Here is a 57,671-nt window from a genome sequence, read left to right as displayed (position 1 = left end):
TAATAATATCTTCTCTACCTGTAATAACAATTGCTGTTTGATATTTTTCATAAGCTTTTTTAGCAATTGTCACTACATCTAAGTCTGTTTCTCCATCAGTGCCTTTCATTGTAGTATTTGAATCTACTAAAGTAAGAATTTCAGATGCATTACCTTTAATTACAGAAACATTTATTTCAGAAAGAAAAGATTCACAAAATTGTTTACGATATGTTGATGCACCTACAGCAACTGGATCAAATACAATGGGTGTACCTTGTTGATTAGCAATTTTTCCAATTTCTAAAATATCTTTTTCATTTGCTTTAGTTAATGTTCCAATATTTATAAGCAGTGCCCCTGCTACTTTATAGAACTCTTCTGCTTCTTCTGGAGCTTCACTCATTGCTGGACTTGCACCAATACTCAAGAGTCCATTCGCAGTGAAGTTTTTAACCACATCATTGGTATAACAGACTACTAGTGGATTCTCTTGTCTTATCTTTTCTAAACTATTCATCGTCTAAACCTACTTTCTTCATATAAGCAAAATGGTTTACCGGGCCGCGTCCTTGGCCGATTTCAGGTGTATGTTCAATACTTAATGAAATAAATTTTTTAGCTTTTTTTACAGCTTCATAAATGGTTTTACCTTTAGCTAGTTCGGCTGTGATCACAGCTGAAAATGTGCAACCTGTACCATGAGTATGTGGCGTATTAAATCGCTTCTCTTCAAAAGTATAGACATCATCTTTAGTAAATAAAAAGTCTTTAGCATTATTTAAATCGGCAGAATGACCGCCTTTAATTACTACACCTTTACTTCCTATTTCATTTATAAATATATGACCTGCTTTACGAATATTATCTTCAGTATCAATTTTCAAGCCAGTAATTTCTTCAGCTTCTGGAATGTTAGGAGTCACGACATCCGCTAATGGTAAGAGCGTTTTCTGAAGATGTTTTTTTGTTTCATCATCCATTAAGGAATCGCCACTTTTAGCTAGCATAACTGGATCGATAACATAGGGAATATCGCTATGATTTTTTAAATATGTTTGAATCAGTTCCATCGTTTCATGTGTAGCAATCATTCCAGTCTTAATTGCATGAGGTAATTCATCATCAAACACGCTATCTAATTGTTCTTTAACCCAACTAGTTTCTAGATTATGGATATGTTGAACGCCTTTAGTATTTTGAGCCACAATACTTGTAATAGCAGCCATTCCATATACGCCACAAGCATGGAATGATTTTAAATCTGCCATAACTCCTGCGCCACCAGAAGGGTCAGTACCAGCAATTGTTAACGCAATCTTAGGTTTATTCATGATTTGCTCCTCCAAAATCCCATTCTTCATCAATGTATGCCATATTAAAGAAATGACGTTCATGTACAGTACTTTGTAAAAATGCTTCTTTAATTTCTCTTTTTTCCTGTTCGGTACAATGTTCTGTAAGTTCATTTAACAAACGGTCAAATACTTCAATTAAAGGTGCCATTTCAGTGCTATAAAAATCAAACCACTTAGCAGTAAGTGCATCTCTATTAAGATTTGAATCTTCTAATCCCCATTTAGCAACCACTTCATATACGTAAGGACATGGTGCCATTGCAGCTATAGTGTATGCAGCATTTTCGTGGGTATAAGCATGATAATACATATGTTTAATGTAATGATCTCCACTAGGTGGCCACACTTTTTCTTTTACAATTTCTTCATAAGGTTCATTAATATAGTCCGCTAAAATTTCATGGGCTTCTACTTCACCATCTAACATAAATTCAATTTGCTCTACTAAGAATTTCACTTCTTTCATAGTAGGTGCTTTAGGAATAAGTAAAGCATATAAATTAGTAAATTCTTTTAAATAAGAAGCATCAGCACGTAAGTATTGGCGTACTGCTTGTTTTGATAAATTTCCCTTTAATAAATCTTGAATAAAACCATCATTATAAATCTCTTCAATAATTGGCTTTGACGCTTGCTTTAATTCATCTGAAAAACTCATTAACTATTCCTCCTTAAATAAAAAAACTACATTTCAACGTAGAAATGTAGTCAATATTCAAAAAATAGAATGAATGAATATGTATTACTACTTTCCTACGTTGGCATTAACCAAATCAGGTTATAAGGGTCTGAATGCTTCATCTCAGCCATATTTCATGGCTCCCCTAGTAGTCTTTAGTTTAATTTAACCATAACAAAACCATTGTTATAATTCAAATAAAAAAGATATTCATTGAAATAAGTTTAATTCATACAACTATTATTATAAATATAATAAATAAAGAATAGTACAGAAATCTTTTTAAATTCAGTCATTACTATCAATATATATATAAAAATGCCTAAGACAACTCATATTGTCTCAGACACTAGTAAATTATTTATTAAGTTTTACGCTGTAACCCATTGAGATGGACCTGCAGTATTATAAAGTTTTACTGCCGCTGCATCTTGAACACTTTCAGGTGCTTGTGCTGGTGATACACCTTTATATTGTGCTGGTGCTACTGAATCCCAAGTAGATTGTAAGAATTGATATTTACCTGCTGCACCAGAAGAAGGGTTGATTGCATGAATATCTCCACCTGATTCGCGTTGAGCGATTTGTTGTAAATGACTATTTACATTTACAGATGAACCACTTGTTGATTGTTTAGGTTGATTTGTAGTTGCATTAGCAGGTGCTTGTTGTGTGTGAGTTGCTTGTTTAGTTTGTGTTGTTTTTGGTGCTTGTTGTGTTTGAGCTTCATTTGCATAGTGTTGACTTACATTTGAAGTTGAAGCTACATTTTGATTAGCACTATTTACAGTTGAACCGTTTGATGGATAATATTCCCATTTAAAATATGTTCCATCTGACCAAAAATGATAAGTTTTACCATTTAAATTAAATTGGTAATTATATACTCCTTCTTGAATAGGATGTTGATTTAATGATTGATCGTTAGATTCCGCTAATTGAGCTAATTTTTCTTTATTAATTTGATTTTCACTTGCATCAGCATGACTTACGTTTCCTGCTACTAATCCTAAACCTACTGCTAATGAAGATGCAATAATTGTCTTTTTCATAATAGTATAATCCTCCTAAGTCATTTGTTTTCTTAAATATTTTACAGGTACTACTCTAACATCTAAAAAAGCTTAGCAGGTTACAGTGAAATAAAAAAAATGTACTTATTTTACATCAGAATTACATAGATTTATAAATAATTCTTCTTATATATATACCATAAAAACTTTAATGGCAGTGTTTATTAGATATATAATAAAAGAATTAACTGTAATTACTTTGTAATATTTCAGAAAAATAAACTGTATTTTTTATCATTCAATAAATTAAATGTATCTAATGTTTCATACATAGTTAAAGAGGTCGGAATATTTATACCGACCTCTTGAGTATAATTGAGTATAATTGAAAGACTTATTTTATATTAATTGGAAAGGTTTGGAGTATTAAAAATAGAGAGTTTTATTTTATATTCATTAATTCGAGATTATCAAATGGATAAGTGTCTGTATTTAGTGAGCTATCTGAGAGTTTTTCATTATTTAATTTAGGGGACATAAATTTAATTGTTTCAACATATAATTCTGTTACAAAGTGAGTTTGTTTTTCCTTTTCATATTTACGAGAACGCATTTGGCCAGTAATACCTACTAAAGATCCTTGAGAAGTATATTTTTCAATGTTAGTGGCCATCTTACCAAATGCTTTACACAATATATAGTCACACGCTATTTCATCATTTTCATCTTTATAATTACGTTCAGTAGCCACACTAAACGTTGCGATTTTCACCTCCTCATTATCATAAATTTTTGCATCTTTAGTCATACGACCAACGATTACTATCTTATTTAACATGTGTCACCTCCTTATATCGTTATATTATATAGAATTGAATATAACGTCAAAAAGCTATTTTTTTAGATTTCTACCCTTTTTAGTATTAATATCTGATATATTTAAGAAAAATATTAAGATATGACACTTCTTATTTAACAAAAAAACAATAATCATATAATTTAAAAATTTTTAAGAGTATGGGAGACATGTTATGAAGACTTTTAAAGCAGTTCGATTCCAAATAGTAAGCGATGATAACAGGATTTCAGAATTTGAACTTTATGATGGTGTTATTATAAATAAAGAGAATAGTGGTACAGGTTGGCTCCTAGAAATTGTAATTTCAGATACACATTATGATATCATGCAAAAATATTATGAATCACAAACAGTATTAGATATTAGAGTAGTGATTACTAGACCTTCTAACGATCCAGCATTGTTTGATGCAACAATAAATCATATCTCTCTATTTGAAAGAAAAATGTCAATTATTTTCGAGTGTCATATTTATACACATCGTCAGGTATACGCAGAAACACTGTTAGAACAACTTATTGATGAAGGATTATCAGGAGAAGAATTAAAAATTACATTTAACAGAATGATGCAATCTAAACCAAAATTAAAAGAAGAAAAATTTGAAAGATAAAAATAGAGTAGTAACGAAATGAATGATTTCGCTACTACTCTTATTTTAATTAAGCATCTTGGATAGCAAAAGTAAGTTCACAACTACAAGCAAGTTGTCCATCAACAGTAGCTTTTGCTGTACCTTTTCCAATAGGACCTTTAATTTTTGTAATTTCAACTTCTAACATTAAAGTATCCCCAGGTGTCACTTGTTTTTTAAATCTACATTTATCAATACCAGCAAATAAAGCAATCTTACCTTTATTTTCTTCACTATTTAACATAGCTACTGCTCCAGTTTGTGCCAAAGCTTCTGTAATGAGAACGCCAGGCATAACTGCATAATCAGGAAAATGTCCTTGAAAAAATGGTTCGTTTCCTGAAACTTGTTTTAAACCTACACAACGCTTTCCTTCTTCATATTCAACGATACGATCAATAAGTAAAAAAGGTTGTCTATGAGGGATGATTTTTTTTATTTCATTATAATCAAAAATTGTTTCCATAACTATTACCTCAAATCTATTTAAAAATTAGTCATCGACTCTTTTGATATCTGCACCAAGTGATTTTAACTTCTCATGAAAATTAACATAACCACGATCTAAGTGTTTAAGCTCTGTCACTTGAGTTGTACCTTCTGCTACTAAACCAGCCAAAATAAGAGCTGCGGCTGCTCTTAAATCCGTAGCTTTTACTTGAGCACCTTGTAGTTGACTTGTACCTTCTATTTTAGCACTTCTGCCTTCTACATTAATATTAGCATTCATTCTTCTAAATTCTGCAACATGCATAAATCTATTTTCAAATACTGTTTCAGTAACCACTTTATGACCTTCAGCTGTTAATAATAGTGCCATCATTTGTGATTGCATATCTGTAGGGAAACCTGGATGAGGCAGTGTTTTAATATCTACAGGTTGAAGTTCACCATTTGTAGTGACATGTACACCCTCCTCATTAAAATCGAGATTAACTCCCATTTCTTCTAATTTATAAATTAAACTTGTCATATGTTCTTTAACAGCACCTTTTACAAAAACATCTCCTCTTGTAATTGCTGCTGCGATAATAAGTGTACCTGCTTCAATGCGATCAGGTATAATTGCATGTTCAACTCCTGTTAATTTTTCAACACCATGGATAGTAATGGTATCTGTACCAGCACCAATAACGTTACCACCCATTTCATTGATATAATTAGCTAGATCTACAATTTCAGGTTCTTTAGCTACATTTTCGATAACTGTTTTTCCTTGTGCTAAAGAAGCACCCATTATAATATTTTGAGTTGCACCTACACTTGGAAAATCTAGATGAATATTTGCACCTTTCAATCCCTCTTTAGTGCTTGCATATATATTTCCGTTTTCTAAATGAATTTCTGCCCCTAATGCTTCAAAACCTTTGATATGTTGTTCAATTGGACGAGCACCAATTGCACAGCCACCTGGTAACGCAACGATTGCATGACCTAGACGTGCTAATAAAGGTCCCATTACTAACACACTTGCTCTCATTTTACTCACATATTCATAAGGCGCTTCTTCATTTAGTGTAGCAGAAGCATCAACTGTAACTGATCCATTTTCTTTATCATAATCCACTTTAGCGTTTAAAGTAGATAAAACATTATTGATAGTAACCACATCACTTAAATCAGGCACATTGGTTAATTTGCTTTTTCCTTCAGACGCTAATAACGATGCTGTAAGGATAGGTAATACAGCATTTTTAGCTCCTTCTACTTGAACTTCACCAGTAAGGCGATTGCCTCCATTTATAATTATCTTATCCATATTAATCCTCCACATTAAACTCCTATTTCTTATAACATTTCCCATTTTGAATTACTTATTTAAATAGTATATTTACATTTTTAGTTAATTGATAGAAATTCATTTTTTAAAATAAATATTTAATTTGTGTAGAGTACTGTAATAAATCTACGATAAAGTTACTTACTGCAGTACCCATTAAAATTGCTAAGAAAATCATACACACTTGCAGTCGTGTTGAATATCCTTTTTTAAAAAATTGATCTAATCTGAGAGAATGTAATGCCCAGTACGCAATACATATACATATTACATGTAAAAATAAATGTATTATTGCAAATTGTCCAACATATTCCATTCTTTTCTCTCCTTAAAGATTTCTGTAATATATTGTACATTAAAAAAGTTAATAATGATACATAAGAACGTTACGATATTTAATAAAAAGTAACTAAAATAAAAATTTAAAGTTATTATTATTCTAAGTTCTTTTATGTACAATAAAAAAAGAGTTTGAAACACTATTAAATGTCTCAAACTCTTTTAATATATTAAGAATAATTAACTAAATCAAAATATTTTAATACCTGTTACTTTTTCATTAACCATTCTCACTAAGGTGAGACAATATATTCATCATAAATATTATCCCACGTCATTTAATCATTATTTTAATTCAGCTACACGCAGACGGTTTTCCGCTCTAGCTAATGCGCGTTTAGCTCGGTTAATGTCACTGTTATCCTCTTCATCTAAATGAGACTGTGCTCTTTGACGAGCCAATTTAGCTCTTTCTACATCAATCTCACTAGCTGTTTCAGCTGTTTGAACAATGACAGATACTTTATGTTGTCTAATTTCAACAAAGCCACCACTAACAGCTATATACTCAGTACCATTCTTAAACTTAACTTTAATATGGCCTATCTTTAATGCGGCAACTGTCGGAATATGTCCACTCATGATACCTATTTCGCCCGCAGTAGTTTGAAATACAACGAGTTCAACATCATCTTTTTCGTAGACTGAACCATTAGGAGTGACAATATCAAGATTTACTGTGTTCATTATCTTTACCTCCTAATTAGTTTAAACTTCAACACCCATATCTTTAGCTTTAGCAATAACATCATCCATACTTCCAACTAAACGGAATGCATCCTCAGGAATATGATCGTATTTACCATTTAAGATATCTTTAAAGTTCGCTACAGTTGTTTTAACTGGAACATAAGAACCTTTTTGACCAGTAAATTGTTCAGCCACATGGAAGTTTTGTGATAAGAAGAATTGAATTCTACGCGCACGTTCTACTGTTAATTTATCTTCTTCAGATAATTCATCCATACCTAAAATTGCAATAATATCTTGTAATTCTCTGTATTTTTGTAATGTAGATTGAACTTCACGTGCAACTTCATAGTGTTCTTGTCCAACAATAGCTGGTTCTAAAGCTCTAGAAGTTGAAGCTAATGGGTCTACTGCAGGATAAATACCCATTTCAGTTAATTTACGTTCTAAGTTTGTTGTTGCATCTAAATGTGCGAACGCAGTTGCTGGTGCTGGGTCAGTATAGTCATCGGCAGGCACGAATACTGCTTGAATTGAAGTGACTGAACCTTTATTAGTAGATGTAATACGTTCTTGTAATTGACCCATTTCAGTTGCTAGTGTTGGTTGATAACCTACAGCTGAAGGCATACGTCCTAATAATGCTGAAACTTCAGAACCAGCTTGAGTAAAGCGGAAAATATTGTCAATGAATAAAAGTACATCTTGACCTTGTTCATCACGGAAATATTCAGCCATTGTCAATGCTGATAAAGCAACACGCATACGCGCACCTGGCGGCTCATTCATTTGCCCAAATACCATGGCAGTTTTATTGATAACGCCACTATCGCTCATTTCATAGTATAAATCGTTACCTTCACGAGTACGTTCACCTACACCAGCGAATACAGAAATACCACCATGTTCTTGAGCGATATTATTGATTAACTCTTGAATTAATACAGTTTTACCTACGCCGGCACCACCGAATAAACCAATCTTACCACCTTTAATATAAGGTGCTAATAAGTCTACAACTTTAATACCTGTTTCAAGAATTTCTACTTCAGTAGATAATTCATCAAAATTAGGTTGACGACGATGAATTGGATCACGTCTAACAGAACTATCTAATTTTTCATTTAAATCTATTGTTTCTCCTAAAACGTTAAACACACGTCCAAGTGTTTCTTCACCCACAGGAACACTAATATCTTTACCAGTATTCACAACTTGCATACCACGTTGAACACCATCAGTTGAATCCATTGCAATAGTACGAACAACATCATCACCTAATTGCAATGCAACTTCTAATGTTAATTTGAATGTGCCATCATCTTTGGGCACTTCAATAATTAGGGCATTATTAATTTCAGGGACTTCATTATGTTCGAATCGAACATCAATTACAGGACCCATAACCTGAGTTACACGGCCATTACCCATGTTATTTCCTCCTTTAAAATATTATTCAAGTGCGGCAGAACCACTAACAATTTCTGTAATTTGTTGAGTGATTTCAGCTTGTCTCGCTCTATTATATTGTAATGATAAGTCATCAATAAGTTCAGTTGCATTATCAGATGCATTTTTCATTGCAGTCATACGTGCTGCATGTTCACTAGCCTTAGCATCAAGAATCGTTCCATAGATTAAACTTTCAACATATTGTGGAAGAATAACTCTTAAGATTGAGTCTTTATCTGGTTCAAATTCATATGACGACATTTGACCTTGGCCTTGACTAGAATCATCTTGAGATAATGGTAGAACTTGTCTAACAGAAGGTTTATTTTCAAGAACACTAACATAGTGGCTATAATAAATCTTAAGTTCATCAATATGTTCTTCACTGAATAAGTCAATCGCATGCTTAGCGATAGCTTGTATTGATTTAAATGAAGGTTGATCAGGTACATCAACAAGTGAACTTTCAACTTCATAACCTCTATTTTTAAGGAAATCAACACCGGATTGACCTAAAACAATAATGCTATATTCATCACTGTTTGTATGTTTTTCTTTAATGTCATTGATTAGTCGTTTAAGCACATTCGAACTATAAGCACCCGCTAATCCTTTGTCACTTGTAATAACCAAGTAACCACTACGTTGAATATGTCTTGGTCTTAACATTGGATGATTTGAATTTTTACTTGCGCCTGCAATAGCAGTTATCGCATCTTGCATTTTTTCCATATAGGGTTCGAACTGCTTAGTATTTTTTTCAGCTCGACGTAATTTAGAACTTGAAACCATGTTCATCGCTTTGGTAATCTGTTTCATTTTTTTCGTCGATTTAATACGACTATCTATCTCTTTAAGAGAAGCCATTATCTCACCACCTTTTTGATTTAAAGTTTAGTTATTCAGATTTGCTAAAACTTTTCTTAAATTCATTAATAGCTGATTCAAATTTAGCATCATCTGGAAGGTTACCAGTTTCTCTGATTTCACCTAATAATTCTGAAGCATTTGATTTAGACCAACTATTTAATTCATCTTCAAAACGTGTAATGTCTTCTACAGGGATATCATCTAAATAACCTTTTGTTAAGGCATAAATAATTAACACTTGATTTTCAACAGGAAGTGGTTTGTTTTGATCTTGTTTTAAAACTTCAACTGTACGTTTACCACGTTCTAATTTTTTAGCAGTATATTCGTCTAAATCAGAACCAAATTGTGCAAATGATTCTAACTCACGATAAGATGCTAAATCTAAACGTAATGTACCAGCAACTTTTTTCATTGCTTTAATTTGTGCTGAACCACCAACACGTGATACAGACTGACCAGCATTAATCGCAGGTCGTACACCTGAGAAGAATAAATCAGATTGTAAGAAAATTTGTCCGTCAGTAATTGAAATTACGTTGGTTGGAACATATGCAGAGATATCGCCAGCTTGTGTTTCAATGATAGGTAAAGCTGTAATTGAACCGCCACCTAGTGCATCGTTTAATTTAGCTGCTCTTTCTAATAATCTACTGTGTAAGTAGAAGACGTCACCTGGATACGCTTCACGACCTGGAGGTCTGCGTAATAATAATGATAATTCACGATAAGCAGCTGCTTGTTTAGTTAAATCATCATATACGACAAGTACATTTTTTCCATTAAACATGAACTCTTCACCCATTGTTACTCCTGAATAAGGGGCGATGTATAATAATGGTGCTGGTTCCGCTGCTGATGCAGATACAACAATTGTGTAGTCTAAAGCACCAGCTTGACGTAATTTTTCAACGTTTGCACGTACTGTTGAATCTTTTTGACCAATAGCAACATAAATACAAATTGTGTCTAAACCTTTTTGGTTTAAAATTGTATCAATACCAATTGTTGTTTTACCAGTTTGTCTATCACCAATGATTAACTCACGTTGTCCACGACCAATTGGTACTAATGCGTCAATCGCTTTAATACCAGTTTGTAATGGTTCATCAACTGATTTACGATCCATAACACCTGTTGCTTTTTGCTCAACAGGGCGTGTCTTAGTGGAATTGATAGGACCTTGTCCATCAATTGGTTGACCAAGTGGATTTACAACACGTCCGATAAGTTCTTCACCTACTGGCACTTCCATGATACGGCCAGTACGTTTAACTTCGTCGCCTTCTCTAATTTCACTATAAGGTCCTAAGATTACGACACCCACATTTGATTCCTCAAGGTTTTGTGCTAAACCAAGCACACCGTTTGAAAACTCTACAAGCTCACCAGCCATACAATCATTTAATCCGTGAATTAATGCAATACCATCACCAATTTGAAGGACGGTACCTACATCATCAACAGACATTTCTGACTCATAGTTTTCAATTTGTGAGCGAAGTAATGCACTGATTTCTTCAGCTTTGATGGCCATCTATGTCACTCCTCTTTTTTAATTAACTCTTTTAAATTTACGCTCTATTTGTTCTAAATCATTTTTTATACTACCATCTAATACAGTAGTCCCAACTTTTGCTCTAAACCCGCCAATTAAGTTAGGATTTATTTTAGTTGTAATATGTACTTTAGACAATTTAGTTTTGTTAAGAATTACTCTTTCAATATGAGATAATTCTTCTTCATTCAATTGATATACAGATTCAACCAAAGCATCACCTTGATTATAATGATGGTCATACAAATGTTTAAATTCTTTAAAGATAGAATGTATAAGCGCTAAATGACGATTATTTGCTAAAATCATTAGCATATTTTTTAAGTAATAGTTCGCATCCCCAAATACAATACCTGCAAATTTACGTCTTTCAGAAGCAGGTTGATTAGGATTTGAATCAATTGCTTTTAAATCATCAATGTAATTTAAAGTTGCATTACTAACTTCTTGTAATTCTTCATACATTAAATCTAATCGATCTTTATCTATAGAGACATCAAATAAAGCTTTAGCATATTTTTTTGCTACATCTGCCATTATTTATCGCCTGCCTCTTTAAGATACTTATCAACGAGACCTTTTTGATCTTGTTCTGAAATCTCTTTTTGTAAAACTTTAGAAGCAATTAAAACAGATAATTCAGAAACTTGATTATTAATATCTGCAAGAGCGCGTTCTTTTTCACTTTTGATTTCACTTTGTGCTGTTTCAATCATACCGTTTGCACGTTCATGTGCATCTTTAATAATGTCTTCATGTTGTTTACGTGCTTGAATTCTTGCATCTTCAAGAATATGATGAACTTCATCTTGTGTTTCTTTAAGTGTCTTTTTATTTTCTTCTTCAAGTTTTTGTGCATTCAATTTTGCTTCTTCAGCTTCGTCAATATCTCTATTAATATCGCGTTCACGTTTATCCATTACTTCTTTTAATGGACCCCAAGCAAATTTTTTCAATAACGCCAATAGGATAATAAATGTAAAAATTGTAACAATAGTTGTTCCCCATTGAACGCCACCTGCAGTTGCACCTAAAACAAATGAATTGGTTAATGCATTCACTGGCATTTGACACTCCTTTCATTATTAATCATCACTTTGCCACTAAATAAAACGAATGGCGAAGATCAAAGAGACTTCGCCTCGAACATTTCTTATCTGAATAATGTCATGAATGAGATAACAACGCCGATGATTGGTAATGCTTCAACTAAACCAATACCAATGAACATAATACTCATTAATTGACCACGTGCTTCTGGCTGACGTGCTACACCTTCAACTGTTCTTGAAACAATAAGACCGTTACCGATACCAGCACCTAATGCTGATAAACCGATTGCAATTGCTGCTGCGATTAAACCCATATTAATAATTCCTCCTAAAATGTTTGTTTATGTTAATGTGCGTCCGCAACTTTATGGGACATGTAAACCATAGATAGCATAATAAAGATATATGCTTGGATTGTACCGACAAAGATTGAGAATCCTTGCCATATAATTAAGCCAGGAATACTAATTATCCAGCCCCAGCCGTTTTGGAAAAACAGGCCAGCTAATAGTGATAATAGTAACTCACCAGCAAAAATATTACCGTAAAGACGTAAACCTAGTGTTAATGTTGAAGAGAATTCTTCAAAGACATTAATAATTGCTAATGGCCAGAAAGGTTTAAAGTAATTACCAACATATGCTTTTGTTCCACGCATTTTAACACCATAGTAATGAGTTAATAAAATCATCATCGTAGATAACGTCAACGTTACAGTCGCGTCAGCAGTTGGAGATTTCCACCATAAATAATGATCATGTGTAACAATTGCAAATGGTAAACCTAGCATATTGGCAACAAAAATAAATAAAATTAATGTTACCGCCAAGAAGTGAAATTGACCACCTTTTTTCCATGCTATGTTACTCTCAATAATGCCTCTTACAAAATCGAAAATCCATTCGATAAAGTTTTGTTTGCCACTAGGTCTTTTCTTAAGATTACGCGTACAAACAATAGCTATTATAAAAACAATAATAGCAGTAATAATAAGCATCATAATACTTGCTAAGTTGAAAACAATATCAAATCCAAACACATTCCAACTTACGAGTGGGGATTTGTGATCCATGTACTCACCTCTTTCTGTATATAGTTTACTATTTTAGCAAGAGAGGGCGTAAAATGATTAATACATAAGAAATCATAAGGCCTATCATTATACCAATGATATTTACATTCTCTTTAAAGACAACCCATACTATACATGCAATAATTGCGACTAAGTATCTCCATACATTGCCTGTAGAAATATGTATATTATCTGGTTGTTTTGCCCTAGAAAGATATATCTCAAAAATGTATGTGTTGATTAGAGATCCGAGTGTCCCAATTATTAAGCCTAATAAAAAAGAATTAGATTTAATAAAATACAAAATACTTAACATTATTAAAAAATAAATGTAATATTGAATGAATTGTCTAAATATGATGCTGAACCGTTTCATTCTTTGTGCCTCCAAAACTTATGACAATCATGGAAACCGTTCCACTCATACAATTTTAATAATAATATAGGGTAATTTATGTGTCAATTCTATTCAAATTGTTGTTTAATTTAACACCAATATTGTCATAAAATGTTCACAATTAAATCAACAATTTTTTTACTTTTCAAATTCTTTAGGTATTTCTTCGGTTAATCCTAAATAGTATTTAATGCTTTCACATATACGTTCAGATGCCTTTCCATCTCCATAAGGATTTTGAGCATATGCCATATTATTATAAACTTGTTTGTTCATTAATAATTTTCTTATTTCTTGATACACATGTGTATACTCTGTTCCAATTACTTTTAATGTTCCAGCTTCTACACCTTCAGGTCTTTCAGTTACATCTCTAAGAACTAAAACTGGTTTATTTAATGATGGTGCTTCTTCTTGAATGCCTCCAGAATCAGTCAAAATTAAATAAGCATGATTAGCAAAATTATGAAAATCAACAACATCTAATGGTTCAATAAGCTCTACCCTTGGATGTTTTTCTAAGTAAGCGTATGATAGTTTTCTAACTTCGGGATTCATATGTAAAGGAAAAACTACTACCACGTCTTCAATATCTTCAACGATATCTCTAACTGCTTTGAAAATATGTTCCATAGGTTTTCCAATATTTTCTCTACGATGAACAGTCAGCAATACAATTTTTTTATTTTTATGCTTTTCTATCAACTCAGAGGTATAATTTTTATTAATTGTAAAATTTAGTGTATCAATGGCAGTATTGCCAGTAATCACTATAGATGTCTTATCTTTATTTTCTTGAATTAGATTGTGTTTTGCACCAATAGTAGGAGCAAAGTGTAAATCGGCAATGTTACTAACCATCTGTCGATTTATTTCTTCTGGAAAAGGCGCATATTTATTCCCACTTCTAAGACCAGCTTCTATGTGTCCTACAGATGTATGATTATAAAATGCTGCTAATGCGCCAGAAAAAGTAGTCGTGGTATCACCATGAACAAGTACCATATCTGGACATTCTTTTTTCATAATTTGCTCGAGTTGAATAATAGATCTAGCTGTTATTTCTGAAAGAGTTTGCCCTTTTTTCATGATATTCAAATCATAATGGGGTGTTATGTTGAATGTTTTTAAAACTGAATCAAGCATTTCTCTATGTTGAGCAGTTACAACAATAATTGGTTCTAGCATTGAATCTTTTTCAAGTGCTTTAACTAAAGGTGCCATTTTAATTGCTTCTGGTCTTGTACCAAAGACTGTCATAATCTTTCTCATAATATTTACTCCTATAGTACTATTTAGTACCAAATAATCTATCCCCAGCGTCTCCTAAACCAGGTGTAATATATGCTTTTTCATTAAGTTTTTCATCTAAAGCTGCAATATAGATATCAACATCTTCATGCGCTTCTTGCATTTTTTCAACACCCTCAGGTGCGGCAATTAAACACATAAAACGAATATTCTTTGCACCTCGATTTTTTAGTGAATTGATTGCTTCGATTGCTGAAGCGCCTGTAGCTAACATTGGATCAACTACTATAATTTCACGCTCATCGATATCTTGAGGTAATTTAGCAAAATATTCTACTGCTTTTAATGTTTTAGGATCACGATACAATCCAATATGTCCTACACGAGCAGCTGGAACTAAGTTTAATACACCATCTGTCATCCCTAAGCCTGCTCTTAAAATAGGTACAATTGCTAATTTTTTTCCAGCTAATCGTTTGGCTGTCATAGTTGTTACAGGAGTTTCAATTTCTACATCTTGCAATTGTAAATCTCTTGTAACTTCATATGCCATTAGCATACCTACTTCATCAACAAGCTCTCTAAATTCTTTTGTTCCGGTATTTTTATCACGAATGTAACTCAATTTATGTTGAATGAGTGGGTGATCAAATACATGTACTTTACTCATAATTCATTTCCTCCATTTATGTTGTTATTCATATAGCGGATATTGTTGAGTCAATTGTTTTACTCTATCACTAGCTTCTTTCAATTTTGCTTGGTCATTTGAATTTTTTAATGCTGTACTGATAATTAAAGCTACTTCTTTAAATGCTACTTCATCAAAACCACGCGTCGTTGCAGCAGGAGTGCCTAGTCTAATTCCACTTGTAACGAATGGTTTCTCCTGATCAAAAGGTATTGTATTTTTATTACATGTAATACCAATTGAATCTAATGTTTCTTCAGCCTGTTTACCAGTTAAATTAACTGATTGTTTCACATCTACTGAAACTAGATGATTATCCGTACCTCCTGAAATAATTCTAAATCCTTCATCTTGAAGTGTTTCAGCTAAAGTTTTAGCATTTTTAATGACTTGCTCTTGATACACTTTGAAATCTGGTTCTAAAGCTTCTCCAAAAGCAACAGCTTTTGCAGCGATCACATGTTCTAGTGGTCCACCTTGAATTCCAGGAAATATTGTCTTATCTATCTCTTTTTTATATTTTTCCTTGCAAAGAATTAGGCCTCCACGTGGTCCTCTCAGCGTTTTATGAGTTGTACTGGTAACAAAGTCAGCATATTCTACAGGATTAGGATGTAATCCAGTTGCTACTAAACCTGCAATGTGTGCCATATCAACCATTAATTTAGCACCAACTTCATCAGCAATTTCTTTAAATTTCTTAAAATCTAATTGTCTAGAATACGCTGACGTACCAGCTACAATTAATTTAGGCTTATGTTTCAGTGCTAATTCACGAATTTCATCATAATTAATTCTTTCAGTTTCTTTATCTACACCATAATCGATAAAGTTATAAAACTTACCACTAAAATTAACTGAAGCACCGTGGGTTAAATGACCACCATGACTTAAATTCATTCCAAGCACAGTATCTCCCATTTCTAAAGCAACTAAATACACTGCCATATTAGCTTGCGAACCTGAATGTGGTTGTACATTTGCATGTTCAGCTCCGAATAAAGCTTTGATACGTTCAATAGCAATTGTTTCTGTAACATCAACATATTCACAACCACCATAATAACGACGACCTGGATAGCCTTCTGCATATTTGTTTGTCATTACAGATCCTTGCGCTTCCATTACCGCTTCTGAAACAAAGTTCTCTGAAGCAATGAGTTCAATATTATTGTTTTGACGGTTATATTCATTTTGAATCGCTTCATAAATAATGTGATCTTGTTCTTTAATATAAGACATATATTCCCCTTCTTCCTTTAGAACTTATTCGTATTTAGCTCTTTCTCCACCAATTTTTTTTGGTCTTGAAGTAGCGATTGTAACTATAGCTTCACCAACTTTTTTAACGCTTGTTCTCAATGGAACACAAACATGATTAATGTGCATTCCAATAAGCGTCTGACCAATATCAATACCTTTAGGCACTTTTATATATTCAATGACTATTGGATCGTTCATATGTTGATAGGCATATGTAGCAAGACTTCCTCCTGCATGAACATCTGGTACAACAGTTACTTCTTCCATAGTAAATGGATTATAATCTTCTCGCTCAATTGTAATCGCCCTATTGATATGTTCACAACCTTGAAACGCAAATGAAACGCCCGTTTCACGTTTTATACGTTCTAATTCATTAAAAATAGTTTCAGCGACTTCCATTGAACCAACTGACCCAATTTTTTCCCCAATTACTTCAGAAGTTGAACATCCTATCACACACATCTCATCTTTCTTGAAAAAAGATTGAGATTTCAATTCATCCAGTAAAGTTGTAAGTTCTTGCATATTATTTCACCTCACTTGCAAAGATAAAAAGAAGCATAGCTGACAAGCTATACTTTTTTATTATAACTTATTTATTACTCAACTTATACTATTAGCGTAATATTTCTCTTTATTCTTCGTGTTTCAATTTGTTAATAAGAGAGTATAATTGGTTAAATGTGTGACGATAGGTATCTATGCTACCGCCAAATGGATCACCTATTTCACCTGTTTCTGATACATACTCACATAATGTATAGATAGGATATTCTGTCCCATAATGACTGATTAACTGTCTTTTATGATTATTGGTCATTGTTAAAATTAAATCACTTTTTAAGTCATCTTGACTGAATATTTGAGATACAGAGGGTTCTGGTAAATTATTTTCTAAAATAACTTCTAATGCTTCAGGAGTGATAGATTGTCCATTCATTGCAAATAATCCACGTGATTGAATAGAATCGTTAGGTAGAAGCACTGTAGCTATACTTTCTGCAATAGGACTTCTACACGTATTTCCAGTACATACAAATATTATCTTCATAATTCTCTTCCTTTAACTATTTGATTTCCCGTTGCTTTCATCATACGATTCATAACTGCTTCAGAGCCTTCAATATTATCAAAAGTATAAATAAATGCTTTTTGTATTCGTTCATCATCATCAATGTCATGTAAAATTTTATATAAGTTATGATTAGCCCCTTTAACATCTCTTTGATTTTCACAAAGAGAGATAAATATACAATCTTTAGGTACATACTTTTTCATACTAGAAGGTAAAACAAATGCTAACCCTGATTCATTTAACTCAGAAATAGGTTGTGTAAATTCAGTTAACATATATACAGGTGTTTTAGGTGCATAGTGTTTATATTTCATACCTGGTGCTATGGGACGTTCTAATTGATTATAATCATATTGAATGACGCTGTGAGGTACCACGTGATTAAGCATTGTTTGAGTAATTGATCCTGGTCTTGCTATTCTAAAAGGAAATTGTGTACAATCTAAAACTGTACTTTCTAAGCCTTCTTCACTTTGATCCCCATTTACAATACCATCTATTTTTCCATTTAAATCATTATACACATGCTGAAATGTCGTTGGAGAAGGTCTTCCACTTATATTTGCACTGGGTGCTGCGATTGGCAAATCAACATATTCTAATATGGCTCTTCCAATTGGATGACTTGGCATTCTTACAGCAATAGAATTAAGCCCACCTGTCACTTTCTCACATAAGTATCCTTGTTTTAAAGGAAGAATAAACGAGATTGGGCCAGGCCAAAATGCATTCATTAATTTTTTGGCTTCCTTAGGGATAGTTGATACAAATGCATCCATTTGTGATTGCTTGTAAATATGAACAATCAGTGGATTATCAGACGGACGTCCTTTAGCTTTATAAATGTTTTCTACTGCCTGTTCATTTTTAGCATTGGCACCTAAACCGTATACTGTTTCAGTAGGTATCGCAATTAGGCCCCCATTTTCATAAATAGTTTTTATTTCTGCTAATTGAGAAAACGTTTGGGAATCTTGACTATAATCTTTCATATTCCATATTTTTGTTTTCATTTTGATCACACCTTTCACATATGTGAAGTTATTAAAGAAAAAGAAGTGGGTTAGAAAATAATACATTTCTTTCCCACTCCACTATTACCACTTAAATGAAATCATTCTATTTAATCCGTTAATATCTTTCAAGAGATTTACATTAACATGCGGATATTTATTTATAATACGTGCTTTTAATATTTCTCCTTGATTATATCCAATTTCAAAAGTTACATAAGCCCCTTTATTAAGTACTTTGGGTAAATCATCTAGAATCATCTCATAAATCTCATACCCTTCATCCTCAGCAAATAACGCGATATGAGGTTCATACTTTACTACTGTATCTTCCATATCTTTCATCTCAGTTTGATCAATATAAGGAGGGTTTGATATTAAGCCATCTAATTTAATATTTTCTTTAATAAGTGGTTTAAGGGCATTACCTTTTAGAAATCTGATATCCGCTTTTAATTGATGTGCATTATCAGATGCTACCTCTAAAGTATCTTCAATAAGATCTGTGGCTATTACATTTAAGGTTGGATTTAGTTTTTTAAGTACAATTGCAATCGCTCCACTGCCTGTTCCTATATCAGCAATTGTACTCCCATCCTTACAATGCTCTAAAAAATGAAGCATGACTTCTTCTGTTTCTGGACGTGGAATAAGACAATGAGAATTTACTTGTAATTGATATCCATAAAATGATTGAAAACCAACAATATATTGAATGGGCTCTCCTAATAACATACGGTCTAATGCAAGTGAAAATTTTGCTTCTTCAGCTTGAGACATCTCATCATACATATGCATTAAATAATCTGTCCTAGACCATTCAAATAAGTCTAACATCAGCCATTCCGCTCTAGATTGTTCAAATCCTTTTTCTTTTGTTAATTCAATCGCTTCTTGTAAGGTATCTTTAAAGCTCGCCATTATTTAGTTCTTTCAGTTTTTCAGTTTGTTCAGAAAGTGTTAATGCATCAATAATTTCATCCAATTTACCTTCCATAATTTGGTCGAGCTTTTGTAAAGTTAAACCAATTCGATGATCTGTCACACGACTTTGAGGATAATTATAAGTTCTTACACGTTCAGAACGATCTCCTGTCCCTACAGCTGATTTACGTTGAGCCGCGTACTTTTGTTGTTCTTCTTGTAATTTCATATCATATAATCGCGCTTTTAATACTTTTAATGCTTTTTCACGGTTTTGAATTTGTGATTTTTCTGAAGACGTTGCAATAATACCGGTTGGAATATGCGTAATACGTACAGCAGAGTCTGTAGTATTAACGTGTTGACCACCAGCGCCACTTGAACGATACGTATCAATTTTCAAATCTTCATTACGCACTTCAATTTCTACATCTTCAACTTCAGGTAAAACAGCTACAGTCGCTGTAGATGTATGAATGCGTCCTCCAGATTCTGTTTCGGGCACACGTTGTACACGATGAGCACCATTTTCAAATTTCAACTTACTATAAGCACCACTACCTGAAACTGAAAAACTGATTTCTTTATATCCACCATGATCACTTTCTGCCGCTTCAACAATTTCAGTTTTAAAATTTTGAGATTCCGCATATTTTGTATACATTCTTAATAAATCGCCTGCGAAAATAGCTGCTTCATCTCCACCAGCTGCTGCTCTAATTTCGACAATAACGTCTTTTTCATCGTTTGGATCTTTAGGAATTAACAAGAATTTAAGTTGTTCTTCTAATTCTGGAAGTTCACTTTTTAATCCTGATGCTTCTTCTTTTAACATTTCAATTTCTTCTTTATCATCTGTTTCAGTTAGCATTTCATCTATTTCTGCTACTTCTTCTCTTTTACTTTTGTAATCTCTATAAACATCTACTGTTTTCTGTAAATCAGCTTGTTCTTTAGAATATTTTCGTAATTTATCTGGATCATTAACAATTTCTGGATCACTTAACATTTCATTTAACTGTTCATATCTTTCTTCAACAATATCTAATTGATCAAACACTATATTTCCTCCTTGTCATTGATGCTAGGTGCTACAATATGATGTGCTCTGCATCTTGGCTCATAACTTTCATTTGCTCCTACTAATATAATTGGATCATCAATTCTTGCTGGTTGTCCATTAATTAAACGTTGCGTCCGACTTGATGACGAACCACATATTGCACAAACGGCTTGTAATTTGGTCACTTGTTCACTTACAGCCATAATTTGAGGCATGGGGTCAAAAGGTTCACCTCTAAAGTCCATGTCTAATCCTGCTACTACAACTCTATGACCATCTTCAGCTAGCTTTTCTACTATATGTACAATTTCATTATCAAAAAATTGAATTTCATCTATACCTATGACATCAAATTGAGATAAATTTTGTAATAGTATTTCTCTAGCTGTTGAGATATTAATGGCTTCTAGCTCATTACCATCATGTGATACAACTTTCTCTTTATGATACCGGTCATCAATAGCTGGTTTAAATACGATTACTTTTTGTTTAGCATAAATTCCTCTTCTTAATCGACGAATTAATTCTTCCGATTTACCACTAAACATACTTCCAGTAATGCATTCAATCCAACCAGAATGGTAAGTCTCATACATTATAAGTTCCACCTTTTTCAAAACATAATCGCTTAATTATATCATATTTTCGATTATTATAAATGAGTTTATTACTGGGTTATCACTGAAGAAATTAATAAAATAGTTTAGAAATAAAAAAATACCTGCTTAATTCTATACATAATAGATTAGGCAGGCATTTTAAGTTCAAAATTAATTGTTGTTTGATTTGAGACCAAACTTTTTGTTGAAACGTTCCACACGACCATCCGCAGCAGCGAATTTTTGACGTCCTGTGTAGAATGGATGTGAATCAGATGATACATCTAAGCGAATAACTGGGTATTCGTTACCATCTTCCCATTCCATTGTTTCTGAAGAAGTTTTAGTAGAACCACTTAAAAATTTAAAGTTCGTTGTTGTATCTAAAAAGATGACTTTGTGGTAATCAGGATGAATTCCTTGTTTCATTTTTTTCAGCTCCTTTGCCCTGAACCATCTGGAACAGAGTTATTTGTGAGTTTTTACCCAATACTGTGTAATTATAATAGTTATTGAAGGAAAACGCAACCCTCAATCATATATTTTAGATAATTGGTTTTCCTGTTTTTGTACTTTCAGCGGCTGCCTTTTGCAATTGTTCAAAAAATTCTTTGTTATTTTCTGAACGTTTTAATTTTCTTATAAAACGCTCTGTAAAATCGGTAGAATCAGTAAACATATTTCTAAGTTGCCATAATGACTCTAATTCAGACTTACTAATTAATAATTCTTCTTTACGCGTAGAACTACGCCCAATATCAATAGCTGGGAATATTCGACGTTCAGATAATTTACGATCAAGATGAAGTTCCATATTACCTGTACCTTTGAACTCTTCATAAATCATATCATCCATACGTGAACCTGTATCTACTAGAGCCGTTGCTAAAATAGTTAGGCTACCACCTGCTTCAATATTACGAGCAGCACCGAAAAATGCTTTAGGTTTATGTAAGGATGCTGGATCCAAGCCACCTGACAATGTTCTACCACTAGGTGGGATAACAAGGTTATATGCTCTTGCTAAACGCGTAATAGAGTCCATCAAGATAATGACATCTTGTCCTATCTCTACAAGACGTTTTGCTCTTTCTAATAATAATTCTGCTACCTTAACGTGATGTTGAGGAGGTTCATCAAAAGTGGAATGTACTACTTCTGCTGACTCCACTGAACGCTCTATATCAGTTACCTCTTCAGGTCGTTCACCTACTAATAATATAAATAATTTAGCATCTGGTTTATTTGTACTAATTGCATTTGCAATTTCTTTAAGTAATGAAGTTTTACCAGCTTTAGGAGGAGCGACAATAAGGCCACGTTGACCTAAACCAATTGGAGTAACTAAATCCATAATTCGAGTAGAATAATTTTGAGGCTCTGTTTCAAGAATAATTCTTTCCTCTGGATATAACGGAGTAAGTGCTTGGAAATGAGGACGTTTTTTTACAACTTCTGCATTTTCATCATTAACAAAGTCAACTTGTAGAAGTCCATAGTATTTTTCATTGTCTTTAGGCTTTCGTACTTTTCCAGTTACTTTATCGCCTCGTTTAATTTCAAAACGTCTAATTTGACTAGCTGATATATATATATCTTTTTCACCTTTAGAATAATTAACAGTTCTTAAAAAACCATATCCATCAGGTTGTATATCATCTAAAACACCCTCCATATAGTAATTTCCATCTTTTTCCATTTGAGCTTCCATAATTGCCAAGACAAGCTCACTTTTATTCAATTTACTATAATTAGTTAGTTTTAATGATTTTGCTTTTTGCGTAAGTTCTTTTGTCGTATAATTTTTATACAATTCATGAAAAGATTCATATTGTGGTGATGTTCGTTCTCTTTCAGGCATAAATTGCACCCATTTCTTATATTTTTATAAAAATCATCTAGCTACTAGCATTGTTAAATCATCTAAATGATTATAACTTAAATGTTTTAAACGTTAGCATCTTAAATACTAGAATTAATATAGCAAATTTTTAATTTAATTACAAAATGATTTTATTAAATTTCAAAAAATAAAACAGCTCATGGAACTAAAATGATTCCATGAACTGTATTTATATTAAACTATTTCATTATACTTAATTATTTAAAATAACCAGCAATTGATTTTACTTCTAAGAACTCTTCAATTCCGTAGTCGCCCCATTCACGACCGATACCAGATTGTTTATAACCACCAAATGGTAAATAGGGTTCGTTTGGAGATTCATTAATTTGAATTCTGCCTGCCTCAATTGAACGTGCCACTTTTTGAAGCGTTTCTTTATCTTTACCAATTACATATCCTGCTAAACCATATTTAGTATCATTAGCAATTTCGATTGCTTCGTCTAAATCATTATATGTGATGACTGAAACAACTGGACCAAAAATTTCTTCTTGTGCAATAGTCATATCATTTTTAACATTTATAAAAATAGTTGGTCTAGCAAAATAACCTGTATCTAATCCTTCTGGTTTACCTGGACCACCATATAATAATTCAGCGCCTTCTTCAATACCTTTATCAATATAAGATTGTACTGTGTCGAATTGTTTTTTACTAATGATTGGTCCTACTTGGGTATTTTTATCAAGTGGATCGCCAACTTTAACAATACTAAACTCTTCTTTTAAGGCAGTTAAGAATTCTTGTTTAATACTTTCTGGAACTAAGATTCTTGTTCCTGCAGTACATACTTGACCAGTATTATTAACAACCTTTCCAGTTGTAGCTTTTGCAGCTTCTTTAATATCTACATCGTCAAGTACGATATATGGTGATTTGCCACCTAATTCAAGAGATACTTTTTTGATATCTTTAGCTGCTTTTTCCATAATTTTAGAACCTGTAGCTCCAGAACCAGTGAATGACATCATTCTAACTTTAGGATGTTCGCTTAATGGATTACCTACACCTTCACCATCACCATTAACTAAGTTAAATGCGCCTTTAGGAACGCCTGCTTTTTCAAAGATTTCAGCTAAAATTATTGCAGCAAATGGTGTTTCTTCAGAAGGTTTTAACACAACTGGACTACCTGCAGCAAATGCTGCTGCTAATTTAAGAGATGTTTGATTAGTTGGGAAATTCCATGGTGTAACTAATCCAGAAACGCCAATCGCTTCTTTAGTTACCAAATCATCTCCGCGACGTTCTTCAAATTCAAATGAATCTAAAGCTCTACGTGCTTCTGAAAAGTGTTGTAAACCCATTTGATAATGAACATTTTCTGAAACAGTTAGTGGAGCGCCTAACTCTGCTGTAATTGTTTCAATAATATCTTGTTTTCTATTTTTATATTCTTCTACTATTCTATCTAGTAGTTGTTTTCTTTCTTCAACTGAACTATGGCGAAATTCTAAATATACGTCATGAGCAGCTTGAACCGCTTTTTCTACGTCTTTTTCATTACCTTTTGCAACTTTTCCAATAACTTCTTCTGTTGCTGGATTAATTACATCAATTGTTTCGTTACTTTCACTATCAATCCATTCACCATTAATATATTGTTGAGTATAATTTCTCATCAATGATTCACTCCTTAAGAATGTGTATGTCTGATATATATCCGATTTGATTTTATTTAAACATAATTAAAAGGTTAAAGTTTATATAAACTCCAACCTTTTAACTATATTATTTAACTGAATCGTTATGTTCTAATGTGACGTAATCTCTAGCCCATGCTTCAATTGGTCTTAAAGCCTCAGCAAGTGCTTTTCCTTTATCGGTTAACTCATAAACGATAGAAACAGGACGTGTAGAAATGACTTTTTTGTCTACTAATTCCCACTCACCTAATTCTGTAAGCTTAATACTTAATGCACGTGGAGTAATTGTTTTTAAATCCCTTTTCATATCGGAAAAGTGTGCAGTATAATCAGCGCATCGAGATAGGTAATTAATGATTAAACCGTTCCAACTTCTACCAACAATTTTAAAGGTTTCTTCGAGATATGGACAGATTTCCATTGTCTTCACCTCTATTCAAAACTTCTTAAACATTGCAGGTGTTTAATATACTTCAGCAATTAATATATTTAAGTATATCAAAAATAATTAAACTTGTTCAGTCCAAATATCCGCACCTAATTCTTTAAGATGTTTAACGATATCTGTATATCCTCTATAAATATGTTTAACATTATAAATTGTTGTAACACCTTCTGCTAGTAATCCAGCAATAATCAAACAAGCTCCTGCACGTAAATCACTCGCATATACTTCGGCACCTTGAAGTTTAGAAGGTTTAATTGTTGCAGTACCAGTAGACGTATCTGCTTCAATACGAGCTCCCATATTTTTGAGCTCTTCTACATGGCGGAAACGAGCTGGATATATCGTTTCTGTAACGAAAGAAGGACCATCTGTCATAAATAATAAAGGCGTAATAGGTTGTTGTAAGTCAGTAGCAAATCCAGGATATACTAATGTTTTAATATCTACATTTTTATATGATGATTTACCTTTAATTACTATTTGTTCTTTATCATCATCGATATCAATATCAACGCCTAATTCATTTAGTTTAACTGTGAGGGCTTCTAAATGTTTAGGTACAATATTTTTAATTGTTACTTCTTCACCACAAGCAGCTGCAATACACATATACGTTCCCGCTTCAATTCTATCAGGAATCACTTGATATTCGGCTCCATGTAACTCTTCAACACCACTGATTTTTAGAGTACTCGTACCGGCGCCTTTGATATTTGCGCCTAAGCTATTTAAAAAGTTTGCTACATCTACTACTTCTGGTTCTTTGGCAGCATTTTCAATCGTTGTTTGCCCTTTTGCATGAACAGCTGCAAGCATAATATTGATGGTTGCACCAACACTTACCATATCTAAAAAGATGTTGGCTCCGTGCAATTCTTTTGCTTCTATTTTCATTGATGTATCACTTGATTCATCAATTTCAGCACCTAAAGCTTTAAATCCTTTAATGTGTTGATCAATTGGACGTGGGCCCAATGGACAACCACCTGGTAAACCAATCACACATTTTTTAAATCGACCTAACATGGCTCCCATCATATAATAAGAGGCACGTAAAGATTCAACTTTATTATTTGGTAATGGTGCATTTTTAATTTCTGATGTATCAACTTCTAATGTTTTAACATTAAGATTTGTTTTAATATTTAAATCTTCTAATAAACTCACAAGTGTTTCAACATCTGAGATTTGCGGTAAACCGTCAATTTTCACTTGTCCTTGCGCTAATAAAGTAGCTGGAATAATAGCTACGGCACTATTTTTTGCACCACTAATTGTAACTTCACCCTTTAGTGGTTGACCACCTCGGATTTTAATTACTTCTTGACTCATTTATTTTTTCTCCTTTATCGCCTTTTGTAAAATTATACATAATTCGCATTATAAATTATATATTATTTATTTGTAAAACACTAACTTTTAAAAAAACTTAGCAATTATAATATTAATATCTAAAAATCTAATAATTCATATAACGGATTGATAACACTATTATAAATCAATTTATACAATTAATTAATTCTATTTTTTCATAAATTTTATAAAAAGTTAATTTAATTTTTATACATCGTGAGTCAGTCATTGAGTAACACTCCGCACGACTAACTTTATACAAATACTTTAATAATATATCGTAAAATTTTGTATAAAATAAAAAAACTGTCAACAAAGCGATCACTTTGCTGACAGTTCAGGTTGCCTTAACCTTTAATAATCTTTATTTTATTTAGCACGATTAGACGTACCAAACTCTCTAATCTTGCCTTTTACTGTTTCTTTAATAGCTTCACGTGCTGGACCTAAGTATTTACGAGGATCGTAAACTTCTTTATCATTGTTCAATACATCTCTAACAGCTTTAGCTGAAGCAATTTGATTTTCAGTATTTACATTAATTTTTGCAGTACCATAAGGGATTGCTTTTTGAATATCTTTAGTTGGAATACCTGTACCACCATGTAAAACAAGTGGTAAGCCAGTTGATGCACCAATTTCTTCCATTTCTTTGAAGCCTAATTTAGGTTCGCCTTTATAAGGACCGTGTACTGAACCTAATGCTGGTGCTAAAGTATCAATACCAGTTCTTTCAACTAATTCTTGACATTCTTTAGGATCAGCATAGATGATACCGCCTACAACATCATCTTCTTGTCCACCGACTGTTCCTAATTCAGCTTCAACTGACACGCCATGTTGATGTGCATATTCTACTACTTTAGAAGTAATTTCAATATTTTCTTCAAATGGGCTATGTGAAGCATCAATCATTACTGAAGTAAATCCAGCATCAATAGCTTCTTTACATTTTTCAAAACTTGAACCATGATCTAGGTGGATAGCTACTGGTATAGTAATATTTAAATCATGCATTAAACCTTCTACCATTTTAACTACTGTATAAAAACCACTCATGTAACGTGCAGCACCTTCGGAAACACCTAAGATAACTGGCGCGTTCTCTTCTTGAGAAGCTTCTAAAATAGCTTGTGTAAATTCTAAGTTATTTAAGTTGTATTGGCCAACCGCATAACCATTTTCTTTCGCATCGATTAACATTTCTTTCATTGAAACTAATGGCATGAAAGTTCCTCCTTGTATCCAATTACATAAATTTTCAAAATTATTATAGCAGATAATATTTTTTATTGCATGCTTAATTTAAAAATAATTGATAACTTTTGAAGCTTCATTGCATAAAATATTATATTTCATTACAATACTAATGAAATGGAGGATAATCATGTCAAAGATACTACAAACACAATTAACGGGTATATTCAATCGTTTAGAAGACCAGGCGTTAGATATACAAATGGCTGCTCAATGTTTAATCCAAGCTATTGGTGGAGAAGGGTATGTATATATTAATGGTTATGGAGACTTAAAATTTTTTGAAACTTTTATATTAGACAGTGATGAAAAATTAAATTCTAGTAAAAAATTGAGTGAATTAAACAGTTTAAATGATTTAGACACAACTGACCGTGTATTTTTATTCTCTCCTTTTTATACCAAGGAAGTTGCTCAAGATGTTCAACAATTAATAGACAAAGATATTGATTTTGTATTAGTATGCAATCGTCCTAAACAAGAAGATTTCCCTGAACATCTTATGCATTTTGTAAACTTATCAACCCCGCGTCCAATCGTATATACTGAGGATTATGATAAAATTGTACAACCTCATACAATGGCGTTTAATTACATTTACTATGATATATATACACAAATGATTGAAATGACTAGAGACTTGGAATTATAAAATAACTTTATAATCATTAATACTTAACATGTACAGCCTTTAACTTCTATATAAATTGATATAAATGAAGCGGAATAGACTTTAAAAAGTAGTCTGTTCCGCTTCTATTTTGATATTTTAATTTTGTTGATGTTTATAAGCAGCTTCTACAAAAGCTTTGAAAATGGGTTGTGGCCTATTAGGTCTAGATAAGAATTCCGGATGGAATTGACAAGCAATGAAGAAATCATTTTCTGGAATTTCTACCATTTCCACTAAACGACCATCTGGACTAGTACCAGAAAAGACCATTCCTTTATCTTCTAATTGTTCTCTATAAGTATTATTAAATTCATAACGATGACGATGACGCTCTTCAATATTTGTTTCATTATAAATGTTATGCGCCAAAGTATGATCTTTAATAGTACATGGATAAAGACCTAAACGTAATGTGCCACCTAAATCTTCGATATCTTTTTGTTCAGGTAACAAATCAATAATTGGATATGGTGTATTTGGATCAAGTTCTGCTGAATGGGCATCTTTAAGGCCTACAACATTTCTTGCAAATTCGACAGTTGCTAATTGCATCCCTAAGCAAATACCAAAATAAGGTATATTATTTTCTCTTGCATATTTGATAGCTGAAATTTTACCTTCACTTGCTCTAAAACCAAAGCCACCAGGAACTAAAATTCCATCCACATCACTTAAGTAACTCTCTACATTTTCGTCTGTCACTTCACTTGAATCAATCCATTTTACTACAACATCTTTTTTCAATGGATAACCTGCATGTTTTAGTGATTCAACCACTGACAAGTATGCATCTTGTAAACTTACATATTTACCAACTAAGCCAATAGTAATTGTACCATCTAATGAATTAACGGTATCTAATAAATATTGCCATTCATCTAATTGTGTATCGTATTTAGCATCTAAATCTAATCGTTTAATTACAATATCGTCCATATTTTGAGCACTTAATTGTAATGGGATTTCATATAATGACGATGCATCTCTACATTCAATAACACTCTCTTTATCTATATCACAGAATAAAGCAATTTTATCTTTTAAATCTTGAGTCATTTCATATTCTGTTCGAACAACAATTAAGTCAGGTTGAATACCTAAACCACGTAATTCTTTTACACTATGTTGTGTTGGTTTAGTTTTCATTTCTCCAGCTGCTTTAATGTATGGAAGTAATGTACAATGAACATACATCACATTCTCACGACCAAGGTCACTTCTAATTTGGCGAATAGCTTCAATAAATGGAAGAGATTCAATATCACCTGTTGTGCCGCCGATTTCGGTAATGACTACATCCGCATTTGTACTTTCTCCAGCTAATAATAAGCGTTCTTTAATTTCATTTGTAATGTGTGGAATCACTTGAACTGTTCCACCTAAATAATCTCCACGACGTTCTTTTTTTAGCACATGTGAATATACTTTTCCCGCAGTGACATTAGAATATTTATTTAAATTGATATCTATAAAACGTTCATAATGTCCTAAGTCCAAGTCAGTTTCAGCGCCATCATCTGTAACAAATACCTCTCCATGTTGATAAGGACTCATTGTACCAGGATCAACATTTAAATATGGATCAAATTTTTGAATTGTTACTTTAAGTCCTCTGTCTTTTAACAATCTTCCTAGAGAAGCGGCTGTGATACCTTTACCTAAAGATGAAACTACTCCGCCGGTTACAAAGATAAATTTTGTCATTGTCTGACCTCCTAATTTATTAAGGGTTGCTTCCTTACTCTATCTCTACAAAATTTAAACATTTCCTAAAAATAAAAAAATCGCTCCCTCTCACATATTTGTAAGGGGAGCGTATAACATTTATACACGTGTCCTAATTAAAGGAGCCCGAATAAAATTTTAACATTTTTCATTCAAAAGTCAATTAAAACTAATATTTAGTCATTAAAATCTTCTGCATCTTCAAATGCCTCTTCTTCACCTTCAGCGATGTCGTCATCATCATCTTCTTCAATAACGATATCTGAATCGTCAATATCTTCTTCATTATCATCAGAATCATCTAATGTTTCTTGATCATCAGTTTGAGCTGGAATATCATCGTCATCATCCATTTCATCGTCGCCAAGTAACTTAAGATTTTCATCTTCTTCATCATCGTCATCAAGAATATCAAATTTTTGAATTGTTGGTGCAATTTTTTCTTCAATATCATCTACTGAATACCAATCACGTAATCCCCATTGATTTTCACCAACGTTTAAGAAACGTCCATCTGTATTTAAATCAGTATAAAATTGTACAATACGGTTTTCAATTTCATCATATTCATAATTACCAAGGCTTTTAAATTCATCAATAATATCGTAGAGATTCATTGTTGACCCTTTATCGTGTAATAAAGTATAAGCCATATCGATAAATGATTTTTCATCAACCATTTCTTTAGTATAATCTTGAATTTTCATTATAACTAAACTTCCTTTCAAAGGATTTTATTATCTTTATATTGCTTTTATTAATAGTAACAAAGATAAATTATAAATGACATTTTATGATTTCGCAATTGCTATTCAATTAGTAATTAATATATTTTTTGAAAATAACTAAGTCATCTGATTGATCTGTCTCAACAAAGCCGCTACTAATACATAATGGCTTAAGTTCATTATTTTCTCCAAATAATGTAATACCTATACTTCTTATTTCTTTAAAATGTTTGCGTACATATGTAGGGAGTTGTCTTAAAGCACTCCCAGCAATACCCTCTTTTCTTTGATCTTTATATACTTCTATTGCGGCGATTTTTAGATGGGTATCTAGATGTTCGAGTGCAATAAATCCAACTTTTTGATCATCTTTTAATAAATTAATGATTTGATACATGGCAATATTTGAATCTTTATTCTCAACTAATTTCAATGACGATACATGCTTAGAATCCAAATCTAAATAGTATAAACGTTCTTTACCGATGGGTCCTTCTTCCTTAGTAGCTGTATGCATGAATCCAGCACGTTCATATACATTCCAGGCCCCTTCATTTTCAGTATCAACAACTAAATATAAATGATTGAAATCTGGAAACAATGCTTGAACATATTGAGGTAAATACATCATCATAGTTGTACCATAGCCTTGTCCTTGAAACGTTTCATTAATAGACAATGATCGAACATAAACGACATGCTCAGGTGTATCATATCCTTCATGTTGATAATATTGATGAAGTACGAAGAATCCTACTACATCTCCATATTCATTAATGGCAATATTAGGCACTCGATTTTCATCATTTAAAGCATCTTCTAATACAGATTTAGGTAATGATGAATAAATTTGTTGTCGTTCACTTAATTCAAAGTTTAGGACATCATCGCGATATTGTTCTTCAAATTCCTGAATTGTAATGTTTTCAAATTGCTTTACTATACTCATAAAATTAGCCCCTATATCATAAAGTTGTTTTAATAATATCATATATAACCTTTAAATCTTATAAAATGATCTATTTACTCTAATATTTACCATTTATTTTATAATATTGTAAAATAATTGCAATTCGTCAAAATTATTATAGTATTAACTTGTTATATATTAATTTTAGAGGTGAAAAAAATGAGAGTAGGTATCGATGCCGGCGGTACATTAATTAAAATAGCAATGGAAGATGATACACACCGTACATTGTCAACTGAATTAACAACAGATATAAATAAAGTCATTCAATGGTTAAACCAAAATGAATGCGAAAAAATCAATTTAACAGGGGGTAACGCAGGCGTTATTGCTGAAAACATCAAACAATCATCCCAAATATTTGTTGAGTTTGATGCTGCTTCAAGGGGATTAGGTATTTTACTTAAGGAGCAAGGCCATCATATTAATCAATACATATTTGCAAATATAGGTACTGGTACATCTTTACATTATTATAACGGTCACCATCAAGAACGTGTAGGTGGAATTGGTACTGGTGGCGGAATGATTCGAGGTTTAGGTTATTTATTGACTGAAATATCTGATTATGAAACACTTACAAATCTCGCTCAATCTGGAAATAGAGATATTATCGATTTAAAAGTTAAACATATATATAAAGATTCTGAACCACCTATTCCTGGTGAACTCACTGCTGCAAACTTTGGCAATGTACTAAATAATATGAATGAACATGTTACTAACTCAGATAAATTAGCATCTGTAGTAGGTGTCGTTGGAGAAGTGATTACAACGATGGCGATTACAGTAGCTCGTGAATATCAAACAAAAAATGTTGTTTATATTGGGTCTTCTTTTAATAATAATCCTTTACTACGAAAAGTTATTGAGGATTATACTGTCTTACGAGGATGCCATCCTTTTTACATTGAAAATGGTGCATTTTCAGGTGCAATCGGTGTTCTTCATTTAAGCTAATTCAAACCAAAAATATCAACATAAAAATCCCAATAGATCTCTTAAAAAAGAAACCTATTGGGATTTGATTTAAAATGATAATTCATTAGATACTTTTTGTGGAGAAACAATGGTACCTACGACTCCAGGTTTTAAGTCTACTGCAACAGCTTGGTCATTATCTCTTAATTTATCAAGCCATTCACTAAATACACTACCTTCGATTTCGATTAAATCACATTCTTCAAAATCTTTATCACGAACTTTTCGTGCCCGATTTTTAATACTCCATACAGGCATAATATTAGGTTTTTGATTTTCTTTATCACTAATAAGAATAAATCTTTTTTCCCCTTTACGTGTTAAACCAAAAACATGATTTTCTTTTGAAATATCTTTTGCAAATTCTTTAAGACGAATTTTATCTAATTCAGACATGAGTTCATCCATCATGTCTACAACTTTGACAATATGTCCCTCTTCTTTACTTGAAGTATTGATTAAAATTTTATCACTTTCATCAAACAATTCATCCATATCATACGTAACGAACGTATCAATATCAATATTTAATAGTCGATCAAATTGAATGTCTGAGTGATTTAAATACTCTTTTGCGATGTCTTCATTCGTCCACATCCCTGTATAATCACCATCTTCATGATGAATACGAATTAATTTTTTATTTTTACTAGCCAAAATAATGACTTCATTAATTAATATCTCTTTGAAATAGTCATTATGCTTATATTCCATTGCAAACCCTCTCTCTTAATATACTAATTAAATGTTAAATTATATTAAAATTAACGTCAAACATCCATATTCTTTTTTATAATTAATTTAACCTATACTCTAACTTAATTAGTATCATCAAGTTCACTAATAAATGCTTGTTCTAATTGTTCAACTTCTTCTTTAGAATCAGCATTCCATATACATCCAAAGCGAGATTTCACTTCATCTTTACCAAACCAATCACCGTCATAATACGAAAGAGGATAAAGCACGCCTTGTTTAACATATTTTAAAATAACATTGAAGAAACGAGTATTATCTCCTCTTGAAAAATAACTATAAAATTTTTGATAGTTAGGGTTTAATTCATCTTGTAATAGTAACATGCTTGTCGAACCATTTTGTCTAAAATTCAAATCTATAGCAAATACATTATCATTTTCATCTAATAATAAATCAAATCCTGCCACACCAATAAAGCCTAAGTTCACTCCATTTTGCATAATTTCACGACCAGCTTGAATCACTTTTTCTGGAACATCATGCACATTTTCATTTCCTGCGTATAAACCATATTTATCGGTAATTTGATGGGCAGTACCTAGATAAGTGATACCTATTTCTTTAGAATATGCAAATTGGACACAATAATTTTTAACTGCTTCTATTTTTTGTTCAATGATTAAATTATCGGTAGCATGGGCCGCTTCAAATATTCGTTGAGTTGCTTTTTCTAAGTCTTCGTCGTTATAGCAAATCATTACGCCATAGCCACCTGCAGTTGGTAATTCATCTCCTGGCTTAATTACCAAAGGATAATTCCAATCTTTGATACGACCTTTGAAGTCTCTAATTGACACAATTTCACGATCCGGTAAATATTTATGATGTGTCCATTCAGGAATACGTGATTTATTATTTAAAGCTACAAAAACGTCTTTATCAATGGCATACGCTTCGTCATCTACTATGTCATTGTTTTCGATATATTGAAAATATATCTTTTTTCCTTCTTTATTGATAATCTCTTGTAACAAGCGTTCATACGTTTCACGATTTCTAAATGTATAAAGATGCTCCGGTATTTTTTTACCAATAAGATCAAATAGTTGTTGTAACTTATCTGTAATACTCGCTTCGTGTACAACAATCGGCATATCCTTAGCAATAATCATTTCACGACCAGTCAAAAAATTAGACTGATGTTCTTCTGTTGTGAGCCAAGGATTCAATGCATAAGAAGGCCTTGAATTATATACAATATTTTCATCATACAAATCACTTAACGTTAACTTTAGAACACTATATTCATTTTTCATTTATTTACCCCTTTATTTGAGAATGTTGCTCTACAACCTCATCAAACAGTTTTTTATTTTCAATTAATTCTAGTCCCATAAGAGCAATAATTTTTGCGCCTCGTATCAAAGCTTGATCCCCATGAACACTTGCAGCTGCTTCTCTAAAACGGTGTGTATGACCTACTAAATTTCTTGAGCCAATTTTAACATGTGGATGAATCGTAGGAACTATATGACTAACATTTCCTGTATCTGTCGAACCAAAACCAAAATCATCATAACTTACTTCTTCGCCAACTTCTATGGCGTATTTTTCAAATAATTCGTCTAGTTTAGGTGTTTTTATAAATTCATTTACACCATTTTGAATAGGACCAAATTCATAGTCACAACCCGTTTGGATGGCTGCACCCCTTGCAATTTGATTAACACGTTCTGTTAAAATATCAAGTTCTTTTCTAGTAGTGGCACGTGTATAAAATCTTGCATGCGTATAATCAGGTATAATATTAGCAGCTTTACCTCCATCTAAAATCACACCGTGTACACGATGACTCTTCTTAATCTGTTGACGTAATTGAGCTACACCATTGAAATAAGAAATCATCGCATCTAATGCATTTAAAGCCTCATCCGCATTTTCTGAAGCGTGGGCGCTTTTACCATAAAATTTAATATCAAGCACATCAACGGCTAATGTATTTATCGTTGGATATGTTTCATTTCCAGGATGAATCATAAGTGCAATGTCAATATCATCAATCACACCGGCTTTTACATATGAAGCTTTCGCACTTCCATTTTCTCCACCTTCTTCGGCAGGACATCCTAATACAACTACTTTTCCACCAATATGGTCGATAACTTGTTTAAGTGCGACTCCTGCTAATACACTTGCTGTCCCAATGATATTGTGACCACACGCGTGACCTAAACCAGGTAAAGCGTCATATTCAGCTAAATATCCTATAGTTGGTCCTTCTTTTTCAGACTGGTAAGTTGCAATAAAACCAGTAGCATGTCCGGCAATATCTGTTTCTATCTCAAACTCATTTGCTCTTAATTGATCAATCAATGTTCTTGATGCAAATATCTCTTCATTGCCTAACTCAGGACGCTCGTGTATACGATGGCTTATTTCGACATAATCGTACTTTTTATTCTCTATATAGTCTAATATCTCTTGTTTACTACTCATCAATTTATACTCCTTTTATACACGAATATTAATATCTATATTTATTTAGACATCAAGTCAATCAATTTCTTGATGTATCTTTAAATTTAATTATTACTTATTTTATCGGATTTACTATAGATTGTCATCACATTCATTTGAATTTACAAAATTTTCTTACAATAATTATTTGAATCACTTAATTAAGAAAATTGTAAATGATTGGCACTCTTGTTACAATCATATTATTCAAACAATGTATTTATAGGAGGAAATAAATATGACTAAAATGAACGTTGAAAGTTTTAATCTTGACCATACAAAAGTAGTTGCTCCATATATTCGCTTAGCAGGCACAATGGAAGGGATTAATGGAGACGTTATCAAAAAATATGATTTACGTTTTAAACAACCAAATAAAGCGCATATGGATATGCCAGCGCTACATTCATTAGAACATTTAATGGCTGAACATATCAGAAATCATTCTGATAAAGTTGTAGATTTAAGTCCTATGGGTTGTCAAACTGGTTTTTATGTTTCATTTATTGATCACGATGACTACGAAGATGTATTAAATATTATTGAAAAAACTTTAAATGATGTGTTAGAAGCTACAGAAGTTCCTGCTTGCAATGAAGTTCAATGCGGTTGGGCTGCTAGTCATTCTCTTGAAGGTGCTAAAGCACTCGCAAAAGAATTCTTAGATAAACGTAATCAATGGGACGACGTTTTTGGTGAAGGCAAATAATTAATCATTAAATAAACCATACCCTATCTAAATACTTTAGATAGGGTATGGTTTATTTAAGTTTTATTATAATTTTTTTATGATAGCTATTAAAATGAATTGAAGTGGTAATCTTAAGTATAATGCCCACTTAGGAACAGATTTATTTCCTAATGGTAATTGCTTTCTTGCCATGTAAATGTTTGCTGGTAAAACTGCAAGTAAAAATGCATTAATACCTTTTTTCAACCAATCCGCAGGTCTTTTAGCTAATAACATAACTCCAAAGAACATTTCAAATACACCTGTCACTAAAACTGCTGTTTTTCGTAATGGTAAATACTCCGGTACAATTGATCTAAATTGACGTTCATTTGTAAAATGTAGTATTCCTGCTGATCCAAATGCTAAACCTAGCAAATATCTCATTATTTTCATAATTATTCAACTCCCATTTCTTTTAAATAACTTTTTCCGTATTTTGGCAATTCAACATTGAAATTATCTGCTATTGTTGCACCAATAGAACTAAATGTTGTATCTCCTGATAATTCATGATATGCATCTATTTTAGGGCTAAACATAAGCACTGGAATATATTCTCGCGTATGGTCAGTACCCTCTGCAATTGGATCATTACCATGATCTGCCGTAATAATAACTAAATCATCTTCTTGTAAATGATCAATTAATTCTGGTAAGCGTTCGTCAAAATCTTTAATGGCTTGTGCATAACCGTCTTTGTCTCTGCGGTGACCATATAACGCATCAAAATCCACTAAATTCAAGAAGCTGATACCATTAAAGTCCTTTTTAACGACATTAATGAGCTGATCCATGCCATCCATATTATTTTTAGTTCTTATTGCTTCTGTTACACCTTCACCGTCATAAATGTCATTAATTTTACCAATTGCAATAACATCATAGTCATGATCTTTTAATGTGTTCATTACTGTTTTACCAAATGGTTTAAGTGCATAATCATGACGATTAGACGTGCGTGTAAAGTTTCCTGGTTCACCTACATATGGGCGTGCAATAACACGGCCAATTAAGTACTTAGGATCTTTAGTTAATTCACGAACCTTTTCGCAAATATCATACAATTCTTCAAGTGGGATAATATCTTCATGTGCAGCAATTTGAAGTACTGGGTCTGCACTAGTATAAACAATTAAATCTCCTGTCTTCATTTGATGTTCGCCTAATTCATCAATAATTGCAGTACCTGAAGCAGGTTTATTTGCTACAACTTTTCGACCTGTCATTGCTTCAATCTCTTGAATTAATTCATCAGGAAATCCATTTGGATAAACTTTAAATGGTTGCATGATATTTAGTCCCATAATTTCCCAATGTCCTGTCATCGTATCTTTTCCAACAGAAGCTTCACTTAATTTAGTATAAAAAGCACCTGGTTGTTCAACTTTATTGACCACTGGCAAATCTTCAATATTACCTAATCCTAATTTTTCTAAATTAGGTAATGATTGGTTAAAACCTTCTAACGTGTGTTTTAATGTGTGTGAACCTTCATCATTAAAAGCTGCAGCATCAGGTGCTTCACCAATACCTACTGAATCCATGACAATTAAATGCACTCTTTTAAATGGGGTCGTCATATTTAACACTCCTACTCTGTAATTATTTTATGAATTAATGTTGGTGTTTTTGCTTGCGCTTTAATTTCGATACTTTCGTCAAGTTTCTTAATTACATCATCAACATTTTCACGATTACTGTGAATCGTTAATAAAGACTCTCCTACATTGACTTTGTCTCCTACTTTCTTATTCAACACAATGCCAACACTTAAATCTATGTCATCGTCTTTCGTTTGTCTTCCCGCACCTAACATCATTGAAGCAACTCCAATTTCATTAGCAATAAGCTCTGAAACTACACCACTTGATTTTGCTTTATAATCAATTTGATATTTGGCAGTCGGTAATAACTCCGGTGAATTGACAACTGAAGCATCTCCACCTTGATTTTCTAAAAATGTTTTGAATTTATCTAATGCTGAACCATTTTCAATGGCTTCATTGAGCAATTGACGCGCCTCTTCAAGTGTATTTGCTCTTTCAGCAAGTACGACCATTTGTGAACCAAGCGTTAACACTAGTTCAGTTAAATCTTCAGGTCCCTGACCATTTAAGGTATCAATCGCTTCTTTTAATTCTAAAGCATTCCCAATCGCACGACCAAGTGGTTGGCTCATATCTGAAATAATAGCCATTGTATTTCTACCAACATTATTTCCTATGCTAACCATAGCATGTGCTAAAGCCTCGGCGTCTTCTAATGTTTTCATGAATGCACCATTTCCAGTTTTAACATCTAGGACGATTGCATCAGCACCCGCGGCAATTTTCTTACTCATGATAGAAGATGCGATTAGAGGAATAGAGTTAACTGTTCCTGTAACATCTCTTAATGCGTATAGTTTCTTATCTGCAGGTGTTAAATTGCCTGTTTGTCCAATCACTGCAACTTGATTTTCATTAACAAGTTTAATGAAGTCCGCTTCAGAGATTTCAACATGGAACCCATCAATAGATTCTAATTTATCAATCGTACCACCCGTATGTCCTAAACCACGGCCACTCATTTTGGCAACTGGCACTCCCACTGCAGCTACTAATGGTGCCAACACTAATGTCGTCGTATCTCCAACGCCACCAGTTGAGTGTTTATCTACTTTAATACCATTGATTTTTGATAAATCAATAACATCACCTGAATTAACCATTGCCATAGTTAAAGCTGCACGTTCTTCTTCATTCATATCTTGGAAAAAGATTGCCATCGCTAAACTAGAAGCTTGATAATCTGGGATATCTCCATTGGTATATCCTTCTATGAAAAATTCGATTTCTTCTTTAGTTAATGTCTGTCCATCACGTTTTTTTTCAATGATGTCTACCATTCTCATTGTGCTATCCCCTTTCTCGGTTGTTGCATTTCTAAATGATGTTAAAAAACATATTATTAATAATCAGAATTTGATTCTAAACCTTTGACAATTTGAACACCAGCACTTGCTCCAATACGTGTAGCACCTGCATTAAGCATTTTGTGAAAATCTTCAAGATTACGCACGCCACCTGAAGCTTTAACCTCTAATTCGTCTCCCACAGTGTCTTTCATTAATTTCACATCTTCTGGTGTAGCGCCTCCCCCAGCAAAGCCAGTTGATGTTTTAACGAAATCTGCACCAGCAGCTTTTGCTAGTTCACTTGCTTTCACTTTTTCATCGTCTGTTAAAAGAACAGTTTCAATAATAACTTTCACTATTTTTCCATTAGCTGCGCCAACTACGCCTTCAATATCTTTTTGAACATCTTCATATCTTTCATCTTTAAGTGCGCCTATATTGATAACCATATCAATTTCAGACGCGCCATTTTTAATCGCATCTTCTGTTTCAAAAATCTTTGTAGCGGTTGTTGTAGCTCCAAGTGGGAACCCAATCACTGTACATACGATTACGTCAGAATTCACAAGTTGTTCAGAAGCATACTTAACGTGGGTCGGATTGACGCAAATCGATTTAAAATGATACGCCTTAGCTTCAGAAATAATTTTATCAATCTGTTGACGTGTTGATTCTGGTTTTAAAAGTGTATGATCAATATATTTTGAATATTCCATAAAAATTTCCTCCAATGTATTGCTCGAAAGCCAACTATATTAACATAATTTATATGTTTCTCTCATTTATATAGTACAAAAATTCGCAAAAATTTTAAACAAATGTTATCTTTATTTTGAATAAAATGTTAAGGAGAAGATATTCATGACAAACGGTACACCTCATATTCAACCTAATGGAGCTAAAATTGCTAAAACAGTATTAATGCCTGGGGATCCATTACGCGCAAAATATATTGCTGATAATTTTTTAGAAAATGTTGAACAATTTAATGAAGTACGTAATATGTTTGGATACACTGGCACATATAAAGGTAAAGAGATCTCAGTAATGGGTTCAGGTATGGGTATTCCAAGTATTGGAATTTATTCGTATGAGCTTTATAATTTCTTTGATGTTGATACAATTATTCGAATTGGTTCATGTGGTGCATTACAAGAGAATGTGAATTTATATGATGTCATTATTGCTCAAGCTGCTTCAACTAATTCAAATTATGTAGATCAATTTAATATTCCTGGTCACTTTGCTCCAATTGCAGATTTTGAGTTAATTACTAAAGCTAAACAAGTTGCTGATAATATCGGGGCAGTTACACATGTTGGAAATATTTTATCATCAGATACGTTTTATAATGCCGATAAACATTTCAACGATAGTTGGAAGAACATGGGTATCTTAGGTATTGAAATGGAATCAGCTGGCTTATATCTAAATGCGATTCATGCTGGTAAAAAAGCATTAGGTATTTTTACTGTAAGTGATCATATCTTAAGAGATGAAGCTACATCACCTGAAGAACGTCAAACATCATTTACTCAAATGATGGAAATTGCTTTAGAAATCGCTGAATAATCACTTATCAATGTTAATATTAAAAGTTAAAAAAGCCATTGTAGACGTTTTATCGTCCACAATGGCTTTTTTTTAAAATAAAATGCTTAAACTAAATAAGATTTAAACATCCAATTATGTTTATCTACTGATGTTTGCATACCAATAAACATATCTTCTGAAACGTCGTCTCCTGCTTCACCTGCAACTTCAATTGCTTTTCCAAGTTGTTTAGAAATTTGAGTTAAATCTTCAGAGAAAGCTTTAACCATTTCTTCAGCAGTGTAATGTGTATCTGCTTCTTTTACAATTGAAAGTTCTAAACTTTCTTTTAATGTTGCTACTGGATTACCTCCAATTGCTAGAATACGTTCCGCTAAATCGTCTACATATTGACTAGCTTCATTGTATAATTCTTCAAATTTTTCATGTAATGAGAAGAAATTAGGACCTTTAACATACCAATGGAAGTTGTGTAATTTTGTATATGCTACTGTCCAGTTTGCTACTTGTTGATTTAATTCTTTTACTACATCTTGTTGCGTCATCGAATCTCTCCTTTTTTATACAATCATGTCTCTCTTTTACAATTATAATTATATTATAATAATTATAATCTGTAAAGTTATTTTACACACACAACTTGAAAACACTAATACTCATGAATAAATATATAGAATCATTATCAAAAGCTTTATAATATATAATTAAAAATTATATATATTATCAATTAAAAAATATTTTTCTCATTTATTGTCTATTATCATCAATAAAGAATGATTTTTCATATGCGTTGGGTTTATGCCAATGTGTTTTCCACATTTTATCTCTATTATTAGCAAATAGTCGATAACCTAAGTTTCTTATTGGTAATGGCGTTACTCTAAGTAATATACCTAACCATTTTTCACTACTTAATGTTGTGATTAATTTTGCTACTGCAGTAGACTCGTAATATAAATGATCTCCTTCTTGTAGTATCACACTATTTTTATTTTTAGCTTCAGGATGTTGTTCAAATAAATGTTGTCCCGCTTCTCCTTTTAAAGTCGCAAACTCATAGTTTTTAGGTAAACCATGTTGTATTAGCCAAATACAATAATTATAGCAATACACACAGTTTCCGTCGTAATAAACGATTGGCATGTTCCGTCACCTTCCTTTTTAACTTATTTAATATATTCCTTTTACAAGGACTCATTAAACACAAAAAAGTGGGTATAGAATTTATTTCAAATTCTATATCCACTTTAGCTCATTATACGTTAGGATGTTTTTTATCTAACTTATCTGTTATTATGCATCATGGTTCACTTTTACAATACGTGTATATTTTAAAAATTGTTGTGAATATTTATTTTTTATATCTTCTAACTTTTCGTATGTTACCCCAATAATATGCCAATTAGGATTAAAATGATAAAAAGAATCTTTTTCACGAGACCAAGTAATCATGTTACCGTCTTTATTATATCTAGGTAATGTAACTTCGTACCCTTCTAAAACATTAATATAAGTTTGAAATATATCTGGATCAAGTCTATTAAAGTTATCAATTACTAAGTAACTTTTGTCATTTTTAGGCATAAGTTGTGTAATAAAACCTTCTCTATAATATAAGGCACCTGTCTCATTAGGTAGATATCTGCCATATAACATATCTTCACTAAAGTCAGGGTGACCGCTAGTAATAACTGGATTAGCATTCGTTTTTTGTAAAAGATTATTGGCTGCTTTCAAACCTTCTTCACGTTTATCTACAACAAGTAAAATAAAAGGTTTAATTGTCTCATCATGATCTGTATTGAATCCTGGTTTTTTAATAGTCTCAAATGGTGTTCTAATCCCATCATTTTCACTCATTTCTATAATAGCATCGTATTGTGCTTGACTCATACTTGCTATTGCTTGCTTAGCATTTTCTTGTAAAAAGTATAAGTTTTTTAATTTAGGATGTTTATTTAGTGCGCCTAATGTAACAGGAGTGATATTCTTTTCATAATAAATCTCTATTGCAGTACTATTAGTACGACCAGGAATTGGAGGTTTTTCATGAATATGACGAGATACTTCACCAATTCCTACGACCGATTGATTACTATTCTTATCATAAAATATTAAATTATCCCCTACTTCTAATTGGTTATAAAAATGATAACCATTCCGTTTAATTCCATTATAAGTATGTGTAAAAATCGTATAATGTGTATCAGGTTCAAATTTTTCAGTTTCAGATAAGAAGAAATATCGAGGTAATTGAATGTTACCTTTTCCTAACTCAACGATTAATTGAAACTCCTCTTTTGTGAGCTGATTTATTAACGTTTCTCGCATATTATTCATTCGATAATCTAGCACTTCACTACGTTTTAAATAGTCAGTAGTTAAAGGCTTTAATTCTTCATTAAATTTAAATTCAACTCTAATTTTATTTTGTGCTCCTGTTTGAACACTAATAATTTCCCCAATTCCTAATAATCCAGTATCTGTTTGTACTTGATAAAAAATCACTTGATCGCCAATTTTAGCTTTTTTGAATGCTCGAAAACCCTGAGTAGGATTAAACTGTGCTCCAGACTCAAATAAAGTTGTTTGTCCAACTAATGGTTCATTGTGGTTCCATCTTGTATATCCACAATTTAACCAAAAGTAATTTACTTCTTCTGCCATCTAGAATCTCCTTCTTACTTATTTTAAATTTAGCAATCTTATCCATGTATATATTAATATTAATTTTAGCACCTATTAGTCATTTTTAGATAGCTTAACTTAAATATATGAATCGTCTATAAGATTTCGTTTTTTTTATTTTATCATATTTTTTTTAATAGGGTTGACGTATTATGAAATCACTTTTTAAATTCAAAAAAGTGAAATAGAATCATATGAATCATCACAAAATTCCATTTCACTATTAAAATATACTACCTCATTATTTAAACCTTATTAGATTTCCGATTAACAGGAAAAGGAAAATAAAAAACTTCTAGATTCAGCTATCACACTAGAAAATCATGCTAGATATAGAAATTATTCCAACACTTCTGCTTATAAATTAAATTGATTAACTAAATATAACTTATAATTAGAGTGAACTCGCCTTCAAATACGCTATCTAAATCTTCAGAAGTTAAAATAAAATTAGAGCCCTTTTCTAGCTTAAAGATTTCACCATCTGTAATCACTTGTCCATGACCTTCTAATACCGAAATAAGACAAAATTCACGAGGCTTCATATAATTAAGCGTTCCACTTATTTCCCATTTAACCATTGTAAAAAAGTCATTAGATACAATTTGGCTACGTTTATGATTTTCTACAATTGTAGTTTCAGGTACTATAGCAGGTGCATTTGCAGTAAATTGAATCACGTCTAATGCTTTTTTAACTTCTAATGATGATCCATCAGTTCGATTACGTTCATAATCATATACTCTATATGAAATATCAGATGATTGCATTGTTTCATATACTAAAACACCAGAACCTATAGAATGAAGCATTCCAGCTGGTATAAAATAAAACTCACCTGGTTTAACTTTGATTCTTTCTACTACATCCAACACCGCCTCTTCTTTTATCTTATTCTCAAATGTTTCTTTTGAATCAGCAGAGGTACCGAGTATAATTTCAGCATCTTCTTCTGCATCAATAATATACCAACATTCTGACTTACCATATTGACCGTTTTCAAATTCATATGCATACGAGTCGTCAGGATGAACGTGAATAGATAAAGGGTGTCTTGCATCCACTATTTTACATAATAAAGGAAAATCTTTACTTGGAAAGTCTCCAAATAATTCTCTATGATCATTCCATACTTGATCTAATGTTTGACCAGCATACTGACCATTTTCAATCATATTTTTTCCATTCGGATGTGCAGAAATACCCCAGCATTCTCCAGTTTGTTCACTTGGTATGTCGTAATTAAATTGATTTAACTTATTACCGCCCCATATTTTTTCAAAGAAAATAGGCTTTAAAAATAATGGCATGATTGCACCTCCTAAAACACGGTTATTGCTTCTCTCTTTATTTTAAAGTGAAATATCGTATTTAAATGATTATGTATAATTAGAACAATTGATGACCCATTTTATCTTTAAATTACTATCTATTTAAGCTTTTAATATATTAGATAACTAATTCTATATAAATGCTATTTCGCTTCTATAGTTCAATAAAAATTTTCACTCATATGTTTATTATATCAATTTCATTATTAATTTAATAGAAATTATATATATTAATAAAAAAGAATAGAACAGCAAGTTTTAAAACTCACTGTCCTACTCTAACACAGAACTTTTCATTTGTAATTAATTATCTAACTTAACTACTCAAAACGAGATAATGCTTCTTGAATAGATTGATGCCCTGAAAGAATTTGAAATTCTTTATTTTCAAATTTATTTTCAGAAGTCGCTACGTGTTTTAATACAGAAGCCACATCTTCGCGTGGAATTGTACTTCCTTCATCAAAATACAAGTCAGCTTTAATTTCACCAGTACCTGATTTATCTTCTAAACCACCTGGATGAACGATTGTATAAGTTAGTCCAGAATTTCTTAAATGATTATCTGCATAGTGTTTTGCAATTGTATAAGGTTTTAAATCTCCACTTGCATCAAATGCTTCACGACGTGAATCGTAAGTAGAAACCATTACATAATGTTTAACATTTGCTTTTTTACTTGCTTCAATCGTTTTCACTGCACCATCTAAATCAACAATGATTGTTTTATCAGCACCTGTGCTACCACCTGAACCAACTGAGAAAATAACTTTATCAAAGCCTTTGAATTTCTCAGTTAAATCATCAATACTATCTTTTTCTACATCTATTAAAATGGCATTAACACCTTGATCTTTTAACACACTTTCTTGTTCTTCTTTACGAACACCGGCTGTAAAATCAACTTGATCTTCTTTTAATTGGTTAACTAATTTAGAACCTACGCCACCATTAGCACCAATAACTAATATACTCATAAACTTATTTCCTCCTTCAATCCATTTCATAGTTTATTAATACCACTTAGTATCATTTTTAAACTTATTTACTATATATCATTGACACTTAGACAAGGACACTATATATTAATACATGAATATATATTCATATATTAAAGAGGAGGTCTCATGTGATGTCCAATACAAATAAAGATAGAGATATATTTATAGATGAATACATGCTTAACCGTTTAACTGAGACATTTAAAGCGTTAAGCGATTATAACCGTTTACGTATTTTAGAATTGTTATATAAAGGTGAAGCTAGTGTTGGGCATATTACGCATACATTAAAATTAACTCAATCAAATGTATCGCATCAATTAAAGAGTTTAAAACAAGCAGGCCTCGTTAAATCGTCACGTCATGGACAATCCATGATTTATTCTATAGACGATCAACATGTTTCTACTTTATTAAAACAAGCCATTCAACATGCTCATCATCAAAGAGGTGAATAATAAATGTCTAATCACACACACCATCATAACCATACTCATAATCATGTCCATACCAATAACAAAAAGGTATTAACAATTTCTTTTATTATTATAGGTTTATTTATGATTGTTGAAATTTTAGGAGGATTTATCGCTAATAGTCTTGCGCTATTATCAGATGGACTTCATATGTTTAGCGATACTGTTTCACTAGGAGTTGCTTTAATCGCATTTATTTATGCAGAGAAAAATGCTACTTCAACTAAAACATTCGGTTACAAGCGTTTTGAAGTCTTAGCTGCCTTATTTAATGGTATAACTTTATTAATTATTAGTGGCGTCATTATCATCGAAGCGATTAGAAGATTTTTCAATCCTATTAAAGTGCAATCCACTGAAATGTTTATTATTAGTGTGATTGGACTTATAGTGAATATTATCGTTGCAATAATCATGTTTAAAAGCGGTGATACGTCACATAACTTAAATATGCGCGGTGCTTTTATTCATGTTTTAGGAGACTTACTTGGTTCATTAGGGGCTATTATAGCATCTATTCTTATATACGTATTTAACTTTACAATTGCTGATCCTATCGCAAGCATTCTAGTTTCCATTATTATATTGAAAAGTGCAATCGGTATTTCACGTTCGTCACTTAATATTTTAATGGAAGGTACACCAAGCGACGTCAATTTAGATAAAATCATTAGTACAATTACAAATCATAATGAAATTTATAATGTCCATGATTATCACGTTTGGACTATTTCAAATGATATGAATGCGTTAAGTTGTCATGCAGTCGTCTCTGAAACTATGTCTGTTCAGGACTGTGAAGGACTTCTTAAAAAAATAGAACATGAAGTACTTCACTTAAATATACAACATATGACAATTCAATTAGAAACAGCACAACATGATCACGATACTTCAGTACTATGCTCTGGATTACATAAAGAGCACGCTCATCATTAAGACTACACAAACAACGTCCGCAGTTTACAATATAAGTAAAAAGTCGAACAGAATTCATATTAGTTTCTGCTCGACTTTTTTTACTTATATAAAATAATCGAAAATAAATTGTTTGCCTGGTACATGTTTTTCATCAAATCCTTGAAGAAATTCTTCATTATCATACGGTAATTTTACTCTTTCAACACTAAACTCATTTTCGTTAATTGTGACGATTCCATATACGGCATATTTACCATTATTAAGTCCTACTGAACCAGGATTGAAATAGGTTTTGTTATTATCATCATACAAGTGTAATTGATGATTATGTCCAAAAGCTATAAAATCCGCATCCTTATCTTCAAATAATTTAACTATCTCTTCTTTTTGATTATCTACAATAGGTTCAAATGGTTGTTTATCAATCCCCTCTTCTAATCTTTGATTTTCAATTTCATAATGTATAAATAAACATTTTTTCCCACAAATTGTTTTTTCTAAATATCTTGGTAGTGTATTTAATACATCATAGTAATCTTCATCCATTCGACTTTCAATCCATTGATGGTGTTCATAAAATTTATTTTTTAAATCTTCTGGATACGGTGTACCATTAACAATTGACATAATTGCTTCATCGTGATTACCAGCAATAATTTCCATATCATCTCGATCGAAAATCATATCTAATACTTTATTGGTTTCATGGCCAATTCCAATATTATCACCTAAGTTAAAGATTTGATCGATATCTTCTCTATTATCAATATCATCTAAAACAGTTTGTAAGGCATCAAAATTACCATGAACGTCGGTTAAAATTGCAAATTTCACCATAAAGTCTCCTTTCATTATTAAATCATTAGCATATTTTAACACTTAAAACATAATATTGTTAGATATTAATTTAAAAAAAGCACAAATTCTGATATTGTGTATTATATTAACGTAAAGGAGTGCTTATTTTGTTTAAATTTCATAGTTTAGCATTTAAAAATGCTAAGTCACAACTCATAAAAACAATACTATTTAGTTTAGTAAGTTTTATTATTGTATTTGTGGCATTTGTGATTGCTAGAACTTTCTTCGTTCAAAACTTTATGCAGATGCAACTAGCAGCACAATTTCAACAGTCATCAGGCGCGTCATTAGTCATGATAATACTCGTCCTGGTCTTAGGATTATTATTTTTTATACTTGCAGGTTATCAATTACTTGCAGGGGCTTTTAATATTATGGCTAAAGCTATTGAAAAAGAAGCTGTTCAATTTTCTGATTTGTTTTTTGCTTTTAAAAAAGGAAAATATGTTAAAAGTCTTCTTTTAGCTTTAATTACTATTATTCTTTATGCTGTATTATATTTAATCACATTAGGATTAAACATTTTATTTAATAAAGCTTTAACACCATTATTCACATCTATTCAACAGTCAGTAAGTACATCCGATCACGCTATTGGTATTTTACTTACTGTACAAATTATCTTAATTATCATTATGGGATTCATTCTTTCAATCGTATATTGGTTCTTCTTTATATTAATGATTAATTATACTGTGTCATTTGCACGTAAAAATGACTTAAGTACTATAGGTCATTTTAAAGATGGCTTTAAAGGAATTAAAAATGGACGTAAAACTTGGTTCAAATTCTTTTTAGCTATCTTATTAATTAACCTACTCATTATTATCATTACACAACCACTTGGTACAATATTAACTATATTAACCGGAAATATGTCCCAAAATGTAGCACAAGTGATTTTAATTATTGCTCAAACGCTTATTATTATTGTACGTTTAATTCTATATTTTGTAATTATAATGGGTATTGTTCAATATTTCTTACGTCGCGGTGAGAATGTGAAAAGACCTGTAAAAGAAAAGAAAAAAAGTAAACGAAAAGAAAAAAAAGAAATAAATCATAAAAAAGAAGCGTTAAAAAACGATCTTTCATCTTTTAATGATACAAAAAATCATGTTAAAGAAGACTTAAATCATCAAAAAAATTTAAATAACGATAAATAAATCACTATTCAACACAAAAGGTAAGAAAGCAGGTTTCTCCTACTTTCTTACCTTATTTTAATTTAAAAGATGGTGTTCTAAATATAAAGCCGCGCCATCTTCTTCATTTGTATATTGTGTAGTATCATCAGTAATAGACTGAATTTCTGGACGTGCATTTTTCATTGAAACAGTGTATCCTCCAAATTCAAACATTGCTCTGTCATTATCGCTATCACCAATAACAAGTGTTTCTTCTTGTTTAATATCGAAATGATCTATCATTTCTTTAATTCCAGTGCCTTTATCCACTTGATAAGCCATCGTCTCAGCATTAAACCTTGAAGAATTAGATACGCTAATATTTAATAACACTTTATTTTGTATTAATTCATCTCTAAACGTTTTAATTTTATTTAACTTTTTATTGAAAAGATAAATTTTAGAATAGGCGTCATTTGGAATATCTTTTCTCCAATTAATTTTACCATTCATGGCATCTCGACGTGATTTCCATTCACTTTCACTCACTTCATTTTGTGGATGTTCACTATCAATCATATCTTCCATCCATGATTGATCTTCAATTAGTGAAATTCTATCTCCTTCAAAAGGAAAAACTTCATAATAAATATGTTGTTGTTGAGCCAACTGCACGATTTTTTTTACACTATCTATTGTCAAACTATGTTTAAATAAAAGTTTATCTTCAATATCACCTCTTGTTCCATTAGAACTAATAACACCATCTACTTTAAAACCTTTTGGTACTAAACTATGAATTTCAGAATAAGAACGTCCTGTTGCTAGAAATACCTTATAATTTTTTTCTCTTAATTGATCAATTACTTCTTTAGTTTTTACAGTCGCTTTATTATCTTCATGCAATAGTGTTCCATCCATATCTAAGAATATTGCTTTAATATTTTCAAATATCATCGTGATACCCTCCATCTAATTCTTTCTTAAAAATTGTGACATTTATTTAACCAAAGTGCAAACTCAATTATATTTTATATAAAGATGATATCGATTTCTATATTGAATGACTTCAATTTGATTATTAAAAAATTTAGACATAATCGTATCAGTTAAAATATCTTTTGTTATTCCTTTATCAAAACAACTACCCTCTTTTAATAAAAATATCTTACTAAATAAAGGAATAATTTCCTCTATGACATGAGTCACGTAAATCATCGTCAAATGAGCGTATGTCTTATTTAAATTTTCTAATAAATATAATAACTGCTCTCTAGCCAAAAAGTCTAATCCTGATGCTGGTTCATCAAGAATAAGCACATCAGGTTGATGTATAAGCGCGCGAGCAATCATTACTTTTTGTTTTTGTCCTGTTGAGAGATGTCCTAAATATCGATCTTTATATGATAACATTCCTACTAAATTTAATAATTTTTCTGCTTCTTTAATATGTTCATCAGAATACTCTTTATATAGACCAATAGATTTAAATATGTCGCTTAATACGACATCAATCACTTTCTCACCGTCTTGAAGTTTTTCTAATAAACTATGCGAAACAAATCCAATATGTTGACGAACGTTTTCTGCAGAATATCCTTTTTTACCTGGTACCATTTCAAACATTTCTATTTCACCCTGAGGTACACTTTCATAAGCATTCATGATATTTAATAGTGTTGTTTTTCCTGCACCATTCAACCCATAAAGAATCCAATTATCACCCGCTTCAATCTGCCAATTTAAATCATTAATGATTGTTTTTCCGTGTTTCTTTTTATAGATATGCTTTAAATTTATCAAATGATTACCTCTACTTAAAATAATTGTATGATGATTCTGATTATTTAACAAATCAAATAAAAAACTGAGACATGTCATCCATGTCCCAGCTTTTTGAATTATTCAACTGTAACTGATTTGGCTAAGTTACGAGGTTTATCAACATCTAATCCTCTGTGTAACGCTGCATAATATGCGATTAATTGTAGCGCTACTACTGATACTAAAGGTGTTAATAATTCGTGTACATGAGGAATCACATATGTGTCTCCATCTTTTTCTAAACCTTCCATTGAAATAATACAAGGTTTAGCGCCACGAGCTACTACTTCTTTAACATTACCACGAATTGATAAATTTACATTTTCTTGAGTAGCTAAAGCAATGACTGGCGTATCATCTTCGATTAAAGCAATAGTACCGTGTTTTAACTCTCCACCAGCAAATCCTTCAGCTTGAATATATGAAATTTCTTTAAGTTTTAATGCTCCTTCTAAACTTACATTGTAATCCATCGCACGACCAATAAAGAAAGCATTTCTAGTCGTTTCTAAGAATTCTTTAGTAATTTTTTCCATTACTGGTGCGTCATCTACAATCGTTTCAATTGCAGTTGTTACTTTTGCTAATTCTCTTAATAAGTCAATACCGTTATCGCGTCCATGCGCTTTAGCTACAACTTGAGAAAGAATTGATAATACAGCAATTTGAGCTGTATAAGCTTTAGTTGATGCAACAGCAATTTCTGGTCCTGCGTGTAATAACAACGTATGATCAGCTTCACGAGATAACGTTGAACCTGCTACATTTGTAATTGTTAAAGACTTATGGCCTAATTTATTTGTTTCAACCAATACTGCACGGCTATCAGCTGTTTCTCCTGATTGAGAGATATAAATAAATAAAGGTTTTTCAGATAATAATGGCATGTTATAAACAAATTCTGATGCCACATGAACTTCAGTGGGCACTCCAGATAGTTTTTCAAGGTATTCTTTACCAACTAAACCAGCATGATAACTTGTCCCTGCAGCAATGATATAAATACGATCTGCATTCGACACATCTTTAATAATCTCAGAATCAATATTTAAATCTCCATTTTCATCTTCATATTCTTGAATAATACGACGCATTACTGCTGGTTGTTCATTAATTTCTTTTAACATATAGTGATCATAAATACCTTTTTCAGCATCTGATGCATCTATTTGAGCAGTATACGTTGGGCGATCTTGAATATTTCCATCTTTATCTTTAATTGTTACACTTTCTTTTTTAACAATAACAATTTCATGATCATGAATTTCTTTATATTGATTTGTAACTTTAATCATTGCTAATGCATCTGAAGCAATAACATTAAAGTCATCACCAATACCAACAAGTAAAGGTGATTTATTTTTAGCTACATAAATAGTGTCTTCATCCTCAGAATCTAACATACCTAAAGCATATGATCCATCTAATAAAGATACTGCTTTAGTGAATGCTTGTTCAGTTTCTAACCCTTTATTTGAAAAATATTCTACTAATTGAACGATAACTTCTGTATCAGTTTCTGATTTAAACGTTACATCTGATAAGTATTCGCTTTTTAGTTCTTCATAATTTTCAATTACACCATTATGTACTAAAGTGAAACGTCCATTATTGGATTGATGAGGATGTGAATTAATATGACTAGGTACCCCATGAGTAGCCCAACGAGTATGACCAATACCAATGTGTCCATCAATGTCATTGTTATCTGCTACTTTTCTTAATTCTGCAATACGTCCTTTTTCCTTAAATACAGTAGTACCCTCGTCATTGACAACAGCAATTCCTGCTGAATCATATCCTCTATACTCTAATTTTTCTAAACCAGATAATAATAATTCTTTGGCATTATCAAAGCCAATATATCCAACAATTCCGCACATATTTCTTTTTCCTCCATTACATAGTCATATGATAATTTTATCTGTTATATAAAATTTTTTAATTAGACATTGTTCGATTTATTGTATTGGATTCTAAACATCATATTTCTATGTTTTCTATTTATTTTATATTTGGCGTTCTTATTATATTTGTACATCTAGTCACCTATATGTTTTAAATAATAAGCTAACGAATGTGCCACATCCGGAATAGCATCCGCCGATTATATCGATAACTATTCTCCTCGTCTACAATATAATTAGTATGTCTATGAGTATTCTCCTAATTAATACTAAATGATTAACATTCTAATTACTTGTCCAGGCGCTTTGTTTTATTTTTATTACATCTATCCTCCTTTCTTCCAATACTATTTATTCTACCTTTTTTTATTAATCATTTGCAAATATTATTATATTTAATTCATAAACTTATAGTCATAATTTGATATTTAATTTATATTTTTTGATAAAAAATACTCTCTTTAAAGTTTTCAGTTCTACAGCTTTAACTTTAAAGAGAGTGTATTCTTGTTTTTAAATGATACTATTAATTTAATCCCATTTTTTCTTTTACTTTATCAGCAATTGTTTGAGCATAACGTTCAGCATCTTCATTTGTAGCTGCCTCAACCATTACTCTTACTAATGGTTCAGTTCCTGAAGGTCTAACTAATATTCTTCCTTCACCATTCATTTCATTCTCAACTTCATCCATAACAGCTTTAACGTCTTCATTTTCAGACACATGATGTTTATCAGTTACTTTTACATTGATTAATGATTGTGGATACTTTTTCATTTGGGCTGCTAACTCACTTAAAGTTTTACCACTTGATTTAATAATAGCTGCAAGTTGTACGCCAGTTAGTAGTCCATCACCAGTCGTGTTATAGTCCATCATTACTATATGTCCAGATTGTTCTCCGCCTAAATTATAATGGCCTCGTCTCATTTCTTCAACGACATATCTATCTCCAACTTTTGTTTTATTTGATTGAATGCCTTCTGTTTCAAGAGCTTTATAAAATCCTAAATTACTCATTACAGTAGATACAATCATATTATTATTTAATTCATGATTTTTATGCATGTCTTGACCAATAATAAACATAATTTGGTCACCATCAATGATGTTACCCTTTTCATCAACAGCAATTAAACGATCTCCATCTCCATCAAAAGCTAAACCAAAATCACTTTCAGTTTCTACAACTTTTTCAGCTAAATGTTTAGGATGAGTAGACCCACATTCATCATTAATATTGTATCCATCTGGATTACAGCCAATTGTAACTGTCGTTGCCTCTAAATCACCAAATAAGAAAGGCGCAAGTGACGAAGTTGATCCATTCGCCCCATCTAATGTAATTTTAAGTCCATCTAAATTTATATCAATAGTAGATTTAAGATAACTTAAGTATTTTTGTGCACCTTCATAATAATCTGAAAAATGCAGAATGTCTTTACCTGCAGGACGTGGTAAGTCAGGTTGTTCTTGGTCTAATAATTGTTCAATTTCTTCTTCTTGCTTATCTGAAAGTTTAAAACCATCAGCACCAAAGAACTTAATACCATTGTCAGCTACAGGATTATGAGAGGCAGAAATCATTATCCCTAATTGTGCTCCCATTTCACGTGTTAAATATGCAACACCTGGAGTAGAAATAACTCCTAATCTCATTACTTCTGCACCTATTGATGCTAATCCAGCAATTAAAGCAGATTCTAACATTTCACCCGACACACGAGTATCTCTACCAACTAAAACTCTAGGATGTTTCTCTCCTTCATTATGTGCTAATACATAACCACCATAGCGACCTAACTTAAACGCTAATTCAGGTGTTAATTCTTTATTAGCTACTCCCCTTACACCATCAGTTCCAAAATATTTTCCCATTTTAATTACTCCTTTATTATCTAGTTTACTATTTTAAATTGACATGTGCTGTGACTTCATTGAATTCAGATTTCTTAACTTGTTTAGGTATTTTGAGTTGAAGAGTTTTATCAGTCGACTCAGTGATATCATCTAAATTTACATCAGCTTCTATGTCATTAATATCCTTCAAATCATCTTTATTACCATAAATTTCTACTTCATTATCATTTAGTTTAATGTTATCTAAACTTTCATCGTCAGGTAATGAACCCTTTTTAACGGTTTTAATTTTTACTTTCTTACTGTAAGGTTCAAGTTTCACTGACATTTTAACATTGTTAGGCTTGATTTGAACGTTTAATTTATTCAATTGTTTGTCAAATGCAGTAATTTCAGCTACATCAGTAGTATCCTCACTGATATTAGTCGCATTTTTAAATGTCGCTTTTAAATATGCAATTTTATCTAATTGCTTTTTACCACCCGTAACTTGAACAGTATTTTTATTTAAAAAAGCTTCACTTACTTTATAATTTGAATTTATATTGTTTTGTGCAATATCAGGCTGAACATGCATAGTTTTAGTGTCTTTATCTTCCAAAGTGATATACGCATGTTTAGGTTTAACATTATAACTAATATCGTTACTTAATCCCTTAACAATATAATCTTCTTTATAATTTCCAGATTTAGCATTAGATAAATTAACTGTAACCTTGATATCATCTGAACTTTCTATTTTCAATAACTTTGATTGTGGTCCTGAAATAGTAACATCAACAGTATCTGGTGATTTAGTAACATGTAAATTTTTGGTATTATAAAGAATTTCTACAGGTACATCTTCAATTGTTTTAGAAGAATTTTGAGATAGATTATCATTGTTAAAAATATTGCCAAACACATTATTAACAGAAAGATAAAAAAAGATCGCTAATATTAAGGCAAAAAATCTTAATCCCCATTTACTTTCTAACATGCTATTTCACACCCTTCTTTTGAGCGTGAGTTCCAAACCAATGTTCAGCTAATAACTCTTCGAATACTTCATCAGAAACATCACGTCTTAATTTACCATCGAAAGTAACTGATATTGAACCGGTTTCTTCAGATACTACCACAGTAAACGAGTCCGAAACTTCAGAAATTCCTACGGCTGCCCTATGTCTTGTACCTAAACTTTTAGAAATTTTATTACTATCTGAAAGTGGTAAATAACATGCAGCACTAGCAATTTTAGTGTTTTGAATAATCATAGCCCCATCATGTAATGGTGTATTAGGTATAAAAACATTTATCAATAATTCTTGGGATATTGCAGAATTCATTGATATACCAGTTTCAATATAGTCTTGCAATCCAGTTTCCTTTTCAAAAACAATTAATGCTCCAATTCGTCTTTTAGCCATATACTGAACAGCCTTTGATACAGATTGGATTAATTTTTCTTCATCATGACTGTAAGTATTGGTATAGCGTTTAAATAGGCTTCCTCGCCCTAATTGCTCAAGTGCTCGTCTTATTTCTGGTTGGAATATCACAATTAAAGCTAAAACGCCCCATTGAATCACAATATCAAATAACTTTGAGGTAGCAGTTAAATTAAGAAGTTTACTTACTTGTTGTCCAATAACTATAAATAATATACCTTTAAGCAATTGAATTGCTTTAGTTCCTTTAAATACAGTAATGAGAAGATAAAGGACATACCAGACAATAAGTATATCTAATATACTTGTAATAATCTTCAAAGTACTAAGATTATTAAAAAAGTTGGAAAAATCCATAATCTCTCCTCCGTCTATAACTTTCATACTCATAATTATACCAATGAAAGGTGTAACTGTCATACTATGAAAGTCATACTTATAAATTTTTTCATGAAAATCACTATTAAAAATGGACAATAAAAAAAGCACTCCGTTAAGGAGTGCTTAAAGTGAGCCATAGAGGATTCGAACCTCTGACCCTCTG

The 57,671-nt window shown here is 31.8% G+C and carries 62 protein-coding genes and 1 riboswitch (1 of these 63 running past the window's edge); of the genes, 8 read left to right on the top strand and 54 right to left on the bottom strand.

Features of this window, described 5'->3' with window-relative positions; all coding sequences use genetic code 11:
- From thiM to HMPREF2953_RS00655, 5 genes are all read right to left on the bottom strand, one after another.
- A protein-coding gene (thiM, locus tag HMPREF2953_RS00675) for a hydroxyethylthiazole kinase (protein ID WP_070671304.1) crosses the window boundary here: on the bottom strand, window positions 1-499 show its 5' portion. Its footprint begins 290 nt before the window's first position; the window shows 499 of its 789 coding nt (coding positions 1-499); its start codon is at window positions 497-499; the stop codon falls past the left edge of the window.
- Entirely contained in the window at window positions 492-1,313 is an 822-nt protein-coding gene (thiD, locus tag HMPREF2953_RS00670; RefSeq protein ID WP_002455065.1) for a bifunctional hydroxymethylpyrimidine kinase/phosphomethylpyrimidine kinase, read from the bottom strand. The genes thiM and thiD overlap by 8 nt, the downstream gene beginning before the upstream one ends.
- Complete coding sequence (tenA, locus tag HMPREF2953_RS00665) at window positions 1,306-1,995, bottom strand: thiaminase II (protein ID WP_049335558.1); 690 nt, start codon at window positions 1,993-1,995, stop codon at window positions 1,306-1,308. Before tenA ends, thiD begins: the two co-directional genes overlap by 8 nt.
- 75 nt (window positions 1,996-2,070) lie before the next feature.
- A riboswitch (TPP riboswitch) is annotated at window positions 2,071-2,173 on the bottom strand.
- A gap of 214 nt (window positions 2,174-2,387) precedes the next feature.
- The gene (locus HMPREF2953_RS00660) at window positions 2,388-3,068 is read right to left on the bottom strand and encodes a transglycosylase family protein (RefSeq protein ID WP_070671302.1); all 681 of its coding nucleotides are present in this window, start codon (window positions 3,066-3,068) and stop codon (window positions 2,388-2,390) included.
- Between the two features lie 403 nt (window positions 3,069-3,471).
- Window positions 3,472-3,867 (bottom strand): single-stranded DNA-binding protein, encoded by a 396-nt coding sequence (locus HMPREF2953_RS00655; RefSeq protein WP_070671300.1) that lies wholly within the window; start codon window positions 3,865-3,867, stop codon window positions 3,472-3,474.
- 193 nt (window positions 3,868-4,060) lie between these two features.
- Between HMPREF2953_RS00655 and HMPREF2953_RS00650 the strand changes: the two genes are divergently transcribed.
- Complete coding sequence (locus tag HMPREF2953_RS00650; RefSeq protein ID WP_049335553.1) at window positions 4,061-4,501, top strand: YwpF-like family protein; 441 nt, start codon at window positions 4,061-4,063, stop codon at window positions 4,499-4,501.
- Between the two features lie 49 nt (window positions 4,502-4,550).
- On the opposite strand, the gene fabZ is transcribed toward HMPREF2953_RS00650, so the two are convergent.
- From fabZ to fdaB, 27 genes are all read right to left on the bottom strand, one after another.
- Window positions 4,551-4,988 carry a 3-hydroxyacyl-ACP dehydratase FabZ gene (gene fabZ / locus HMPREF2953_RS00645; protein ID WP_002448673.1) on the bottom strand — a complete coding sequence of 146 codons (438 nt, stop codon included), beginning with the start codon at window positions 4,986-4,988 and terminating at the stop codon, window positions 4,551-4,553.
- Window positions 4,989-5,015: 27 nt separating this feature from the next.
- Window positions 5,016-6,281, bottom strand: a complete 1,266-nt coding sequence (murA, locus tag HMPREF2953_RS00640; protein ID WP_049335551.1) for a UDP-N-acetylglucosamine 1-carboxyvinyltransferase — start codon at window positions 6,279-6,281, stop codon at window positions 5,016-5,018.
- Window positions 6,282-6,387: 106 nt separating this feature from the next.
- Window positions 6,388-6,618, bottom strand: coding sequence for a DUF1146 family protein (locus HMPREF2953_RS00635; RefSeq protein ID WP_002448711.1), 231 nt, complete (start codon window positions 6,616-6,618; stop codon window positions 6,388-6,390).
- A gap of 308 nt (window positions 6,619-6,926) precedes the next feature.
- Window positions 6,927-7,328, bottom strand: a complete 402-nt coding sequence (locus HMPREF2953_RS00630; RefSeq protein WP_002448708.1) for a F0F1 ATP synthase subunit epsilon — start codon at window positions 7,326-7,328, stop codon at window positions 6,927-6,929.
- A 21-nt stretch (window positions 7,329-7,349) separates the two neighbouring features.
- Window positions 7,350-8,762, bottom strand: a complete 1,413-nt coding sequence (atpD, locus tag HMPREF2953_RS00625) for a F0F1 ATP synthase subunit beta (protein WP_049335549.1) — start codon at window positions 8,760-8,762, stop codon at window positions 7,350-7,352.
- Window positions 8,763-8,783: 21 nt separating this feature from the next.
- Window positions 8,784-9,650: an ATP synthase F1 subunit gamma gene (atpG, locus tag HMPREF2953_RS00620; protein ID WP_048681801.1), complete on the bottom strand. Its 867-nt coding sequence runs from the start codon at window positions 9,648-9,650 to the stop codon at window positions 8,784-8,786.
- Between the two features lie 31 nt (window positions 9,651-9,681).
- Window positions 9,682-11,190, bottom strand: a complete 1,509-nt coding sequence (atpA, locus tag HMPREF2953_RS00615; RefSeq protein WP_049335540.1) for a F0F1 ATP synthase subunit alpha — start codon at window positions 11,188-11,190, stop codon at window positions 9,682-9,684.
- Between the two features lie 18 nt (window positions 11,191-11,208).
- Entirely contained in the window at window positions 11,209-11,748 is a 540-nt protein-coding gene (locus tag HMPREF2953_RS00610) for a F0F1 ATP synthase subunit delta (RefSeq protein ID WP_049335538.1), read from the bottom strand.
- Window positions 11,748-12,278 carry a F0F1 ATP synthase subunit B gene (locus tag HMPREF2953_RS00605; protein ID WP_070671298.1) on the bottom strand — a complete coding sequence of 177 codons (531 nt, stop codon included), beginning with the start codon at window positions 12,276-12,278 and terminating at the stop codon, window positions 11,748-11,750. The genes HMPREF2953_RS00610 and HMPREF2953_RS00605 overlap by 1 nt, the downstream gene beginning before the upstream one ends.
- 86 nt (window positions 12,279-12,364) lie before the next feature.
- On the bottom strand, window positions 12,365-12,577 hold the full coding sequence (atpE, locus tag HMPREF2953_RS00600) for a F0F1 ATP synthase subunit C (RefSeq protein ID WP_002448651.1): 213 nt from the start codon (window positions 12,575-12,577) through the stop codon (window positions 12,365-12,367).
- A 32-nt stretch (window positions 12,578-12,609) separates the two neighbouring features.
- Entirely contained in the window at window positions 12,610-13,335 is a 726-nt protein-coding gene (gene atpB, locus HMPREF2953_RS00595) for a F0F1 ATP synthase subunit A (RefSeq protein ID WP_070671296.1), read from the bottom strand.
- A 28-nt stretch (window positions 13,336-13,363) separates the two neighbouring features.
- A complete protein-coding gene (locus HMPREF2953_RS00590) occupies window positions 13,364-13,711 on the bottom strand; it encodes an ATP synthase subunit I (protein ID WP_049335534.1) in 348 nt (115 codons plus the stop codon).
- A gap of 159 nt (window positions 13,712-13,870) precedes the next feature.
- Window positions 13,871-15,004, bottom strand: coding sequence for a non-hydrolyzing UDP-N-acetylglucosamine 2-epimerase (gene wecB / locus HMPREF2953_RS00585; protein WP_070671295.1), 1,134 nt, complete (start codon window positions 15,002-15,004; stop codon window positions 13,871-13,873).
- A 19-nt stretch (window positions 15,005-15,023) separates the two neighbouring features.
- Window positions 15,024-15,653 (bottom strand): uracil phosphoribosyltransferase, encoded by a 630-nt coding sequence (gene upp, locus HMPREF2953_RS00580; RefSeq protein WP_054105567.1) that lies wholly within the window; start codon window positions 15,651-15,653, stop codon window positions 15,024-15,026.
- Window positions 15,654-15,677: 24 nt separating this feature from the next.
- Window positions 15,678-16,916, bottom strand: a complete 1,239-nt coding sequence (glyA, locus tag HMPREF2953_RS00575) for a serine hydroxymethyltransferase (protein ID WP_070671293.1) — start codon at window positions 16,914-16,916, stop codon at window positions 15,678-15,680.
- 24 nt (window positions 16,917-16,940) lie between these two features.
- Complete coding sequence (locus tag HMPREF2953_RS00570) at window positions 16,941-17,465, bottom strand: TIGR01440 family protein (protein WP_002448698.1); 525 nt, start codon at window positions 17,463-17,465, stop codon at window positions 16,941-16,943.
- A 109-nt stretch (window positions 17,466-17,574) separates the two neighbouring features.
- Window positions 17,575-17,991: a low molecular weight protein arginine phosphatase gene (locus HMPREF2953_RS00565; protein ID WP_070671291.1), complete on the bottom strand. Its 417-nt coding sequence runs from the start codon at window positions 17,989-17,991 to the stop codon at window positions 17,575-17,577.
- Window positions 17,988-19,028, bottom strand: coding sequence for an L-threonylcarbamoyladenylate synthase (locus tag HMPREF2953_RS00560; protein ID WP_049335525.1), 1,041 nt, complete (start codon window positions 19,026-19,028; stop codon window positions 17,988-17,990). Before HMPREF2953_RS00560 ends, HMPREF2953_RS00565 begins: the two co-directional genes overlap by 4 nt.
- 84 nt (window positions 19,029-19,112) lie before the next feature.
- Window positions 19,113-19,949 (bottom strand): peptide chain release factor N(5)-glutamine methyltransferase, encoded by an 837-nt coding sequence (prmC, locus tag HMPREF2953_RS00555; protein WP_002448696.1) that lies wholly within the window; start codon window positions 19,947-19,949, stop codon window positions 19,113-19,115.
- The gene (prfA, locus tag HMPREF2953_RS00550; protein WP_002488140.1) at window positions 19,936-21,012 is read right to left on the bottom strand and encodes a peptide chain release factor 1; all 1,077 of its coding nucleotides are present in this window, start codon (window positions 21,010-21,012) and stop codon (window positions 19,936-19,938) included. The genes prmC and prfA overlap by 14 nt, the downstream gene beginning before the upstream one ends.
- Entirely contained in the window at window positions 21,012-21,611 is a 600-nt protein-coding gene (locus HMPREF2953_RS00545) for a thymidine kinase (RefSeq protein ID WP_002448715.1), read from the bottom strand. Before HMPREF2953_RS00545 ends, prfA begins: the two co-directional genes overlap by 1 nt.
- Before the next feature lie 174 nt (window positions 21,612-21,785).
- On the bottom strand, window positions 21,786-22,043 hold the full coding sequence (locus HMPREF2953_RS00540; protein ID WP_002448672.1) for a type B 50S ribosomal protein L31: 258 nt from the start codon (window positions 22,041-22,043) through the stop codon (window positions 21,786-21,788).
- Between the two features lie 115 nt (window positions 22,044-22,158).
- Window positions 22,159-23,475, bottom strand: coding sequence for a transcription termination factor Rho (gene rho, locus HMPREF2953_RS00535; RefSeq protein ID WP_070671288.1), 1,317 nt, complete (start codon window positions 23,473-23,475; stop codon window positions 22,159-22,161).
- A gap of 239 nt (window positions 23,476-23,714) precedes the next feature.
- Window positions 23,715-25,142, bottom strand: coding sequence for an aldehyde dehydrogenase family protein (locus tag HMPREF2953_RS00530; RefSeq protein ID WP_070671286.1), 1,428 nt, complete (start codon window positions 25,140-25,142; stop codon window positions 23,715-23,717).
- Window positions 25,143-25,251: 109 nt separating this feature from the next.
- A complete protein-coding gene (locus HMPREF2953_RS00525; protein WP_002488141.1) occupies window positions 25,252-25,587 on the bottom strand; it encodes a winged helix-turn-helix transcriptional regulator in 336 nt (111 codons plus the stop codon).
- An 87-nt stretch (window positions 25,588-25,674) separates the two neighbouring features.
- On the bottom strand, window positions 25,675-26,946 hold the full coding sequence (locus HMPREF2953_RS00520; protein WP_070671283.1) for a UDP-N-acetylglucosamine 1-carboxyvinyltransferase: 1,272 nt from the start codon (window positions 26,944-26,946) through the stop codon (window positions 25,675-25,677).
- Between the two features lie 390 nt (window positions 26,947-27,336).
- Complete coding sequence (fdaB, locus tag HMPREF2953_RS00515; RefSeq protein ID WP_002448638.1) at window positions 27,337-28,194, bottom strand: class IIb fructose-bisphosphate aldolase FdaB; 858 nt, start codon at window positions 28,192-28,194, stop codon at window positions 27,337-27,339.
- A gap of 160 nt (window positions 28,195-28,354) precedes the next feature.
- Between fdaB and HMPREF2953_RS00510 the strand changes: the two genes are divergently transcribed.
- Window positions 28,355-28,876 carry a DUF2529 domain-containing protein gene (locus tag HMPREF2953_RS00510; RefSeq protein WP_054105566.1) on the top strand — a complete coding sequence of 174 codons (522 nt, stop codon included), beginning with the start codon at window positions 28,355-28,357 and terminating at the stop codon, window positions 28,874-28,876.
- Between the two features lie 117 nt (window positions 28,877-28,993).
- On the opposite strand, the gene HMPREF2953_RS00505 is transcribed toward HMPREF2953_RS00510, so the two are convergent.
- The 3 genes from HMPREF2953_RS00505 to HMPREF2953_RS00495 form a co-directional block, all read right to left on the bottom strand.
- Window positions 28,994-30,601 carry a CTP synthase gene (locus HMPREF2953_RS00505; protein ID WP_049335518.1) on the bottom strand — a complete coding sequence of 536 codons (1,608 nt, stop codon included), beginning with the start codon at window positions 30,599-30,601 and terminating at the stop codon, window positions 28,994-28,996.
- A gap of 197 nt (window positions 30,602-30,798) precedes the next feature.
- The gene (gene rpoE, locus HMPREF2953_RS00500; RefSeq protein WP_070671281.1) at window positions 30,799-31,329 is read right to left on the bottom strand and encodes a DNA-directed RNA polymerase subunit delta; all 531 of its coding nucleotides are present in this window, start codon (window positions 31,327-31,329) and stop codon (window positions 30,799-30,801) included.
- A 109-nt stretch (window positions 31,330-31,438) separates the two neighbouring features.
- A complete protein-coding gene (locus HMPREF2953_RS00495) occupies window positions 31,439-32,299 on the bottom strand; it encodes a GNAT family N-acetyltransferase (protein WP_070671279.1) in 861 nt (286 codons plus the stop codon).
- Between the two features lie 180 nt (window positions 32,300-32,479).
- Between HMPREF2953_RS00495 and coaW the strand changes: the two genes are divergently transcribed.
- Window positions 32,480-33,280 carry a type II pantothenate kinase gene (coaW, locus tag HMPREF2953_RS00490; RefSeq protein ID WP_070671278.1) on the top strand — a complete coding sequence of 267 codons (801 nt, stop codon included), beginning with the start codon at window positions 32,480-32,482 and terminating at the stop codon, window positions 33,278-33,280.
- A gap of 69 nt (window positions 33,281-33,349) precedes the next feature.
- On the opposite strand, the gene HMPREF2953_RS00485 is transcribed toward coaW, so the two are convergent.
- From HMPREF2953_RS00485 to HMPREF2953_RS00475, 3 genes are all read right to left on the bottom strand, one after another.
- Window positions 33,350-34,015 carry a DUF2750 domain-containing protein gene (locus HMPREF2953_RS00485; protein ID WP_049335513.1) on the bottom strand — a complete coding sequence of 222 codons (666 nt, stop codon included), beginning with the start codon at window positions 34,013-34,015 and terminating at the stop codon, window positions 33,350-33,352.
- Between the two features lie 104 nt (window positions 34,016-34,119).
- A complete protein-coding gene (locus HMPREF2953_RS00480; RefSeq protein WP_070671275.1) occupies window positions 34,120-35,316 on the bottom strand; it encodes an L-aspartate--L-methionine ligase LdmS in 1,197 nt (398 codons plus the stop codon).
- A 4-nt stretch (window positions 35,317-35,320) separates the two neighbouring features.
- A complete protein-coding gene (locus tag HMPREF2953_RS00475) occupies window positions 35,321-36,496 on the bottom strand; it encodes a M20 family metallopeptidase (RefSeq protein WP_002448654.1) in 1,176 nt (391 codons plus the stop codon).
- Window positions 36,497-36,755: 259 nt separating this feature from the next.
- Here HMPREF2953_RS00475 and HMPREF2953_RS00470 point away from each other — a divergent pair, with 259 nt between their 5' ends.
- The gene (locus HMPREF2953_RS00470) at window positions 36,756-37,226 is read left to right on the top strand and encodes an S-ribosylhomocysteine lyase (RefSeq protein WP_048787794.1); all 471 of its coding nucleotides are present in this window, start codon (window positions 36,756-36,758) and stop codon (window positions 37,224-37,226) included.
- 66 nt (window positions 37,227-37,292) lie between these two features.
- On the opposite strand, the gene HMPREF2953_RS00465 is transcribed toward HMPREF2953_RS00470, so the two are convergent.
- Genes HMPREF2953_RS00465 through deoC form a run of 4 tightly spaced genes read right to left on the bottom strand, consistent with a single transcriptional unit; the run spans window position 37,293 to window position 40,862 of the window.
- Window positions 37,293-37,643: a DoxX family protein gene (locus HMPREF2953_RS00465; protein WP_070671273.1), complete on the bottom strand. Its 351-nt coding sequence runs from the start codon at window positions 37,641-37,643 to the stop codon at window positions 37,293-37,295.
- 2 nt (window positions 37,644-37,645) lie between these two features.
- Window positions 37,646-38,830 (bottom strand): phosphopentomutase, encoded by a 1,185-nt coding sequence (gene deoB / locus HMPREF2953_RS00460; RefSeq protein WP_070671271.1) that lies wholly within the window; start codon window positions 38,828-38,830, stop codon window positions 37,646-37,648.
- Window positions 38,831-38,841: 11 nt separating this feature from the next.
- Window positions 38,842-40,143: a pyrimidine-nucleoside phosphorylase gene (locus HMPREF2953_RS00455; protein WP_070671269.1), complete on the bottom strand. Its 1,302-nt coding sequence runs from the start codon at window positions 40,141-40,143 to the stop codon at window positions 38,842-38,844.
- A 56-nt stretch (window positions 40,144-40,199) separates the two neighbouring features.
- On the bottom strand, window positions 40,200-40,862 hold the full coding sequence (deoC, locus tag HMPREF2953_RS00450; RefSeq protein ID WP_049335506.1) for a deoxyribose-phosphate aldolase: 663 nt from the start codon (window positions 40,860-40,862) through the stop codon (window positions 40,200-40,202).
- A 145-nt stretch (window positions 40,863-41,007) separates the two neighbouring features.
- On the opposite strand from deoC, the gene deoD reads away from it, so the two are divergent.
- Window positions 41,008-41,718 carry a purine-nucleoside phosphorylase gene (gene deoD, locus HMPREF2953_RS00445; RefSeq protein WP_049335505.1) on the top strand — a complete coding sequence of 237 codons (711 nt, stop codon included), beginning with the start codon at window positions 41,008-41,010 and terminating at the stop codon, window positions 41,716-41,718.
- Between the two features lie 86 nt (window positions 41,719-41,804).
- On the opposite strand, the gene HMPREF2953_RS00440 is transcribed toward deoD, so the two are convergent.
- The 5 genes from HMPREF2953_RS00440 to HMPREF2953_RS00420 all read right to left on the bottom strand — a co-directional run bounded on the left by HMPREF2953_RS00440 (window position 41,805) and on the right by HMPREF2953_RS00420 (window position 46,696).
- Window positions 41,805-42,245: a Dps family protein gene (locus HMPREF2953_RS00440; RefSeq protein WP_002448670.1), complete on the bottom strand. Its 441-nt coding sequence runs from the start codon at window positions 42,243-42,245 to the stop codon at window positions 41,805-41,807.
- A 202-nt stretch (window positions 42,246-42,447) separates the two neighbouring features.
- Window positions 42,448-42,843 (bottom strand): thiol-disulfide oxidoreductase DCC family protein, encoded by a 396-nt coding sequence (locus HMPREF2953_RS00435; protein WP_049335504.1) that lies wholly within the window; start codon window positions 42,841-42,843, stop codon window positions 42,448-42,450.
- Between the two features lie 150 nt (window positions 42,844-42,993).
- Window positions 42,994-44,367 (bottom strand): EVE domain-containing protein, encoded by a 1,374-nt coding sequence (locus tag HMPREF2953_RS00430; protein ID WP_070671267.1) that lies wholly within the window; start codon window positions 44,365-44,367, stop codon window positions 42,994-42,996.
- 398 nt (window positions 44,368-44,765) lie between these two features.
- A complete protein-coding gene (locus HMPREF2953_RS00425; RefSeq protein WP_070671265.1) occupies window positions 44,766-45,698 on the bottom strand; it encodes a type I phosphomannose isomerase catalytic subunit in 933 nt (310 codons plus the stop codon).
- A gap of 341 nt (window positions 45,699-46,039) precedes the next feature.
- Window positions 46,040-46,696, bottom strand: a complete 657-nt coding sequence (locus HMPREF2953_RS00420) for an SDR family oxidoreductase (RefSeq protein ID WP_049335497.1) — start codon at window positions 46,694-46,696, stop codon at window positions 46,040-46,042.
- Window positions 46,697-46,851: 155 nt separating this feature from the next.
- Between HMPREF2953_RS00420 and HMPREF2953_RS00415 the strand changes: the two genes are divergently transcribed.
- Together HMPREF2953_RS00415 and czrB are read left to right on the top strand one after the other, a co-directional pair.
- Window positions 46,852-47,178, top strand: a complete 327-nt coding sequence (locus HMPREF2953_RS00415) for an ArsR/SmtB family transcription factor (RefSeq protein ID WP_002448641.1) — start codon at window positions 46,852-46,854, stop codon at window positions 47,176-47,178.
- A gap of 3 nt (window positions 47,179-47,181) precedes the next feature.
- Window positions 47,182-48,135 (top strand): CDF family zinc efflux transporter CzrB, encoded by a 954-nt coding sequence (czrB, locus tag HMPREF2953_RS00410; protein ID WP_049335495.1) that lies wholly within the window; start codon window positions 47,182-47,184, stop codon window positions 48,133-48,135.
- Between the two features lie 84 nt (window positions 48,136-48,219).
- Here czrB and HMPREF2953_RS00405 read toward each other — a convergent pair whose 3' ends face one another.
- Complete coding sequence (locus HMPREF2953_RS00405; protein ID WP_002448650.1) at window positions 48,220-48,954, bottom strand: metallophosphoesterase family protein; 735 nt, start codon at window positions 48,952-48,954, stop codon at window positions 48,220-48,222.
- A gap of 128 nt (window positions 48,955-49,082) precedes the next feature.
- On the opposite strand from HMPREF2953_RS00405, the gene HMPREF2953_RS00400 reads away from it, so the two are divergent.
- Window positions 49,083-50,144: a hypothetical protein gene (locus HMPREF2953_RS00400; RefSeq protein ID WP_049335493.1), complete on the top strand. Its 1,062-nt coding sequence runs from the start codon at window positions 49,083-49,085 to the stop codon at window positions 50,142-50,144.
- Window positions 50,145-50,201: 57 nt separating this feature from the next.
- Here HMPREF2953_RS00400 and HMPREF2953_RS00395 read toward each other — a convergent pair whose 3' ends face one another.
- From HMPREF2953_RS00395 to cdaA, 6 genes are all read right to left on the bottom strand, one after another.
- Window positions 50,202-51,062, bottom strand: a complete 861-nt coding sequence (locus HMPREF2953_RS00395) for an HAD family hydrolase (RefSeq protein ID WP_070671262.1) — start codon at window positions 51,060-51,062, stop codon at window positions 50,202-50,204.
- Between the two features lie 63 nt (window positions 51,063-51,125).
- Entirely contained in the window at window positions 51,126-51,986 is an 861-nt protein-coding gene (locus HMPREF2953_RS00390; RefSeq protein ID WP_070671261.1) for an ABC transporter ATP-binding protein, read from the bottom strand.
- A gap of 20 nt (window positions 51,987-52,006) precedes the next feature.
- Window positions 52,007-53,812, bottom strand: coding sequence for a glutamine--fructose-6-phosphate transaminase (isomerizing) (glmS, locus tag HMPREF2953_RS00385; RefSeq protein WP_049335486.1), 1,806 nt, complete (start codon window positions 53,810-53,812; stop codon window positions 52,007-52,009).
- Between the two features lie 550 nt (window positions 53,813-54,362).
- A complete protein-coding gene (gene glmM, locus HMPREF2953_RS00380) occupies window positions 54,363-55,715 on the bottom strand; it encodes a phosphoglucosamine mutase (RefSeq protein ID WP_070671259.1) in 1,353 nt (450 codons plus the stop codon).
- Between the two features lie 28 nt (window positions 55,716-55,743).
- Window positions 55,744-56,676, bottom strand: a complete 933-nt coding sequence (locus HMPREF2953_RS00375) for a CdaR family protein (protein ID WP_070671257.1) — start codon at window positions 56,674-56,676, stop codon at window positions 55,744-55,746.
- Window position 56,677: 1 nt separating this feature from the next.
- Window positions 56,678-57,484 (bottom strand): diadenylate cyclase CdaA, encoded by an 807-nt coding sequence (cdaA, locus tag HMPREF2953_RS00370; protein WP_019835538.1) that lies wholly within the window; start codon window positions 57,482-57,484, stop codon window positions 56,678-56,680.
- Window positions 57,485-57,671 lie beyond the last annotated feature (187 nt).

This window comes from Staphylococcus sp. HMSC072E01 (assembly GCF_001814125.1).
Classification (GTDB): domain Bacteria; phylum Bacillota; class Bacilli; order Staphylococcales; family Staphylococcaceae; genus Staphylococcus; species Staphylococcus hominis.
Note: the sequence above shows the minus strand (reverse complement) of the source record. Positions and strands in the feature narration are given on the sequence as shown.

Excerpts from the sequence above, each read along its gene's own strand:
- cdaA (WP_019835538.1), bottom strand. The coding sequence starts at position 57,484 with ATGGATTTTTCCAACTTTTTTAATAATCTTAGTACTTTGAAGATTATT.
- HMPREF2953_RS00545 (WP_002448715.1), bottom strand. The coding sequence starts at position 21,611 with ATGTATGAGACTTACCATTCTGGTTGGATTGAATGCATTACTGGAAGT.
- tenA (WP_049335558.1), bottom strand. The coding sequence starts at position 1,995 with ATGAGTTTTTCAGATGAATTAAAGCAAGCGTCAAAGCCAATTATTGAA.
- HMPREF2953_RS00655 (WP_070671300.1), bottom strand. The coding sequence starts at position 3,867 with ATGTTAAATAAGATAGTAATCGTTGGTCGTATGACTAAAGATGCAAAA.
- deoC (WP_049335506.1), bottom strand. The coding sequence starts at position 40,862 with ATGGAATATTCAAAATATATTGATCATACACTTTTAAAACCAGAATCA.
- HMPREF2953_RS00605 (WP_070671298.1), bottom strand. The coding sequence starts at position 12,278 with ATGCCAGTGAATGCATTAACCAATTCATTTGTTTTAGGTGCAACTGCA.
- HMPREF2953_RS00495 (WP_070671279.1), bottom strand. The coding sequence starts at position 32,299 with ATGAGTATAGTAAAGCAATTTGAAAACATTACAATTCAGGAATTTGAA.
- upp (WP_054105567.1), bottom strand. The coding sequence starts at position 15,653 with ATGAGTAAAGTACATGTATTTGATCACCCACTCATTCAACATAAATTG.
- glyA (WP_070671293.1), bottom strand. The coding sequence starts at position 16,916 with ATGTCTTATATTAAAGAACAAGATCACATTATTTATGAAGCGATTCAA.
- HMPREF2953_RS00440 (WP_002448670.1), bottom strand. The coding sequence starts at position 42,245 with ATGACGCAACAAGATGTAGTAAAAGAATTAAATCAACAAGTAGCAAAC.
- HMPREF2953_RS00435 (WP_049335504.1), bottom strand. The coding sequence starts at position 42,843 with ATGCCAATCGTTTATTACGACGGAAACTGTGTGTATTGCTATAATTAT.
- HMPREF2953_RS00590 (WP_049335534.1), bottom strand. The coding sequence starts at position 13,711 with ATGAAACGGTTCAGCATCATATTTAGACAATTCATTCAATATTACATT.
- deoD (WP_049335505.1), top strand. The coding sequence starts at position 41,008 with ATGACAAACGGTACACCTCATATTCAACCTAATGGAGCTAAAATTGCT.
- HMPREF2953_RS00480 (WP_070671275.1), bottom strand. The coding sequence starts at position 35,316 with ATGAAAAATGAATATAGTGTTCTAAAGTTAACGTTAAGTGATTTGTAT.
- HMPREF2953_RS00630 (WP_002448708.1), bottom strand. The coding sequence starts at position 7,328 with ATGAACACAGTAAATCTTGATATTGTCACTCCTAATGGTTCAGTCTAC.
- HMPREF2953_RS00425 (WP_070671265.1), bottom strand. The coding sequence starts at position 45,698 with ATGCCATTATTTTTAAAGCCTATTTTCTTTGAAAAAATATGGGGCGGT.
- atpB (WP_070671296.1), bottom strand. The coding sequence starts at position 13,335 with ATGGATCACAAATCCCCACTCGTAAGTTGGAATGTGTTTGGATTTGAT.
- rho (WP_070671288.1), bottom strand. The coding sequence starts at position 23,475 with ATGCCTGAAAGAGAACGAACATCACCACAATATGAATCTTTTCATGAA.
- HMPREF2953_RS00455 (WP_070671269.1), bottom strand. The coding sequence starts at position 40,143 with ATGAGAATGGTAGACATCATTGAAAAAAAACGTGATGGACAGACATTA.
- rpoE (WP_070671281.1), bottom strand. The coding sequence starts at position 31,329 with ATGAAAATTCAAGATTATACTAAAGAAATGGTTGATGAAAAATCATTT.
- HMPREF2953_RS00390 (WP_070671261.1), bottom strand. The coding sequence starts at position 51,986 with ATGACATGTCTCAGTTTTTTATTTGATTTGTTAAATAATCAGAATCAT.
- HMPREF2953_RS00485 (WP_049335513.1), bottom strand. The coding sequence starts at position 34,015 with ATGGAATATAAGCATAATGACTATTTCAAAGAGATATTAATTAATGAA.
- wecB (WP_070671295.1), bottom strand. The coding sequence starts at position 15,004 with ATGAGAAAGATTATGACAGTCTTTGGTACAAGACCAGAAGCAATTAAA.
- HMPREF2953_RS00540 (WP_002448672.1), bottom strand. The coding sequence starts at position 22,043 with ATGAAACAAGGAATTCATCCTGATTACCACAAAGTCATCTTTTTAGAT.
- deoB (WP_070671271.1), bottom strand. The coding sequence starts at position 38,830 with ATGACGACCCCATTTAAAAGAGTGCATTTAATTGTCATGGATTCAGTA.
- glmS (WP_049335486.1), bottom strand. The coding sequence starts at position 53,812 with ATGTGCGGAATTGTTGGATATATTGGCTTTGATAATGCCAAAGAATTA.
- HMPREF2953_RS00420 (WP_049335497.1), bottom strand. The coding sequence starts at position 46,696 with ATGAGTATATTAGTTATTGGTGCTAATGGTGGCGTAGGTTCTAAATTA.
- HMPREF2953_RS00560 (WP_049335525.1), bottom strand. The coding sequence starts at position 19,028 with ATGAAAACAAAAATATGGAATATGAAAGATTATAGTCAAGATTCCCAA.
- czrB (WP_049335495.1), top strand. The coding sequence starts at position 47,182 with ATGTCTAATCACACACACCATCATAACCATACTCATAATCATGTCCAT.
- HMPREF2953_RS00650 (WP_049335553.1), top strand. The coding sequence starts at position 4,061 with ATGAAGACTTTTAAAGCAGTTCGATTCCAAATAGTAAGCGATGATAAC.
- murA (WP_049335551.1), bottom strand. The coding sequence starts at position 6,281 with ATGGATAAGATAATTATAAATGGAGGCAATCGCCTTACTGGTGAAGTT.
- atpE (WP_002448651.1), bottom strand. The coding sequence starts at position 12,577 with ATGGGTTTAATCGCAGCAGCAATTGCAATCGGTTTATCAGCATTAGGT.
- fdaB (WP_002448638.1), bottom strand. The coding sequence starts at position 28,194 with ATGCCATTAGTTTCAATGAAAGAAATGTTAATCGATGCGAAAGAAAAT.
- HMPREF2953_RS00470 (WP_048787794.1), top strand. The coding sequence starts at position 36,756 with ATGACTAAAATGAACGTTGAAAGTTTTAATCTTGACCATACAAAAGTA.
- HMPREF2953_RS00505 (WP_049335518.1), bottom strand. The coding sequence starts at position 30,601 with ATGACAAAATTTATCTTTGTAACCGGCGGAGTAGTTTCATCTTTAGGT.
- atpG (WP_048681801.1), bottom strand. The coding sequence starts at position 9,650 with ATGGCTTCTCTTAAAGAGATAGATAGTCGTATTAAATCGACGAAAAAA.
- HMPREF2953_RS00475 (WP_002448654.1), bottom strand. The coding sequence starts at position 36,496 with ATGAGTAGTAAACAAGAGATATTAGACTATATAGAGAATAAAAAGTAC.
- HMPREF2953_RS00465 (WP_070671273.1), bottom strand. The coding sequence starts at position 37,643 with ATGAAAATAATGAGATATTTGCTAGGTTTAGCATTTGGATCAGCAGGA.
- prmC (WP_002448696.1), bottom strand. The coding sequence starts at position 19,949 with ATGGCGAGCTTTAAAGATACCTTACAAGAAGCGATTGAATTAACAAAA.
- HMPREF2953_RS00565 (WP_070671291.1), bottom strand. The coding sequence starts at position 17,991 with ATGAAGATAATATTTGTATGTACTGGAAATACGTGTAGAAGTCCTATT.
- HMPREF2953_RS00375 (WP_070671257.1), bottom strand. The coding sequence starts at position 56,676 with ATGTTAGAAAGTAAATGGGGATTAAGATTTTTTGCCTTAATATTAGCG.
- HMPREF2953_RS00405 (WP_002448650.1), bottom strand. The coding sequence starts at position 48,954 with ATGGTGAAATTTGCAATTTTAACCGACGTTCATGGTAATTTTGATGCC.
- HMPREF2953_RS00415 (WP_002448641.1), top strand. The coding sequence starts at position 46,852 with ATGTCCAATACAAATAAAGATAGAGATATATTTATAGATGAATACATG.
- atpA (WP_049335540.1), bottom strand. The coding sequence starts at position 11,190 with ATGGCCATCAAAGCTGAAGAAATCAGTGCATTACTTCGCTCACAAATT.
- HMPREF2953_RS00660 (WP_070671302.1), bottom strand. The coding sequence starts at position 3,068 with ATGAAAAAGACAATTATTGCATCTTCATTAGCAGTAGGTTTAGGATTA.
- atpD (WP_049335549.1), bottom strand. The coding sequence starts at position 8,762 with ATGGGTAATGGCCGTGTAACTCAGGTTATGGGTCCTGTAATTGATGTT.
- HMPREF2953_RS00510 (WP_054105566.1), top strand. The coding sequence starts at position 28,355 with ATGTCAAAGATACTACAAACACAATTAACGGGTATATTCAATCGTTTA.
- thiD (WP_002455065.1), bottom strand. The coding sequence starts at position 1,313 with ATGAATAAACCTAAGATTGCGTTAACAATTGCTGGTACTGACCCTTCT.
- coaW (WP_070671278.1), top strand. The coding sequence starts at position 32,480 with ATGAGAGTAGGTATCGATGCCGGCGGTACATTAATTAAAATAGCAATG.
- HMPREF2953_RS00430 (WP_070671267.1), bottom strand. The coding sequence starts at position 44,367 with ATGGCAGAAGAAGTAAATTACTTTTGGTTAAATTGTGGATATACAAGA.
- HMPREF2953_RS00570 (WP_002448698.1), bottom strand. The coding sequence starts at position 17,465 with ATGCAAGAACTTACAACTTTACTGGATGAATTGAAATCTCAATCTTTT.
- HMPREF2953_RS00530 (WP_070671286.1), bottom strand. The coding sequence starts at position 25,142 with ATGAGAAATTATACTCAACAATATATTAATGGTGAATGGATTGATAGT.
- HMPREF2953_RS00635 (WP_002448711.1), bottom strand. The coding sequence starts at position 6,618 with ATGGAATATGTTGGACAATTTGCAATAATACATTTATTTTTACATGTA.
- HMPREF2953_RS00395 (WP_070671262.1), bottom strand. The coding sequence starts at position 51,062 with ATGATATTTGAAAATATTAAAGCAATATTCTTAGATATGGATGGAACA.
- HMPREF2953_RS00520 (WP_070671283.1), bottom strand. The coding sequence starts at position 26,946 with ATGAGTCAAGAAGTAATTAAAATCCGAGGTGGTCAACCACTAAAGGGT.
- glmM (WP_070671259.1), bottom strand. The coding sequence starts at position 55,715 with ATGGGAAAATATTTTGGAACTGATGGTGTAAGGGGAGTAGCTAATAAA.
- HMPREF2953_RS00525 (WP_002488141.1), bottom strand. The coding sequence starts at position 25,587 with ATGGAAATCTGTCCATATCTCGAAGAAACCTTTAAAATTGTTGGTAGA.
- fabZ (WP_002448673.1), bottom strand. The coding sequence starts at position 4,988 with ATGGAAACAATTTTTGATTATAATGAAATAAAAAAAATCATCCCTCAT.
- HMPREF2953_RS00610 (WP_049335538.1), bottom strand. The coding sequence starts at position 11,748 with ATGGCAGATGTAGCAAAAAAATATGCTAAAGCTTTATTTGATGTCTCT.